Source organism: Alteromonas sp. ABV4_515 (assembly GCF_056160345.1).
In genome coordinates this window covers 173,015-230,685 of the sequence record NZ_JBSWWZ010000005.1, presented here as the reverse complement: position 1 = coordinate 230,685, position 57,671 = coordinate 173,015, and the positions used below count along the sequence as shown (strand labels likewise).

Sequence of the window (57,671 nt, the reverse complement as noted above, 5' to 3'; positions counted from 1 at the left end):
CAAGTATGATAAATAGTCCAGTAATCGATAAAGATTGTTTCCAAAAATGACCTAATAAAGTTTATTATTTGAACGTGATCGACCAGTTGTACAGGATTGCGGACGATAACGGTGCCACTATTCACGTCGATTTACATGAATCTAAATGCAATTTGCTTTAAAGTGTCGTGGCTCAAGCGACAGATATGGAATCATGCAGCAATCACACTTCAGTCCGGCGTTACCCTTCACACTCCCATGTGGGCAGACTGTTAAAAACCGAATCGTTAAAGCGGCCATGGAAGAAAACATGGCTGGACGGGATCTCCAACCGGATTCTGCCTTATATTCTCTTTATCGATATTGGGCGCACGGCGGTCCGGGTATGATAATCACCGGCAATGTAATGATAGACAGGACTGCGATGACAGGCCCAGGCGGTGTGGTAATGGAGCCGGATACGTCGCTTACCGCTTTCGAAAAATGGGCAAAGGTGATGAAGTCAGGCGGCGCAAAGGCGCTCATGCAACTTAATCATCCCGGACGCCAAATGCCTTCCCAATTTGGACGCACTGCCTTAGCCCCGTCTGCTATAGCCTTAAAACTTGGCCGCTACAGCAAAAAATTTGCCCGGCCTGTTGCCATGTCTTGTGAACAAATCCACCGGGTAACCCATCAGTTTGCCATGGCCGCCAAGCGCGCAAAAGACGCCGGCTTTGATGGCGTACAAATTCATGCCGCTCACGGGTATTTGCTCAGTCAGTTTCTTTCGCCGTTATCCAATCAGCGTGAAGACGAGTGGGGAGGATCGCTGCAAAATCGTGCCCGTTTCCTCATTAATGTCGTGTGTCAGGTGAGGGCATTGTGCGGTAACGACTTCATAGTATCGGTGAAACTCAACAGCGCAGACTTTCAGCGTGGCGGGTTTTCCGATGATGACGCGGTGGAAGTGGTTCGCAAATTGAGTAAGTTAAATGTTGATTTCATTGAGTTGTCTGGCGGTAACTATGAGTCGCCTGCAATGCAGGGAACGGGAGATATGTCATCGGCCTTGAAGCCTGAGGCGTACTTTATGGCATTTGCCGCCCGCATTGCGCAGCAGTCTGAAGTGCCAGTGATGACAACCGGTGGTATTACGCAGCTTAAAACCGCAGAACAAGTGCTTGAAGCCGGATACGATTTTGTTGGTATTGCCAGTGCATTGGCATTTACACCCGATTTAGTAAAGAAATGGCAACAAAAACCGGATTACGCAGGCGTTAAACCGCATTGCGATTGGCAGGATAAAACCCTGGCGTCATTGGTGAAAATGGCAAAAGTAAGACGTCAACTTCGCCGCCTTGGGAATGATTTTACTACCATGCACAACCCTACGGCACCGTGGAGTTTGTTCTTAGACGTTATCCATAAACGAAAAATGATGAAATTGTACCGGGCTCATTGTGCTGAACAAACCAGTACAGAAAAGCAAAAAACGCACAGCGAGCAGCCCGAAAAGGCTACACGCTATGTTTCATCACACGTTGTTTCTGGCGTTCCCAGTCGCGATCTTTGATTGAATCACGCTTATCGTGATCTTGTTTACCTTTGGCGAGGTAAATTTCCAGTTTTACCCAACATTTTTTCCAGTACATTGCAGTAGCCACAATGGAATAGCCCTGTCTTTCACGGCCACCAATTAAACGATCGAGTTCTCGTTTGTTCAGCAGGAGTTTTCTGGCCCGCTCGGGCTCGCAAATAACGTGGGTGGAGGCTTGGTTAAGGGGGGTAATCCGGCAACCTACCAGCCAGGCTTCACCGTTCTGCATAATGATGTACGCGTCGGTAATGTTCACTTTACCTTCACGAATGCTCTTTAGTTCCCATCCCTGTAACGATACACCTGCTTCGAATTTGTCCTGTAGGTGGTAGTCGTGACGTGCTTTTTTATTCAGCGCGATGGTGCCAGTGGAGTTCTGATTTGATTTATTCTTTTTCATGCCCGCTATTATACCGATTGCAACTTAAATGTCTTTTCTTTCCGGTTCGGACAGCGTTGCCCGTTTAACCTTAACTACAGTGAGTTACTCTGAACCTGCAGAGGCAGATCAATATGGGGGCAGTAACAAAAGCTTAAAGGGTAGGTGAGCATAAACAGTCGTGATAAACTTCTCCGTTCATGAGAAAAAGTGAAGAGTTTTTATGCCAAGTATTCAACGCAGCGCGTTAGTGGCACATAGTGCCCAGGCCATGTTTGATTTGGTCAATGACGTTGCCTCTTATCCTGAATTTTTACCCGGTTGCGCAGACAGTAAAATCTTGCAGAGTGACGAATCGCAAATGAAAGCCTCGTTACTGGTTTCTAAAGCCGGTGTTAAGCAGTGGTTTACCACAATGAATGCCTTAGAACCTGCGCGTAGAATTGATATGCAGCTGGTGGACGGCCCCTTTAAAAAGCTGTCCGGCGGTTGGACGTTTTCTCCGTTGTCAGAAGAGGCGTGTAAAATAGAGTTAAGTTTGGATTTCGAATTCAGTAACAGGCTCACCGAAATGGCTTTTGGAAAAATTTTCAGCGGATTGGCAACCAGTATGGTCAATGCCTTTACTGAACGGGCTCGGAGTGTGTATTCATGACCGGGTCGATTAAAGTGGAGGTGGCTTACGCCTTACCGCACAAACAGTCGTTAGTAGAGGTGTCGGTGCCGGAGGGCAGTGATATTGAAGCGGCTATAAATGCCTCTGGTCTGTGCGCCTTGCACCCCGAGCTCGACCTAAAAACTACGAAAGTTGGGATTTGGAGTCGGGTAGCAAAATTAAAAGATGGCTTACGGGATGGCGACAGAATTGAAATTTATCGACCGTTAATTGCCGATCCGAAAGAAATTCGCAAACGCCGGGCTGAGAAGGCGGTAGAAGAAGGGCGGGCCGATAAAGTTACCGGTGGCCGCCCGAATCCGTTGAAATCGAAAAAAGAAGATTAGCGGTCTCGCAACGAGCCCACTTCAAGAAAGGGCGATGCATCGATATTTTCAGCGTCCATCATTGACGCAATACGCTGCATAGTGGCAACCATCTGGCTTTGTTCCCAGTCTTTCATATTGTTGAATCGCTCAACGAAGTGTTCCTGCAGCGGACGTGGCGCGTTCTCCAGGGATGCTTCCCCTTTCTCGGTAAGATACACACCGACTTTTCGTTTATCGGTGGTACTGCGAATGCGCGTTACCAACTCTCTGGCTTCAATACGATCCAGAATGTTGGTAATGGTCGCCGGGCTGAGGTTAATGCTTTCAGCGATTTCACGCACCATCACACCCGGATGCTCCTGGATGTTTTGCATCACCAGTAACTGCGGACCCGTCAGGCCTACATCCTTGCTAAGCTGTTTACTGCGTAAATCAACGGCACGGATAACTTTACGCAGTGCCACCAACAGTTCTTCTTCTTTTCTCATTTCTTTCCTAACAGATATCTAAAATATCAGACCAGACGATGTAAAAAATGCTGGTGCTTCTGATACTGATCAATTACGTCATTGATTACTGCAGTTGTAGACCAACCCATGATGTCGTAATCCTGACCACCTTCCGACAGGTGAACTTCGGCGCGATAATACGTGTCGTCACTATCTGTGTCCAGTTTGCCGTTCAGGTCGGGTTGCACCGTTGGCGTAGAATGTACGGAATAAACGAAATCCGGTTGCTCATTCAGTTTCAACGTCAACATTAGCGATTTATCTTCCTGAGCGATTTCGACTTCAAAATTCAGCTTTTCAAATTCATTTTTTACATCATTAAAGGCCGACATAACCGTTTTGTCCATAAAGCGCTTAACCGCTTTACGATTAGGAAACGACACAATGTTTTCCAGCCGCGAACGCCAGTTTTTGTCGTTATCACCAGACAAGTTACTTACGCCAGTCGCGGCTAAACTTTCCCGCTTATACGATTCCACTCGTAATGCTTTCATCAGCCCAAACAAGGCCACCAGTAAAATAATCGAAAACGGCAATGCAGCAACAATGGTCATTGTTTGCAGCGCACTGAGACCACCGGCATAAAGTAAGATGGCGGCGACCACACCTACCGTCACTGCCCAGTAAATTCGCTGCCACAGTGGGGTGTCGTTTCTGCCGTTAGAACATAGCATGTCGACTACCATGGCGCCGGAGTCACAGGAAGTAACAAAGAAAATTACCACCATCAAAACCGCAAGCAGGGTGAGTACAGATTGGAAAGGGAAGTTTTCAAGGAACACAAATAAGGCCACGGCCGTGTCTTCATCAACCATGTTCGCCAGTGCTTCATTACCTTGCGTTAGCACCATATCGATTGCAGTATTGCCGAAAACGGTCATCCACAACAAGGTGAACGCGGTGGGGATGAGCAGTACGCCGGTTACGAATTCCCGAATGGTTCGGCCGTAAGAAATACGGGCGATGAACAAACCTACAAACGGTGCCCAGGCCAACCACCAACCCCAGTAGAAGATAGTCCAACCACCAATCCAGTCTGTTTTGGCATAAGCAAACAGATTCAGTGTATTGCGCACAATGTCCGACGTGTAGGCACCCACATTCTGAATGTAAGCTTGCAGCAGAAATACAGTAGGCCCCAACACCAACACGAATAACAGCAATGCCACAGCCAACAACATGTTGGCTTCTGATAAACGACGAATGCCTTTATCCAGCCCCGTGGTCACCGACACAATGGCGATGGCAACCACACCGGCCATGAGCGCGATTTGCACATTGGTGGAGGTGGGAATGCCAAACACATAAGAAAGACCAGCATTGATCTGTGCTGCACCAAAACCCAGTGAAGTCGATACACCAAAAATGGTGGACGTTACCGCAAAAATGTCCACCAGATGACCGGGCCAGCCATAAATTCGATCGCCAATAAGCGGGTAAAGTGCAGAGCGCAACGTCAGTGGCAATTGATGACGGTAGGCAAAATAACCTAAAACCAGTGCCACGGCCGCGTAAATTGCCCAGGGATGAATACCCCAGTGGAAGAAGGTCGTTTTCATTGCCTCTTTAACTGCCTCAACGCTGCCGGGATCGGCGGTCGGCGGAGCAAGGAAGTGCATGATGGGTTCGGCAACACCAAAGAACATTAGTCCGATGCCCATTCCAGCAGCAAACAACATGGACAACCAGGTGAACTTGCTGAATTGCGGGGTGGCATGATCAGGACCCAGGCGGATATCTCCGTAACGGGAAAAACCTAAGATCACCACCGTTAATAAGATGATGGCGACGGTAAGAATGTAAAACCAGCCACCATTTTGTGACACCGTGGTTTGTAATGATTGGAAGAAGGTATTGGCTTGCTCTGGGTTAGATGCCGCATAAATCAGCAGCAACAAAATGGCCGCTGAAGAGGGAACAAATACTTTCTTATTAAGCATGCCAGACGATGCTGTGTTTTCTGTCACTACGTTTCCTTTAATTTTCTACTACCTTTGTAATGTCGTTGGTTACGTTTCTTCTTGCGGAACCGATTAGTCATAATAATATTTGAGTATAGTTGTAATAATTAGTGCTCAACTTGATTTTGTGCACGAACAAAGCAATCATATAAAGGTAATTACTAAAAATAGCCAATATATACCAAAAAAACTCATGCCTTTTAGTGAGCTAAATAATTAGTAATGAAGTATAACGGTTCGCCGAACGTAAATAAATGGTCGGTAGAGTAGGTAAATTATAAATATAATCACTCCGAGAAAAGTTGAGGAACACATGCAGAAAACCAGATTAAGCTATGCCGTATTGGCAGCTCTGGCAACAACCCCCACACTCGCGCAGGAAGCCAACACAGGTGCCAAGCTGGAAACGATAGAAGTTACAGCGACGAAGCGCACCGAATCAATACAGGACGTACCCGTTGCCGTTAGTGCTCTGAATGGTGAAACACTTGAGAACCTGGGAATAGACAGTTTCCAGGATTACGTTGAATTCTTACCCAACGTGGTTTTCCAGGGAACCGGCCCTGGAATGAATGAGATTTACATTCGTGGTGCTGCCACCACACAGTCGAACATCATGTTATCTTCGGTACAGGCTTTACAGCCTTCCGTGGCGTTTTATTTAGATGAACAACCGGTTTCCATGGCCGGTCGTAACCTTGATGTTTACGCAACCGATATTCAGCGCGTAGAAGTGCTGCCTGGTCCTCAAGGTACGCTGTTTGGTGCCAGCTCACAGGCCGGTACGGTACGAATGATCACTGCGAAGCCCGATCACTCAGGTTTTGCTGTTGGTTTCGACAGCAACATTGGTTTCACCAAAGGCGGTGAAATGAGTAATGCGGTTGAAGCCTACTTTAACGTGCCGCTTACCGACGACCTTGCTGTACGTGTTGCTGCATACAACGACCGTCAGGGTGGTTGGATTGATAATATTCTAAACGATCCAGGCAACGGTGGTTATATCGGTAGTGCTCAGGTAATTAACCGGTTGACTATTAATGATAATAACCCAACGGGTGTCTTGTCTGACCCGGTTGCTATGGACGCAAACCGCATCACTAATCCGGCTATCTCGTCACCAGAAGATGCTGACGTGGTTTCACCGCGCAACGACTCTCTGGTAGAAGACGATTTTAACGATGCCGTTTATGCCGGTGCCCGTTTCGGTTTGTCTTACCACATTAACGAAGACTGGGATCTGCTGGTTCAACATACCCAGCAAACGCTGGAAACTGAAGGGGTATTCGCCTACGATCCTAACCTGGAAGGCGAAAGTTCGACCAACCGTTTCCAACCAGAAGAGAATAACGATGAATTCGGTTTAACAACTTGGACGTTGGAAGGGCGGATGGAAAAACTGGATATGGTTTACACCGGTGGTTATTTAGATCGTGAGATCGATACCCTGGCAGACTATACCGGTTACACCAATGGTGGCCTTTTCTCGGCGTATTACGTGTGTAGTTATAATGCATCGGATGATACCAGCGAAGATCGCTGTCTTGACCCAACTAAATTCTTCCGCGAAGACACAACGTCAACCCGTTCTACTCACGAGTTACGTTTCAATACCACCATGGATACACCATGGCGCGTAACTGCGGGTCTGTTCTACGATAACCAGGAAGTGGCAACGGTTGGACAGTTCAACATTGCAAGTACCGAACTGTTCCCTGACATGGCGCGAACTCTGGTTGGCAATGAAGGCATTAACAGTGACGGCGGACCATTCCCGGCGGACATCAGTTTCATCAACGACATTACCCATACTATCGAGCAGGTAGCGGTATTTGGTCAGTTTGAGTACGACATCACTGATTCACTCACAGCGAGTGTTGGTGCCCGTTGGTATCAAATTGACGATGAATACAAAGGCTCTACCAGTACAGTAGACGTATCACGTCGAATCCGTGCTTTCGGTACCATGGATGAGTCTGAACTGGCTGCGGTAGGTCTTAATCCGACTCTGGTTAATGAAGCGGTTCAAAGTGGTCAGTTGCAAGTAGACTTGTTGGATTCTGATGGCGTACTTACTGTAGACGACACTATCTGGAAGTTCTCATTAGACTGGAAGGTAAACCGCGACATACTGTTGTTTGCCAACTATTCTGAAGGTTTCCGCCCGCCGGTGACTAACCGTGTTGGTGGTGGTTTGGCAACCAATCAGTCTGGCAAGTTTGAAAACTTCCGCATTCCGGTTTATTCCACAACCGATACCCTGGATAACTATGAAATTGGTATGAAGGGTGATTTCTTTGATGGTCAGGTGCGGGTAAATGCCACAGCGTATTACTCTGAAATTTCTGATCTGCAAACGTCACGTTTTGACCCAACCAATATCTCGTTCCTGGTATTCACCGACAACGTGGGTGATGCTGAGATCCGTGGTCTTGATGCCGACATTACTTGGCTTGCCGCCGACGATTTAATCATCAGCAGTGCATTCAGCTTACTGGACACTGAACTTACCAGCGTGAATTCAGAGCTGGAAGGCATTTCTGCCGGTGTGGGTTCTGAGTTGCCTTATTCGGCAAAGTTCTCCGGTAACATCAATGCGCGCTACTTCTTTGAAATGGAAGGCGACATGCGCGGTTACGTAAATGGTTCTGTGAGCTACACCGGTGATCGCCTGGCAGGCATGGTAATGGATGCCTACGTGATGGAAGATGCCACCCAACTGATTTACGGGACGGGTTCTGGCCTTAAAATTGAAGACGAAGGCGATGTATACGAAGGTGTGACATACAGCGACAGCAACGGTGAAACCTTCCGTGGCGGCCGTTATGTTCAGGAAGCTTACGTACTGGCCAACCTAGCTGTGGGTGTTACTAACGATGAATGGAAAGCAGAGCTGTACATCGACAACGTGTTTGATGAGCATGCTATTTTAAACATCGATACCCAGCAATTCACACCAAAAGTGGTGACCAATCGTCCTCGTACTATTGGTATCCGTCTTTCCTACGATTACTATTAATCGACGGGAAATCACACGGTAAACGTGAATTGCGTTAAGATTAAACGGCAAACTTCGTGTTTGCCGTTTTTTTGTTGTTTTTCAAAAGTGCAAGTCACTTTTCTGGATAAGTATGTCAGACCCCAATCAATCTCGCCTTAATGAGGCGAAAAAAGCACTCATGCAGTCACAATTTGAGCAGGCGATTTCGATCTGTAATCAAATATTGTCAGACCGTAGCGATAGCAATAGTGAAAAGGAAAGTTTGTACCTTATCGCTGTGGCATTGAGAATGACGCAGCAACCTCGCGATGCGCTTCAGACTTTAGATAAGTTACTTCAGCGTTTTCCCGATTACGGGCGCGGGTTCCAGGAGCAGGGCTACTGCTGGAAGGCTTTGGGGGATGAACGAAACATGGCAACGGCGTTTTACCGCGCCACACGCTTTAACCCTGCGTTGTTGCCTGCCTGGCGGGAACTGGTGCAGTTTTACACCAAAACCGGCAACCAGCAGGCGCTTAATGTCGCTTCACAACATATTCAGCACCTTTCTGCGCTTCCCAAACCATTAATTGGCGCTATGGATCTGTTGCACGAAGGTCAGTTACATAAAGCCGAGCAAGTGTGTCGCAGCTATTTACAGGCGAATAAACATCATCCTGATGCCATGATGCTGCTGGCGGAAATTGGGTTGCAGTTGAAGGTTTATCACGATGCAGAGTTTTTGCTGGAAAGCTGTGTCGCGTTGTATCCCAAGAACGAACCTGCATTGGTCGCCTATCAGAGTTTATTGAACAAGCTAGGCAAGTTTCCTGTTGCAGCCAAACTGGCAAGAAAGCGTGTTGCTGATAACCCCGATAATGTACAAGCCAAAATCACACTGGCTTTTGCATTAGTGGGCGTAGGGGAACTGGATGAAGCACTGGCGTTGTATCAAGATTTACTTAGTCAGAACGCGCAGCGGCATGGTTTGTGGGTACAATATGGCCATGCTCTTAAAGCTCAGGGGCAAACAGACGATGCGATAAATGCGTATGAAAAAGCGGTATACATTGCGGCTGACTATGGTGACGCTTATTGGAGTCTCGCGAATACAAAAACCTATCGCTTTACTGAAAGTATGGTGTTGCAGATGCAGGCTTTGGTGAACGAAGATTCAACCAGCCTTGACGACAAAATTCATATTTGTTTTGCGCTGGGTAAAGCCTATGAAGATGCAAAGCAGTTTCAGCAGGCATTTCACTTTTATCAGCAAGGTAATAGCCTGAAAAACAAAACGCTGAACTTCGATATTTCCCGAACCGAGCGCGCGCTGGCTGAGCAAGCGCAAGCCTGTACCACCGAACTGTTTGCTGATAGAGCAGAAAATGCGGGCTGTCAGGCACCCGATCCTATTTTTATTGTGGGTTTGCCACGGGCAGGTTCAACATTGCTGGAACAGATCCTGGCCTCCCATTCTATGGTTGATGGCACGATGGAGCTGCATGATATTCTCGGTATTGCGTCTGGGCTGAGTCAGCAGCAGAAGGCGTATCCGCATAATCTGACCGACCTCAGCGACGAGCAGTGTGCAAAACTGGGTGAACAATACATTCAACAAACCCAGGCGTATCGTCAGGGCGCCCCATTTTTCATTGATAAAATGCCGAATAACTTCGTCCACATCGGACTTATCAAACGCATTTTGCCCAATGCCAAAATTATTGATGCCCGTCGCGATCCCATGGCGTGTTGCTTCAGTGGCTTTAAGCAGTTATTTGCTGATGGACAGGAGTTCAGTTACGCACTTGAGGATATTGGCCGTTATTACCGTGCGTACGAAAAGCTAATGGCCCATTGGCAGTCGGTGTTACCCGATCAGATCCTCACTGTGCAGAATGAAAATGTGATTAACGACTTAGAAGGCGAGGTTAAGCGCATTCTGAATTTCTGTGGCTTGCCGTTCGAGCAGGCTTGTGTGGATTTTCATAAAACAAAGCGGGTAATTAAAACGCCGAGTTCAGAGCAGGTTCGTCAACCTATCTATCGCAGCGGTATGACTCAGTGGGAAGGGTTCAGTGAATATCTCTCGCCACTGAAGCAGGCATTGGAAAAGTAGCAAACGGGCGCATTTTGCGCCCGTTTCGTTTTAGTACTTGCGTCGTTGCAACCCTGTTTCAGCCAGAATCTTCGCCGAGATTTCTTCAATAGAGAAATGGGTAGAGTTCAAAAACGGAATTTTTTCTCTGCGATAGAGGTTTTCAACCTCGCGCAATTCCATTCGACATTGCTTTATCGACGCATAACGACTGTTAGCCCGGCGCTCAGAGCGTATTTGGCTTAATCGTTCAGGTTGAATAGTCAGGCCGAACAATTTGTTTTTGAAGCCTCTTAGCGCTGTGGGCATCTTCAGCATGTCGCCCATGTCTTCTTCGGTAAAGGGGTAGTTGGCAGCTTTAATGCCATACTGAAGGGCCAGATACAAACTGGTCGGGGTTTTTCCTGAGCGAGAAACGCCGACTAGAATAATGTCGGCTTCTTCATAGTTTTTGATGTTAGAGCCATCGTCGTTCGCTAGCGCGTAATTCACCGCTTCGATTCGAATGTCGTAAGTTTTTTCGTGAATGCTGTGGGTGCGATGTTTTTCCGGTTTTGAGGGAACACCGAGCACTTTTTCCAGTGGTGCGACGAATTGATCGAGAAAATTATAATTAATACCCACTGATTTGGCGATGATTTTGCGCACATCGACATTCACAATTGTATAAAAAACGAGCGGCCTTTCTCCGGTATCTTGAAAACTTTCAGAAATTTTTTCAAGTACCTTGTATGCCTGTTCCTCGGTTTCAACGAACGGAATTGTGGTGTGATTGAATTGTATCGGGAACAGAGACAGTAAGGCGTGGCCGAAGACTTCTGCAGTGATGGCTGTACCATCAGAAATGTAGTATGCAGTGCGCAAAACAATTCCTTAACATTGTTGTAATTTTATTACGAAATATAGAAAGATTTTACTTTCAATTTTTCACCATTCTATGATTAATCTGTCGAAAAGCTAGTCTGCATTGTTCAGAGTGGCAGTATCCTCGGCGTTTATCGAGATGATTCGTGGTAAAGCGAATCACACAAATTTTATAAAGCTGGAGGCTTTGGCCGTGCAAGAATACGTACTTTGGTACCAAGAGTTGGGGATGCATGATGTAGGTCGCGTAGGCGGCAAGAATGCGTCGTTAGGTGAAATGATTTCTAATTTGGCAAATGCCGGTGTTCAGGTACCTGGTGGTTTTGCCACGACGTCTGATGCATTTAACGAGTTTCTTGAACAAAGTGGTCTGGAAGCACGGATCCATGAAGTTCTGGATACCCTTGACGTCGATAACGTAACCGCACTGGCAGAAGCCGGTAAGAACATTCGTCAGTGGATCATCGACACGCCATTCCAGCCTGCGTTGGAAAATGCAATCCGCGACGCGTTTGAAACCCTGCAGGGCGATGCGGGCGACGCGGCTTCTTTTGCTGTTCGTTCGTCTGCCACTGCAGAAGATATGCCTGACGCTTCATTTGCGGGTCAGCAGGAAACATTCCTGAATGTGAAAGGCTATGATGCGGTAATGGTTGCGATTAAGCACGTATACGCCTCTCTATTTAACGATCGCGCTATTTCTTACCGTGTACACCAAGGTTACGACCATAAAGGCGTAGCGTTGTCTGCGGGCGTTCAGCGCATGGTACGCAGTGATATCGCTTCTTCAGGTGTTATGTTCACCATCGACACCGAATCAGGTTTCGACGATGTGGTATTTGTAACCAGTTCATTCGGTCTGGGTGAAATGGTGGTACAGGGCGCGGTAAACCCTGACGAATTCTACGTACACAAGCCAACTCTGGCGAATGGCAAGCCGGCCATTCTGCGTCGTAACCTGGGTAGCAAGCTGACCAAGATGATTTACTCAGAAGATTTGTCTCATGGTAAGCAGGTCTCCATTGTAGATATTGAACAGCAAGATTCACTGACCTTCTCACTGACCGACGACGAAGTGCAGGAGCTGGCAAAACAAGCGGTTATCATCGAGAAGCATTATCAACGTCCAATGGACATCGAATGGGCGAAAGATGGTGTCGACGGTAAGCTGTACATCGTACAAGCCCGTCCAGAAACCGTGCGTAGCCGTGAAGATAGTCAAACCATCGAGCGCTTCCAGCTTAAAGACAAGAGCAGCATCGTTTGTGAAGGTCGTGCAATTGGTCACAAAATTGGTGCCGGTGAAGCCAAGGTACTCGCATCCATTGAAGAAATGGACAAAATTATGCCCGGCGACGTGCTCGTTACCGATATGACTGACCCAGATTGGGAACCTATCATGAAGAAGGCGTCTGCGATTGTAACCAATCGTGGTGGCCGTACTTGTCACGCAGCCATTATCGCTCGTGAATTGGGGATTCCTGCTGTTGTTGGTTGTGGTAACGCTACCGATTCCATCGCGACAAGCGATAAAGTTACTGTATCCTGCGCAGAAGGTGACACAGGCTACATTTACAGCTCTGAGCTGGAGTTTGACGTAGTAACTTCGCGCATTGATTCAATGCCTGATCTGCCACTGAAAGTGATGATGAACGTGGGTAACCCAGATCGCGCCTTCGATTTCGCTCGTCTGCCAAGCGCAGGTGTGGGTCTGGCCCGTCTGGAATTCATTATTAACCGCATGATTGGTGTGCATCCAAAAGCATTGCTGAATTTTGACGACCAGCCTGAAGAGCTGAAAGAAGAAATCAGCGAAATGATTGCGGGTTATGCGTCGCCTCGCGAATTCTACATTCAGAAACTGGTTGAGGGTATCGCCAGTATCGGTGCGGCATTCTCGCCGAAGAAAGTGATTGTTCGTATGTCGGACTTTAAATCTAACGAATACTTCAACCTGGTCGGCGGTTATCAGTACGAGCCGGACGAAGAGAACCCAATGCTGGGCTTCCGTGGTGCAAGCCGTTATGTGTCAGAAGATTTCCGCGACTGCTTTGCGCTGGAATGTGAAGCCATTAAGCGTGTACGTAATGTGATGGGGCTGACGAACGTAGAAATCATGATCCCATTTGTACGTACCTTAGAAGAAGGTCGTCAGGTTATTGATATTCTGGCAGAGAATAGCCTTAAGCAGGGCGATAATGGCCTGCGCGTAATTATGATGTGTGAACTGCCGTCTAATGCGCTGCTGGCCGATCAGTTCCTCGATATCTTTGACGGCTTCTCTATCGGCTCAAACGACATGACCCAATTAGCGTTAGGTCTTGACCGTGACTCTGGCCTGATTGCGCATCTGTTTGACGAGCGTGACCCTGCCGTTAAAGCCTTGCTTTCTATGGCAATCCGCGCAGCGAAAGCACGTGGCAAATACGTAGGCATTTGTGGTCAAGGTCCGTCTGACCATGAAGATTTTGCTGCGTGGTTGGTAGACGAAGGTATCGATTCTGTGTCTCTGAACCCAGATACTGTGGTTGAAACCTGGTTATACCTGGCAGAAAAACACGGATAAGCTATAGTTACAATGTAGTTTAAGGAATCGGCGGGTTCATCCCAACCAACCCGCTAAGACACAAAAAGCCGCGATAAGCGGCTTTTTTATTATCTATTCAATATCGTGAGACGGTTAGGTGCATTCGTTGGGCGGTTAGCAGCGTTTGCGAAGCTTTCTTGCAAGAAGAAAAGTATCGAGCTTTTTGGCGCCGCGCTGCATGCTTCCCTGAACCACTTTAAGCCAAACCCGCGCTTTAGGCACATCGTAGCTAAGTACCACCAGACCAACCAATACTAATAAACTGGAACCAGGAATAATGGTTAGCACCACGCCAGCAACGGCGAGTAGCGCCCCTAAAGTAATTCGAAATACTTTTAACATAAATAAGCCTGAAGTGATTGCAGCCTGAGAGATTACCTTAGTTATAGCAAATGAAAAGAAATTTGCTGTAACGAAGTGTAAACGTGAAAAGAACCCGTTGGGCAAATAAGGACGAATGTCGCTGGCTGTGTTAAGGTTTCGGCTACTTAAAAATGATAATAAAACCTGAGAAGAAGTACGATGACAGACTCAACACCTCAACCTATGACCGAAGAAGAAAGCGCCGCATGGGTACGCGAACAATGGCAACACGCGAACATGTTTCTCGCCGAAAAAGGGGTAATACCTTCAACGCTTAACCACAAAGAAAGCCGCTACCTAATTCCTGTATTGGCGCTGTGGAAAATCACCGGTGAAGACAATAAGACTTACTGGGTGATAAACGGTGAGTTGCCCACCGATTTTATGCTCGTAGAGAATGCTCCTGATGCCAGAGATGCCATGCGTCACTTTGCCTTAAAATGGCAGGTACAAGCGGCAAATACGCTGGAAAACAGCGAGAGCAGTGCACAACAGCGCAGTCAGGCTGACTTCCTACAAAACCGCGCTGAATCGCTGTACCGTTTTTACGAAGATGAATCGCTCTGGGCAAGTTAAGTAGAGCGCGTTGGTCAGTGAAGCTCACTGACCATGGGCAGTGAAAACTGACTAATGGGGCATAACATCCGCTGACGGGGAATACCGGCTTCCATAAACACCGGGCCTTCTGGCAGGTAGCCCCGCGATTTATGGGCTTCTACACTATCTAGATTGCACACAACCTTCACCTCGTTAACGCAAGCAGACTCTGCAACCTTGATGAGAGAGGCGAACAACATTTTGTAGACGTCTAAAGTGCGATAAGGGTGAAGTACAGCAATACGGCCAATTTCACCGTCGGGGGTTATTCTTCCCGAGGCAATTGCTCGATGCTTATCGTCGGATACTAAAACATGAAAAGCGTCTGAATCTCTGTCGTCAAATTCAGCGTTTTGAGGGATATGCCATTCAATCACAAACACTTGTTCGCGAAGTTTTGTCAGTTGATGTTTACCACTCGTCCAATCAACACTTTCAACTTGAAAACACATGATCATCGCTCTGAGTCATGGTTGCCTGAAAACGTCCTCGTGATGCTTTCAGGCGACGATGGTGGTTAGTTACTTAATTCCCAGTAACCTCTTGAGATCAGTATAGCTAACAGAGAAAGTAGCGCAATGTCACCGGCGTCAGCTTCCGGGGTGTTTATCGACAGCGGTTCGCCAGCAAAAAGAGCAATAAGTCGGGGCATGAGATGCTTAGGTGCCGCAAATTTTTCACCATTAATGAAAAAGGTAAACTGCTCATGATTTTGCGTTTCACTGTACAGTGGTTTACAGCCTGGTGCTCTCATCACGCTGTCTCCCTCTTCCAAACAGGCAATCAGCTCCTCAGTGGTTATTTCTTCTGGCGCTTCGAGAGGAGTGAGATGCTGGTTACTCAATAAGCTCAGTAGCGCATCTTCGCCATCAGCACTGTTTAAGAACTCTAAGAACATGTTTTTAAGGGCATTGCTGGTCTTTTCTGTCACCAGAGAAGGATGGGATTGGGCTGCGAGCTCCGGGTCGCTATAGCGCGTACTGCTATCTGTTTTATCGCCGGTTTGTTCGGCTACCGTGTCGGCGAGTTGCTGAAGTAAATCCTGCTGTGTCGGTGCGCGAAAGCCGATAGAGTAGGTGAGGCAGTCTTCAAGCGCTACGCCATCATGGGCCCAGCCTGGAGGGATATAAAGGATATCACCCGGTTGCAATACCACATCAATGGTTGGAGAGAACGCGGTAACTTGCTGTAAATCTTTGTGCGGGGTATGGGTTTCGCTGTTGTCGGGCGGTGCAACACGCCAACGCCGCGAGCCCTTACCCTGTATCAAAAATACATCATACTGGTCGGTGTGCGCGCCCACACCAGCCCCTTCCACAGCAAAACTGATCATTACATCGTCCATGCGCCAATACGGCACAAAACGGAAGGCTTCCATGAGCGCGTCGATGTCAGCTATGTAGCGGTCTACGGCTTGCACTAGCAGCGTCCACTTCCCTTTACAAACATCCTCGAAATCTTCGAAAGGGCCGTGTGAAACGTGCCATTTACCGTTGTCTTGACTGACAATTCGACTGTCTATTTGCTCTTCCTGGGCAAGACCAGCCAGGTCGTGTTCATCAACCGGATCGATAAAACCGCTAAAGGCTTCACTGATCACCATAGGCTTTTTTTGCCAGTGTTGAGCGAGGAAAGTATCGGTGCAGAATTCACCGTTCAGTTGATACATGCGTGTGTCCGGAGTCGTCAGGATTTAAAAATAAGCGTGTGGGCCACCAGGTTGTCACCAACAACAAAGCGGTCTGAGAAGTCGAATTGTGTATTTTGACTGTCTATGAGGTGGCCCCGAGTGCGGGCGCAAACAGTAATGGTGCCGGGAATACTCGCTTGTTCAAGACGAGCAGCACGGTTCACCGTTTTCCCCCAGATATCAAAATAGGGTTTATGCGTTCCAATAATACCGCCAATGACTGAGCCGGTGGCGATACCGATACGGATATTACAGCCCAGTTCCCGTTCTTCCGATAATGTGCGGAAGCTTTGCAACATATCTTGTGCAAACGAACAAAGCGTTTCTACGGTTTGCGCGTTGCCCACTTCATTACGCGCAAGGGTACTTGGTATTCCCACAGCAGCCATATATTCATCGCCATTGGTTTTTAGTTTTTCGATGCCGTAGCGAATTGCCAGGTTATCAAACAGGCTGTAAAGATCGTCTAGAATCGACACAATGTGGGCATCATCGTAGCGCTCACTGAGCTTGGTATAACCTTGCAAATCGGCAAACAGTACGCTGACATTGTGCAGTTTGTCTGTCATGCCAAGGGGCCAGTGCTCCGTGCTGTTATTAGGGCCGAGGGGGAGCATACTGTTCAGTAGCGCTTTGTTTTGCTTTTCTGATAGTGCCAGTGTTTGACTTTGTGTTTCGAGCTTTCCTCGTATCCACCGCAGAACCATTAGGCCACCCGTCACCAGAATCACCGCGTTGGCTAAGCGTAAAGAGGCGAAGCTGTGAGACTGACTAAAAACAATCACGGCTTCCACAACGACATACAGTAATCCAAAGGTTGTTTCTGCAAACCGCCGTTGGCGTTTCTCGTTGCGAGGAAAAATAAAACCACTGGTGATCATGCCAAACAGAAGTAACTGTTGCAGACCCGTGTCTTTTTCCCACATTAAAGAAAGTAATGTGATTAGCGTCATACTACTGCTAACGAAGAAAAACCTCGCGCGATCGGATGAACCCGGGCGTCGGCGGTAAGTCAGTGCAACACAGCTGGCAAACAAAATACCATGCATGGCAATAAGCATGAGTACCGGCGTGGAGTAGTCTTTTAGGATCAGCACGACTGCCGATGTGTACAAGGCAAGCCCGGCAAGCACGGCGAATGAGAGGTTTCGTACCAGCATGGTGGTGGTCATACTGGTTTTGAGGTTAGGCTTTTTCACACTTTCCCTGACAGTGAAAAAAGGGCTGCGAAGCAGCCCTTATTACGAAGATTTTTCAGAGTCTACCGCTGAAAATTTATTCAGGCAACTGATCAACCAGGCGGATTGCATCGCCAATGTAGTTGGCCGGAGACAGGGTTTTTAGCTCTGCTTTAACGGCATCAGGTAATTCCAGGCCGTCAATGAACTCGGCAATGACTTCCGCATTCACTTTTTTACCACGAGTCAGTTCTTTCAGCTTCTCGTAAGGCTTCTCGATACCGTAACGGCGCATAACCGTTTGAATTGGCTCCGCCAGCAATTCCCAGTTGTTATCCAGCTCAGCCAGCAGGCTTGCTTCGTTCACTTCCAGCTTGCTGATGCCTTTCAGGGTGGCTTGGTAAGCAATAACCGCATAGCCCACACCTACGCCTAGGTTACGCAGAACCGTGGAGTCGGTGAGGTCACGCTGCCAGCGTGATACAGGCAGTTTGGCAGCCAGATGGTCAAAAATAGCATTCGCCAGACCCAGGTTACCTTCCGAGTTTTCAAAGTCGATAGGATTCACTTTGTGCGGCATGGTAGATGAACCAATCTCACCGGCAATGGTTTTCTGTTTGAAGTGACCCAGCGCAATGTAGCCCCAAACGTCGCGGTCGAAATCCAGAATGATGGTGTTGAAACGGGCGACTGCATCAAACAATTCGGCGATGTAATCGTGTGGCTCGATTTGTGTGGTATACGGGTTCCACGTTAGGCCCAGGCTGGTAACAAAATTTTCTGACAGTACATGCCAGTCGGTATCTGCGTAAGCAGACAAGTGTGCATTGTAGTTACCTACCGCACCATTAATTTTACCCAGCAAGGTAACCGCAGCAATTTGATCACGCTGACGACGAAGGCGCATTGCCACGTTCGCCATTTCTTTACCCATGGTGGTTGGGGAAGCAGGTTGACCGTGTGTGCGGGCCATCATTGGAATGGTTTTGTATTCTTTCGCCAGACGAGTGATTTCACTAATCAGTTTGTCACAGTAAGGCAGCAGCACTGTGTTGCGGGCTTCTGTCAACATCAGACCGTGAGACAGGTTGTTAATGTCTTCTGAGGTACAGGCAAAGTGAATGAACTCGCTGATAGCATTCAGTTCGCTGTTGCTTTCCACTTGCTCTTTCAAGAAGTACTCAACCGCTTTCACATCGTGGTTGGTGGTACGTTCAATTTCTTTGATGCGCATGGCGTCATCAACTGAGAAGTTGGCAACGATATTGTTTAGTAGCGTATGAGACGCTTCACTAAAGGCGGGGACTTCAGCAATTGAAGCTTGCTCTGACAGCATTTGTAGCCATCTTACTTCAACCTGAACACGGTATTTCAATAAGCCGTATTCACTGAAAATGCTGCGCAGCTCGGCACTCTTACTGGCATAGCGGCCATCTACAGGGGAAATTGCGGTTAACTGAGTCAGTTCCACCTTTAGCTCCTAAACTAAACTAGTTGATTAATCTCAGTGCAAGGGTTGCACTGTGTAAAATTTGTTTGCGGCCGAACAGGATTTGGCGTCTGCGCCCACCCATTTGCCGCCACATTACCGCAGCCCGCACACCAGCTAACAACAGTGCACGAACCCGTTGTTGATTGAGCGGACGGCTAAGAAATTCATTGTTACCCGCAACCTGAATTTTCGGGGCCAGCGGACTAATAATATCGGAATAAATACTGGCCAGAGAGGCGATAATCTGGCTGTTGTCGAAATCGACATGGGCTAGCTGCCGCTGAACATGGGAAATACGTTGACTGAGTTCGTTCAGCGCATCTGGCTTTGCTGCCAGCTTTCTTTCCATACTCAGCAGACTAGCAACATAGCGGGTAAGTTCTGCATCTTTATGACTGCTTCGGCCGGAAAGCTGAGACACAATACTTTTATAACCCATTTTCAGGTTACTTAACTGGCCGAACACATGCTGGGGGGATTCCGGATCTGTCACTAAAATACTGGACAAACTGGCCTCACAGGCTTCCGTATCTACTGCACCGGAGCGGGCAACTTTCTGCACCAGTGCTGCGGCCTGGCACACACCGGCCAGGGCAATGTGTTGTTCTATCCTTGGGTCAAGCATCAGCGAATATAGCTCTCTATTATCCCGCCACCTAAGCACACCTCATCGCGATAAAATACCGCAGACTGACCCGGGGTCACTGCTTTTTGCGGTTCGTCGAATAATACTTCGACCTGGTCGTCGTCAATAGGGCGTAATGTGCAGGGAATATCTGTTTGACGATAGCGGGTTTTCACTACTGCACGCACGGTTTCTGTTACCGGTGTGCGGTCTACCCAATGTAATTGCTTGGCAATCAGGCCTTTTGAATACAGTCGAGGATGGTTTGCACCTTGACCAACAATGAGCACGTTCCGTTCAACGTCTTTGTCTACCACATACCAAGGGTCGTCACCGTATTTTGCCAGTCCACCAATGTGTAAGCCTTTGCGCTGACCAAGGGTGTGGTACATCAAACCTTCGTGTTCGCCAATCACTTCACCTTCAGCGGTTTCAATGACACCAGGCTGAGCGGGTAAAAATTTACCCAGAAAATCTTTAAATTTCCGTTCACCAATAAAACAAATACCGGTGGAATCTTTCTTGTCAGCGGTAATTAGGCCCTGTTCTTCCGCAATTTCACGGACTCTGGGCTTTTCCAGTTCGCCAACTGGGAACAGGGTTTTCGCTATATGCTCTTCGCCAAGGGTGTAAAGGAAGTAGCTTTGATCTTTATTGCTGTCGAGTCCTCGCAACATTTGCCAGTGACCGTCTTTATATCGACGCTGCACATAATGTCCGGTAGCAATATAATCAGCACCTAAATCTTCGGCTGCAAACTCAAGGAAAGCTTTAAATTTGATTTCCTTATTACACATGATATCTGGGTTCGGCGTGCGTCCCGCTTTGTATTCTTCAAGGAAATATTCGAATACATTGTCCCAGTATTCTGCTGCGAAATTGATGGTGTGCAATTCCATTCCGAGCTTGTCTGCCACCGCCTGCGCGTCTGCCAGGTCTTCTGCGGCAGCACAGTATTCATCGTTGTCGTCTTCTTCCCAGTTTTTCATGAACAGACCTTCCACCTGATAACCCTGCTGCTGCAACAGATAGGCAGAAACAGAGGAATCCACACCGCCGGACATGCCGACAATGACTTTTTGTTTTGATGGAGAAGGGGTTGAATTTGATGACATACTGACTCTTCGTTAATTTCCAACGTTGCCCGGTTACTCAGGGTCGCGGATTCTACCAGAAACATCTGCAGTTTACACGGCAGATACAGTGCTAATGTGTTCTATCTTGTACCATTTTATGAAAAGCGCCTGGCAGCGGTGGTGGCTAACACTGCTATAAGGATAAACCATCCTGCCGAAACGGTTAGCTAATCTCGATATATTTGCCGTTATCGATACCATCGATGGTCCAGTTTCCGATGCGGTAGCGAATTAAACGAAGGGTAGGGAATCCCACGTTGGCCGTCATTCTCCGCACCTGACGATTTTTGCCTTCGGTAATCGTTATCGATAGCCAACTGGTTGGAATATGCTTACGAAACCTGACGGGAGGGTTACGGGGCCAAAGGTTCGGTTCGTCTATTCTTTTCACTTTAGCGGGTCGGGTCATGCCGTCTTTCAATTCCACGCCACGACAAAGTTGCGCAATGGCGTCGTCGGTAACTTCACCTTCAACCTGTACCCAATAGGTTTTACTGGTTTTGGCTTTAGGATTGGCGAGACGGTGCTGAAGTTTGCCATCGTCTGTGAGCACTAATAGGCCTTCAGAATCACGGTCGAGACGACCGGCTGCATACACGCCCGGTACGGGAATAAAATCTTTCAGGGTTTGTCGGCCTTCCTGGTCGGTGAACTGGGTCAGCACATTGAAGGGTTTATTAAACAGCAGCACTTTTCCTGCAGACATAATGGCACCAGGCAAAAAATAATTGTGCGTATGCTACCGAAAAACCCATGAAATTGCGGCACGGCTTTGCATTATTTCTGATGAAAAAAAACGGATTTGCAAAAATAATTCATAAAATCGGTTAAAAATAGATTGATCTTCACGCTTAAGACAATGGTATGACTTGTAACTCCTACGTCCGACCCTATACTATTGAGCGCGGTAATTTCGGCAGGAGTGGGTGCGTCTGCAAGGCGGACTCGTGATAATGACGATTTGGGTGACATGTTCGTGGGCGAGAGGACATGACACAGTGATCTGTAAATTACAGATATAGACCAGACTGAAAGGTTATTTCAGTATTCGTGATCAGAAACTTACGATATTACCGAGATGCCCTGCATATTATAGCGATTCCACGCGGGGTTAATGGAATAAATCAGGTAGCTCTTTACCGACAACTTTGAGGTATATAATGACCAAAGCTAAGTCGACTATCATCTACACAAAAACAGATGAAGCGCCAATGCTGGCGACTTACTCTTTACTGCCAATCATTGAGAAATTTGCTAAATCTGCTGACATCGACATCGAGTTAAGCGATATTTCACTGGCTGCGCGTATTCTCGCCAACTTCCCGGATTACCTGAACGACGATCAAAAAGTGCCAGACGCACTGACTGACCTGGGTGAAAAAACGCAGGATCCAGAAGCTAACATCATTAAACTGCCTAACATCAGTGCATCTATTCCCCAATTGCGTGCAGCAATTAAAGAATTAAACGCAAAAGGCTATAACGTTCCTCCGTTCCCTGAAGATCCTAAAACGGACGAAGAAAAAGATATTCGTGAACGTTACGGCAAAGTATTGGGCTCAGCGGTTAACCCGGTTCTGCGTGAAGGTAACTCAGACCGTCGTGCACCAACTGCAGTTAAAAACTTCGCGAAGAAGCACCCGCATTCAATGGGTGAGTGGAGCCAGGCTTCACGTTCTCACGTAGCGCACATGCGCGGTGGCGATTTCTACTCAAGCGAGAAATCCACAACGGTTGAGAAAGACGGCTACGTAAGCATTGAATTTACCGGCAAAGACGGTAGCAAGAAAACGCTGAAGCCTCGTGTTGACCTGCTGGCGGGTGAAGTTATCGACGGCATGTTCATGAGCAAGAAAGCCCTGTGCAAATTCTTCGAAGAACAAATCGAAGATGCAAAAGACACAGGTATTCTTTTCTCACTGCACGTAAAAGCGACCATGATGAAGGTGTCTCACCCAATCGTATTCGGTCACTGTGTAAAAGTGTTCTATAAAGAACTGTTCGACAAGTACGAAGACCTGTTCAAAGATCTGGGTGTTAACCCTAACAACGGTCTGGGCAGCGTATACGATAAAATCGCTTCTCTGCCAGAGTCACAGCGCTCCGAAATCGAAAAAGACATCAACGCTTGTTACGCTGACCGTCCGCCTATGGCAATGGTTAACTCTGACAAAGGTATCTCTAACCTGCACGTACCTTCAGACGTAATCGTTGATGCGTCTATGCCTGCTATGATCCGTAACAGCGGTCAGATGTGGGGTCCGGATGGAAAGGCTCACGACACTAAAGCGGTTATCCCTGAGTCAACTTACGCGACCATCTATCAGGAAGCGATTAACTTCTGTAAGACTCACGGTGCGTTTGACCCAACAACTATGGGTACAGTGCCTAACGTTGGCCTGATGGCGCAGAAAGCAGAAGAGTACGGTTCACACGACAAGACGTTTGAATTGGAAGCAGACGGTACTGTACAAATTGTTGATCAGGACGGCACAGTATTGATTGAGCACGATGTTGAAGAAGGCGATATCTGGCGTATGTGTCAGGCGAAAGACGCGCCGATTCAGGATTGGGTTAAACTGGCGGTTACCCGTGCCCGCAACTCTGGCATGCCAGCAGTATTCTGGCTGGATGATGAGCGTGCTCACGATGCACAGCTTATTCAGAAAGTTGAGAAATACCTGAAAGACCACGATACCAACGGTCTGGACATTCAAATCATGTCACCGGTACGTGCGATTCGTTTCTCTATGGAACGTGCAATCCGCGGTCTGGATACCATTTCTGTAACCGGTAACGTACTGCGTGACTACCTGACTGACCTGTTCCCAATTCTGGAACTGGGTACAAGTGCGAAAATGCTGTCTATCGTGCCTCTGATGGCCGGTGGCGGTCTATACGAGACCGGTGCGGGTGGTTCAGCGCCTAAGCACATTCAACAGTTTGTTGAAGAAGGTCACTTACGCTGGGATTCACTGGGTGAGTTCTTGGCATTGGCAGTATCGCTTGAAGAGCTGGCTATTAAGCACAGCAACTCTAAAGCGAAAGCGCTGGCAGTAGCCCTTGATAAAGCCACTGAGAAGCTGCTGAACACGGGTAAGTCGCCAGAGCGTAAGGTTGGCCAGTTGGACAACCGTGGTAGCCACGTATGGCTGGCGCTGTACTGGGCCGAAGCACTGACCGAGCAGACTGAAGATAAAGAACTGGCTGAGCTGTTTAAGCCAACTTTAGAAGCAATGACTGCTAACATCGACAAAATCATTGAAGAAATCGATGCGTCTCAGGGTCAACCACAAGATATCGGTGGTTACTACTTCCCAGACGAAGACAAACTGTACGCAGCCATGTCTCCAAGCAAAACGCTGCAGGAATCTCTGTCTAAGTAAGCGTTTAAGCAAAACCAAAAAACCCGGCTTTCGCCGGGTTTTTTATTTGGTGTGCGGTAAATTGAGAAGGCACCGCAGAAAATGGAGCATAAAAAAGGCTTTCTACCGACTGCCTTATAGCAGTAAAAAGCCCTTTGGAATGCTTTATTGAATTTTAACGTTCAGGTTCTTCTACAACACCAATGTTTTCCGCGTGCAGGCCCTTAGGACCTTGCTGTACATCAAACGTTACTTCCTGGCCTGCTTTCAGAGAACGATATCCTTCCATTTGGATGGTTGAGTAGTGAGCGAAAATATCTTCACCACCATCTTCCGGAACGATAAATCCAAATCCTTTAGCATTGTTAAACCATTTAACTTTACCAACCGCCATACATCGACTTCCTCTTAATCCTTGAACTCATAATACAATGCCCCCACTATAGATGTTGGGAACACGATGGATATTCGCGTCACTCGAATATCCATAGTTAAAACTGTAGATATTTTAACCATTGCATGTCAAGCGTAAATTAAAGATTATTTATTTGCAAAAAAATCAGCTAATCTGCGCTAAGGCACTATTATTGTACTATGAGTAAAGACAACGCGATCAGTATAGACCGAGAAAAAGAACGCTTGGCGGAACGTCAGAAGACGCAGCCGCCTCCGATGTATAAAGTGTTGTTAAACAACGACGATTACACGCCAATGGACTTCGTGGTCGAAGTACTCATGCATTTTTTTAATATGGATGCTGAGAAGGCCAATCAAACTATGCTCACTGTTCACTATCAGGGACGAGCCGTTTGTGGCATATATACTGCAGAGATTGCAGAAACCAAAGTGATGCAGGTCAATCAGTACGCGCGTAAGCATCAACACCCGCTTATGTGCACCATGGAACAGGCATAAGTCTATTAACAGAGGGCGAGCGATATGTTGAATAAAGAGTTAGAGCAAACGCTGAACGAAGCTTTCGTGTTTGCCAGAGAACATCGTCACGAATTCATGACGGTAGAGCATTTGTTGCTGGCACTGATGGATAATTCTGCTGCCCGGGATGCACTCAAGGCTTGTGGTGCAAACATCGAGCAAATCAAAGCTGAACTCATCGAATTCGTCAAAGATACCACGCCGCTCATTATGGACGAGCAAGCTAATGAGCGAGAAACCCAGCCGACTTTAGGCTTCCAGCGCGTACTTCAGCGCGCAGTTTTCCATGTTCAGTCTTCAGGTAAAGACGAAGTGACAGGCGCCAACGTCCTAGTCGCCATTTTCTCAGAACAAGAATCTCAGGCGGTTTACATTCTTAAACGTGCTGACGTAACCCGTTTGGATGTGGTGAACTACATTAGCCATGGCGTAAGCAAAAGCGACGACGAGAGTCCTGCTGGTGCTGAAAACAACGAAGAAATGGCTGAAGGGGAAGAGTCTGGTTCTGCGCTGAGCAAATATTCTACTGATCTGAACCGTCAGGCGAAAGACGGCAAGATCGACCCACTTATCGGTCGCGATGCCGAAGTGGAGCGCACTATTCAAATTCTGTGTCGTCGCCGTAAAAACAACCCGCTGCTGGTGGGTGAGGCCGGTGTGGGTAAAACGGCTATTGCCGAAGGTTTAGCTTACCGCATCGTTAACGAAGACGTGCCGGATGTGATTGCTGAAAGTACGGTGTATTCACTGGACTTAGGTGGTCTGCTTGCGGGTACTAAATACCGTGGCGATTTCGAGAAACGTCTGAAAGCAATTCTTAAAGAACTGAGTAAAGACGAGCACGCTATTTTGTTCATCGATGAAATCCACACCATCATTGGTGCTGGTGCGGCATCCGGTGGTGTCATGGACGCATCTAACCTACTGAAACCCAAACTGAGTTCTGGTGAACTGCGTTGTATCGGTTCCACGACCTACCAGGAATATCAGGGCATTTTTGAAAAGGATAGAGCACTGGCTCGTCGTTTCCAGAAAGTCGACGTGACGGAGCCCTCAGTAAGCGATACGACGAAGATCTTGCTGGGCCTGAAGTCTCGCTATGAAGAGCATCACAGCGTACGCTTTACGCAAAAAGCGTTGCAAGCGGCGGCAGAGCTATCAGCGAAGTATATTAACGAGCGTCATTTGCCTGATAAGGCCATTGACGTGATGGATGAAGCCGGTGCGAGCCAGCGTTTATTGCCTGCATCACGCCGTAAGAAAACCATCAATGTGGCTGACATTGAACAAATCATTGCCAAGATGGCGCGTATACCGGAAAAATCAGTTTCTGCATCAGACCGTCAGGCACTGAAACATCTGGGACGCGACTTGAAAATGGTGGTGTTTGGTCAGGACAAAGCCATTGAAACGCTCACTGACGCGATTCATTTGTCACGTGCCGGTCTCGGCAGTGAAGAAAAGCCAATTGGTAGCTTCCTGTTTGCCGGTCCTACCGGTGTAGGTAAAACCGAGGTGACACAGCAGTTAGCGAAAATCATGGGCGTTGAGCTGGTACGTTTCGATATGTCTGAGTACATGGAACGGCACGCGGTGAGCCGTCTCATTGGTGCGCCTCCGGGTTATGTGGGCTTCGATCAGGGCGGTTTGCTGACTGACGCGGTTATTAAAAATCCGTACTCAGTGGTCTTGCTTGATGAAATCGAGAAAGCGCATAGCGATATCTACAACATCCTGCTGCAGGTAATGGATCACGGTACACTGACAGACAACAACGGGCGTAAAGTGGATTTCCGTAACGTGGTATTGGTGATGACAACCAACGCCGGCGTTCAGGAAACCGTGCGTAAGTCTATCGGCTTTAAGCAACAAGATCATAGCCACGATGCAATGTCGGAAATCAATAAGGTGTTTACACCAGAATTCCGTAACCGCCTCGACGGTATCATCTGGTTTAATCACTTGGGTACCGACGTTATTCTGCAGGTGGTTGATAAGTTCCTGGTGGAACTGGAAGCGCAGCTCGATACCAAAGGCGTGTCGTTTGAAGTAACACCTGCTGCCCGGGCTTATCTGGCAGAGAAGGGTTACGACAAGTCAATGGGGGCTCGTCCAATGTCACGTCTCATCAAAGAGGAAGTGAAGAAAGAGTTAGCTAATGAGTTGTTATTTGGTGAACTCAGTAAAGGCGGCAGTGTGAAAGTTGACCTTGGCGAAGATAAACTGGAGTTTTCTTTCTCTGGTGCCGAAGCGCCTAATGAAGAGGCTGAGTCGAATTAATCGATTCAGCGGTTTCAGTTTTCTTTAAAGAACCAAATAAAAAGCCCGATGAATGTCATCGGGCTTTTTTAATAAGATTCTACAGACTACTGAGTATTATCTTGCACGGTAGACGATACGGCCTTTAGTTAGATCGTATGGCGTCATCTCCACGGTTACTTTGTCACCGGTCAGAATGCGGATATAGTTCTTGCGCATTTTGCCAGAGATGTGGGCAGTCACAACGTGACCGTTCTCAAGTTCAACGCGGAATTGTGTACTAGGAAGTGTGTCAACCACTGTTCCTTCCATTTCGATAGAATCTTCTTTTGCCATGTAAAGCAATTACCTCAGTAAGTCAAAATTTTGCCGCGCAGACATTAACCAATAAAAGCGCGCGTGTAAAGGGCTCAGGCCCTTTTTGAGCTGAATTTCTGCCATTTCATGTCGAACAAGCGCTCGTGAGGCAGAAATTTTGATTTGTAATTCATTTTTGTGCAGTCATCTATTTGATAACCCAAATAGAGATATTGACGATCTTCAGACTGCCCATGCATTATTTGCTGCATGATCATCCATGTACCCATGGAAGCCGCAGCCAGTTCCGGCGCAAAAAATGTGTATAAGGCTGAAAAAGCGCGTTGGTTTTCATCCATGGTGATGTCATCGGTAACGGCGACGGCGACCAGGGTATCGCCGTCCCAGGCTTCAATGAAAACGGGCGGGTTCCATTGGCACAAAATAAAGCTATCAAACTGTTCCCGGCTGGGAGGATACATGCTGCCATCGGTGTGTCGGGCATTAATATAGCGCTCATACAGCGGATAATAGCTCTCTGCCGGGGTTCGGGATAATCGGGTTGTCAGGTGACTGTTACGTTTAAGCACCCGCCGCTGGCTGCGCGATGGAGTAAATTCCGCCACCGGGATACGAATTGACTGACAGGCATCACAGGTAGGGCAGTGGGGACGATAAATTTGATCTCCACTACGCCGGAAACCAGCCTGGATAAGCTGCCCGTAACGATAACTGAGATCTTGCTCAGTGTCTGCGAACACTAACAATTGTTCATTTTTTTGCGGTAAATAACTGCAGGCGAAAGACTGCGTAAGCCCGAACTTCATGGGGTTATATTTCCACCTTGCCAACGGTAACGATATTCGGCAGTAATCCTGCCGTCTCCATCTAGTGTACCATTATGCTTGCGTAAGCGTTCAATAAATGTGCGTCTAGGCAAGGTTTTTGCGCCTAAACTGGCAAGATGTTCAGTAGGTAATTGACAGTCTATAAACGCCAATTGATGTTTTTTCATATGGGTGACAAGGGCATACATCGCCAGCTTAGACGTGTTGGGTTGGCGGTGAAACATCGATTCACCACAAAAAATTTCACCGATAGCGACGCCATAGAGGCCGCCAACGAGATTATTCTGCTCGTCCCATACTTCCACAGAGTGCGCAATGCCGGCTTGATGCAGTTGCTTATACGCGGTAATCATGTCGTCGACGATCCAGGTTTCAGTGGTTGGCGCATCACTATGCGGATTCATGCGCGGTATGCTGGCGCACGCTTGTATCACTTCATCAAACGACTGGTTCAGGGTTACGGTATATTGACGGCGATTTGCCAACTTTTTGAGGCTGCGAGAAAGATGAAAATCTTCCAATTCTATAATGGCTCGTGGATCGGGCGACCACCAAAGAATCGGTTCATCATCGCTGAACCAGGGAAAAATACCGTTAGAGTACGCGTTAAAAAGTCGGGGCGCATCGAGAGAGGCACCATAAGCAAGTAATCCGTTGGGTTCGGTTAGTGCGGTAGATACCGGAGGAAAAGGCGTTTCTACGTTGAGATAGGGAAGTTCAATCATCGGTGGATAAGGTGTAGCAAAAGAGAAATGGGCAGCGCAAGCTGCCCATTTTTGTGTTAACCCTGTTCAGGGCGCATGCCGTCGAGGAATTTCTCGGCATCCAGTGCGGCCATACAACCTGTACCCGCAGAGGTAATTGCCTGGCGGTAGATGTGGTCGCTCACGTCACCGGCAGCAAAAATACCTTCTACTGATGTCTGAGTCGCGTTACCTTGCAATCCACTTTGTACTTTGATGTAGCCATCTTTCATTTCAAGCTGACCTTCAAAGATATCGGTATTCGGCTTGTGGCCGATAGCAATGAACAGACCCATTACATCGATTTCTTCTTTCGCATCGGAGTCGGTGGCGGCAATACGCACTTTCGTTACGCCCATCTCGTCACCGAGTACTTCATCTAACGTGCGGTTGAGGTGCAATACCACATTGCCATTCTCGGCTTTATCCAACAGGCGCTGCTCAAGAATTTTTTCACTGCGGAATGAATCACGACGGTGAATTACGTGTACTTCTGAAGCAATGTTAGACAAATACAGCGCTTCCTCAACGGCTGTGTTACCACCGCCAACAACGGCTACTTTCTGATTACGGTAAAAGAATCCATCGCACGTTGCACACGCAGACACGCCTTTACCTTTAAACGCTTCTTCAGATTCCATGCCCAGATATTTTGCTGATGCACCTGTTGCGATGATCAGGGCGTCACAGGTGTAAGTACCTGAGTCACCGTAAAGGGTAAAAGGACGTTTGCTGAAATCGGTTTTATTAATGTGATCGAAAATAATTTCGGTATTAAATTTTTCAGCATGCTTTTGCATACGCACCATTAAATCCGGACCGGTCAGACCTTCAGGATCGCCGGGCCAGTTCTCAACTTCGGTTGTGGTGGTAAGCTGACCACCTTGCTGAATACCTGTCAGAAGTACAGGTTCAAGGTTTGCTCTGGCTGCATAAACTGCTGCTGAATATCCAGCTGGGCCAGAGCCCAGAATAAGTAGACGGACGTGTCTGCTTTCTGCCATGTTTGTCTCCGTTGCGCAGGGCATAATAGCGCTTATTGCCCTGAAAAAATGATGTTATCTTAATAAGGTCCAATATCGCATATTCAACCTAAATTGAGTATGACTTTTCATTACAACATATGTCTGGGTTGTTACCTGACCTAATTAGTAGGCTATAATAAACCAATCGCAGTGCAATTTAGTATAGAATGCTAATAACCCTGCAACAAAATCCTCGGTTTGCTGTCTTATTCAGCACACCAGCGCCAATGTCAGTGAACGCCGACAACCTGTATGGAGAGTAAGCATGTCACAATCAGTTTTCACGTTACTTCGTGATGGTCAGGATTACATGAATACCTGGCCGGTAAAGCGTGAGCTTTATGCTTTCTTTCCCGAATGCAGAGTGGTGAGCGCGACTAAGCTGGCAATTAAAACCATGCCGCCATTGGCGATTGTCGCCGCAGGCATGATGTTTAACGTGTTAGGCGCAGCCTATCTACCACAAGCACTAGCCATTGGCCTTTTCTTTATTAGTTTGCCTGTTCAGGGTCTACTCTGGCTAGGGCACCGTTCCAATCAGGTGTTACCTCCGCAACTTAAAAGCTGGTACCAAGAGGTACATAGAAAGATGGCGGCGGAAGGCTGTGAATTACAAGCCATGCGCTCACAACCTAAATACCGTGAACTGGCATCAACCCTGAAAACAGCATTCAGCGAATTAGACCGGGTTTTCACCCAGAAGTGGTTCAATTAAAGTCCAGTAAAAGAATAACCGGTGATGTCACCGGTTTTTTTTGGCTATTTTTCAGTGATTCGCGCGAAATCTCAACATCTCACCACAACGGGTACAGCGGTATTGCATGCCTTTGAGCACTTTATTGTGACGCCTAACTGACAGGTTTATCGTTTGACAGCCGCACTGGTAGGGAAAGGTGCGAATGTTTAAGCCGCTCAGATCAAAATTATGGGTGGTGGAGGGCTCACAGTTGAACACTTCGCGCATTATGGCTTGCCATTCATTGCCGTGAGGTTTTACTTTGCCGAATTTCTGCCAGGTGAGAAGATGACTCACTTCATGGGCGATGACTTCTGCAAAGAAGGCGTCTTTGTTTTCTGCTAGTAGCACAGGGTTAAAGTTAACCCTGTTTTGTTGTAAGAAGGCGGTACCGGCGTTTTTACCACTGCGGCGAAAGCTCACATCTGGCAATGGAAAACGACAGTTAAAAAACTGCTCTGCAATATGAACAAGGCGGTGAACTTCGTCAGTCACCGCCTTTTTATCAGATGAAGTAAGTGCCACGGACTGCTTACTGAACCTTGCATTCAAGGCAAAGGATATAAACACCCTTTGGATCGTTAAGGCTAGTCACAGCGTTCACTTCTGTCATCAGGTTTTTAACCATTTTCAATAGCTGGCTATCGCTATCAGCAAATTGCATTTTCGCACCCCATACCAGAGCCTGACCGAAAAACTCTTTCCAGAACATTTCTTGTGGTGACAGAATTCGCTGCACGTAGAAGGTTTCATAACTATCCAATTCAGCCATTTCTGCGGCAGAAGCGATGGCGTCATTTAGGTCGCCCAATTCGTCCACCAGGCCGAGCTCTAAAGCCTGGCTACCAATCCAAACACGTCCTTGAGCTATTTTATCTACCGCTTCCGGTGTCATATCTCGATTCTCACCTACCATGGTAATGAACTGGTTATAAGCGCTTTCCACGTTACGCTGTAAGATTTGGCCGAAGCGAGGATCTAGCTCACGCATGACTGACATTCCTGCAATATCGGTTGATGCCACACCATCCACATTGACACCAAGGTAGTCTAGCGAATCTTCAAATGTCATGAACATGCCAAATACGCCAATAGAACCGGTGATGGTGCTAGGTGATGCAAAAATCTTATCTGCAGGAGCGGAAATCCAGTATCCACCTGAAGCGGCGTAGGTGCTCATTGATACAACCACAGGTTTACCCGCAGCTTGCAGCTCGAGCACTTCCTGACGAATAATTTCAGAAGCAAAAGAACTGCCTCCGGGAGAATCAACCTGCATGACCACAGCTTTAACGGTGTCGTCTATGCGCGCCTGACGAAGCAGAGCAGCTGTACTTTCACCGCCAATGGTACCAGCCGGTTGCGTGCCGTCGAGAATTTCACCTTTGGCGACAACAATAGCCACTTTATCATTGTTGTTCTCAATTTTAGGTAGCGGGCGACTTACGGCAGAAAGATAAGCACCATAAGGGGTGAAATTAACACCCAATTCGTCATCGTTTGTACCAACCAGGTCTACCAGTTCCTGACGCACTTGAGAGCGTGTTTTGAGAGCATCAACCCAGCCGTTTTCAAGTGCATATTTTGCGAAGTCAGAACCGGCTGCTTCAAACTTAGCGAGTAGGGCATCCAGACTTTCATCGAAATTATTAATGTCTACACCACGGGCCGCTGCCACATCGCTTTTGTATTGCTGCCAGTAGGTATCGAGCCAAACACGGTTCGCTTCTTTCGCTGCATCAGACATGTCGTTACGAATGAAGGGTTCAACGGCAGACTTGTAAGTACCAACACGGAAGATGTGAGTCGTCACTTTAAGTTTTTCGAGAAGCTTCTCAAAATACAAGTTGAAACGACCATAGCCTTCAAACATTACCCCACCCATCGGGTTCAGGTAAATGTGGTCGGCATGGGCTGCCAAGTAGTATTGATCTTGACCAAAGTAATCGCCAATGGCGTAAACGGGTTTTTCGGCTTTAAAATCATCGATAGCTGCCGCTACCGTACGCAGTTTATCTAAGCCACCACCGCGTAATCCTGATAAATCCAATACCAGCGCTTTTATTCGGTTATCCTGCTTGGCGTTTTCAAGCACCTTCACCACGTCGCGAACCAGTACTTCCGGATTTTCAGGTTCTTCGCCAAATGCTTCTTGCATAAATTGCGCGAAGGGCTCCACTTGCTCTTTTTCAATAACAAGATTGCCATTGAGTGAAAGTAAGAGGGCACTGTCGGGTTTAACCTGGACAGGTTTTTCGCCACTGCTAACGGCGATGATTACTGCGATGACGATAACCAGAAAGAAAAGGTTGAAAACCAGTTTCCTTGCGAAATTCAAAACGGTCCACAGACCGACAAATAGTGATTTCGTCCAGCTTCCTTTTGCTGCCATATATCTTTATACCTCAGAAGATGTTTGTTTCATGGTAACCAATCCACGATAGATAGCTAACTTAAATTGTAATGAATTGTAATACCCGGAATTTAGACTGTATAGCCGACTTAAGACCAGTACTGATTAAACCATTTCGGCGATGTTGGATCTTGCTTTAGTGGTAAACGGTGGGTTAGCTAAGCTTAATAGCACGGTGATTGTTCAATTTAAAAACGCCAGGTCGATGGTTCAACTCATATCCCTGGTTTGGTAAATTGAGAGGTGTTACTTTAGCCCTGTAAATGAGCCCTATCTGGCAAATTCATTTTCATTCTGCAGGTGAAATCAAAAACGAAAACAGGAGTGCGTGTTTTGGATGCATTGGAACTTTTACTCAATCGGCGTTCCCAACCCAGACTTAAAGCGCCAGCCCCGCAAGGGGATGCGCTAAAAAACATTATGCAGGCGGCGATGCGCGCGCCGGATCATGCCTCTTTAGCGCCTTGGCGTTTTATTGTTTGTGAAGAACTCGGACTGAATAAACTGGGCAGCATTTTCGAACAGTCTGCGATTGAAAATGACAAATCTGAGAAGGAAATTGAACGCGCGCCTCAGTTGCCGCTTCGTGCGCCCATGGTTATCGTGGCGATTGCACAATACAAAGAACATGAGAAGGTACCACGGGTTGAGCAAATAGCCTCTGCTTCCTGCGCGGTAATGGCGATGCAAATGGCGGCCGTTGCACAGGGCTTCAATGGTATATGGCGAACTGGCGCTTATGCGCACTGCGAGTTGGTGAAAGCCGCGCTGGAGTTATCCAACGACGATGAAATTGTGGGCTTTTTGTACTTAGGTACGCCGGCGTTTGAAATTCCAGATAAACCCGCACCTAATAGCGACGCGCATTTTACATTCTGGCGCTAACAAGCGCTTTCCCTCAACGGATACAGCATAAAAAAGCCAGCATCAAAGCTGGCTTCTTTATACATGGATAGTGTTGCCTATTAGTCTACCTGAACGATTTTCAGCGCGTTGGTGGCACCGATTTTTTCCATTTCGTCACCGTAAGTCATAATCAAGCTATCGCCTTCTTTCACCAGGCCGATTTCTTTCAATGCTGCAATGGTGTCGTTTTTAAGCTGACCTGGCTCACTGGCGTGAGAATTGAAATACACTGGGCGCACACCACGATACAGTGCCATCGCGTTCAGTGTCGCTTCGTGACGAGACAGGGCGATGATTGGCAGTGATGTGGTAATACGCGACATCAACTTCGGCGTGTTGCCACTTTCCGTTAACGCGACAATCGCTTTGATGCTAGGTAAGTGATTTGCTGCATATACTGCAGACAATGCAATAGTCTCGCTTACCGTTGAAAAGGTATCGTCCATACGATGTTTAGACAGACGAATACTTGGATGCGTTTCTGCACCTTCACAAACCCGCGCCATGGCCTGAACGGTTTCTACCGGGAAATTACCCGCTGCAGTTTCTGCAGACAACATCACAGCGTCTGTGCCATCAAGCACGGCGTTTGCTACGTCCATGACTTCTGCACGGGTAGGCATTGGGCTGTTGATCATGGATTCCATCATCTGCGTAGCAGTGATTACCACTTTGTTTAACTGGCGCGAACGTGAAATCAGTTTTTTCTGCACACCCACCAACTCTGCATCACCGATTTCGACACCCAAATCACCACGGGCAACCATAACCGCGTCTGAGGCGGCGATGATGTCATCGATGGCTTCGTCAGTGGCTACCGCTTCCGCGCGTTCAACTTTGGCGCAAATCATGGCATCACAGCCTGCTTCACGAGCAAGTTTACGGGCATAATCAAGGTCAGCACCAGAACGGGGGAAAGACACTGCTAAATAATCTACGCCAATAGCGGCTGCCGTTTTAATGTCTTCTTTGTCTTTAGCGGTAAGTGCTTCAGCAGACAATCCGCCACCTTGACGGTTAATCCCTTTGTTATTTGATAATTTGCCGCCAACCGTTACTTTCGTGTGCACTTTACGGCCGACCACTTCTGTAACTTGTAGTTGAATACGACCATCATCGAGTAGCAGAATATCGCCAGCGTTAACGTCATCGGGCAGGGCTTTATAATCGATACCCACTGCATTGATGTCGCCTTCTTCTTTACCTAATTCCGCATCGAGGACAAAAGGAGCACCAACATCCAGGTTAATCGCGCCTTCTTTGAAACGGGCAACCCGGATTTTAGGACCTTGCAGATCCCCAAGGATAGCAACATATTTGTTCAGGTTTTTTGCGGCTTGGCGAACTTTGCGGGCGCGCTCGATGTGATCTTCAGCCTGACCGTGTGAGAAATTCATGCGTACAGTATTCGCACCTGCCGCAATAATGGCTTCAATGCGCTCAATGGTGTCTGTTGCAGGTCCTAGCGTGGCAAGTATCTTTGTTCTTCTGGTCATAGTTAGTCGTCGCTTGTATTTGTCGTTAACAGATAGGCTTTAATAAGTACCTAAAAGCATTGACAGTGTTGTCACAAAAATGTTCGATTTTTGTTGCTGTAATGCGTTTACGTAATTTTATTACAGAATAGTAGTGCAATCTGACAAAAATGTGAATCCCAAGAATTTTTTTAACTACTGGCCTTACCAGTGGTTAAATTTTAGCTTCTTGTTAAGGGGCAGGGAATATTAAATAAAAAACCGCCATAGATGGCGGCTTTAGTAGAGGTGAGTCGATTATTAGAACTAGAGATCGCGTTTGTCGAACCGCGAGCCTCGTAACGTATCCTTGACACGCTTAAGATTTTCTCTGAACTTATTACCGCGACGTAACGTAAAACCCGTTGCCAGTACATCAATTAGCGTTAGCTGCGCAATACGGCTCGCCATTGGCATGTACATGTCGGTGTCTTCAGGTACTTCAAGAGAAAGCACATAAGTACATTCTTTCGAAAGCGGGCTGTCGGCAGACGTTATACCAACAACGGTGGCATCGTTACTACGCGCTATTTGTGCAATTTCAACCAGGCTTTTCGTGCGGCCGGTATGTGAAATGAGTACAACCACATCACCGTCCGAGCAGTTCATGCAGCTCATGCGCTGCATCAGAATATCTTCAAAATAAACAACCGGTACATTGAAGCGGAAAAACTTATTGAGCGCATCGTGGGCCACTGACGCCGACGCCCCTAATCCGAAGAATGAAATCTTCTGCGCCTGAGTGAGCAAATCTACCACGCGGTTAACGGTGTTCACGTCGATTGACTGACGTGCAACCTCCAACGAGGCCATGGTTGATTCAAAAATTTTATTGGTATATTCGCCAGGACCATCGCTTTCATCAACGTGTCGGTTCACGTAGGGTGTCCCGTTTGCAAGGCTTTGGGCCAAATGCAATTTAAAGTCAGGGAAGCCTTTGGTGTCGAGACGACGACAGAACCGGTTGACGGTAGGCTCACTGACATCCGACATTTTGGCGAGTGTTGCTATACTCGAGTGAATCGCTGTTTGTGGGTTTGCCAGAATGATTTCGGCAACTTTGCGTTCCGACTTACTGAAAGCGGCTTTGTTTTGCGTTATTTTCTCAAGAATATTCATACGGATATAGCAGAAAGTAAGGTAAAGTTAATGTCATCTGAGCTTTCTATACTACCCATTGTGACTCGGGTGACAAGAAAAATGTAATTTTTTGACAACCGGACTGTCAGAATGATGGGTATTCAGTGAAGAAATACCTCTTTAACGCCATATAAACAATGCAAGTTGTAATTTTACTACATTTGGTGTTAACTATGTGCTAACAACTAACAGAACAGTTAATCTGTGTTGCCTGACAGTATTGAACTGTTATCTGGATTATCATTAAGAAGGTCGACAAATATGGTAATGGATAATTCCTTTGAACCCTGTGATTTTGTGCTTTTCGGCACCCTAGGGGATCTCTCACGACGGAAACTGTTGCCGTCCTTATATCAGCTAGAAAAAGCTGAGCTGCTTCATCCTGAAACCAAGATTATTGGTGTAGCGCGTCAGGATGTGAGCACTGAGGACTACAAGATAGAAGTCCGTAAGAACATTGAAAAGTTTGGCGATAAAGATTTCTGCGAAGAAACTTGGGCCAGAATGGAAGCACGCTTACAGTATGCTTGCGTTGATATGAAGAACACAGAAAGCTATCAAGTGTTCGATTCAGTGGTAGATGCAAAGCGCACTATGGTGTGTTACCTCGCCACTCCGCCAGCAATTTACGGTGACATCTGCCGTGGTTTGCACAGCTGTAATATCATCGATAGTTCAGTGCGCGTTGTACTGGAAAAACCCATTGGTCACGATTTGGAATCCTCCAAGATCATTAACGACCAGGTTTCAGAATATTTTAAAGAATCTCAAATTTACCGTATCGACCATTATTTGGGGAAAGAAACGGTACTTAACCTGATTGCCCTGCGTTTTGCGAACTCTATCTTTGCAACAAACTGGGACCACAACTCGATCGACCACGTCCAAATTACCGTGGCCGAATCTGTGGGCATTGAAGGTCGTTGGGGTTACTTTGACGATGCCGGTCAAATGCGTGATATGGTTCAGAACCACCTGTTACAGGTGCTGAGCTTAATTGCCATGGAGCCGCCTGCTAACCTTAACGCTGACAGTATTCGTGATGAAAAGCTGAAAGTACTTAAAGCACTGCGTCCGATTAACCTGTCTAACATTAATGAGTCTACCGTTCGTGGTCAGTACACGTCTGGCTTCGTAAAAGGTGAAGAAGTACCAGGCTACCTGGAAGAAGAGGGTGCTAACACCCGTAGCCGTACCGAAACCTTTGTTGCTATTAAAGCCGACATCGACAACTGGCGTTGGGCGGGTGTGCCTTTCTATTTACGCACCGGTAAACGTCTGCCGACCAAAGTGTCTGAGGTTGTTATTTACTTCAAGCGCCAGCCGCACAACCTGTTTGGCGATAGCTTCCAGAATCTGCCACCTAATAAACTGGTTATTCGTTTGCAGCCAGATGAAGGTGTTGAAATCACCGTGATGAACAAAGTGCCTGGGTTAACCAGTTCAGGCTCTATGGATCTGCAGAAGTCTAAGCTCGACTTGAGTTTCTCTGAAGCTTTCTCGGAAGAGCGTATTCCAGATGCCTACGAAAAACTGTTGTTGGAAGTGATGCTAGGCAACCAGGCGCTGTTTGTTCGTCGCGATGAAATTGAACAAGCATGGAACTGGGTAGATTCAATTCTTGAAGCCTGGAAGCACACCAATGAGCCGCCAGAGCCTTATCAGGCCGGCACATGGGGACCAGTTGATTCTATCGGTTTGCTCGCACGCGCTAACCGTAGCTGGTACGAAAGTAAAATTTCACGCAAGAAGAAGTAATTCATGGCTTTAACAATCAATGCTTTCGATAATGCAGATGCACTTACTCGCGCATTTGCCGACACACTGATTGAATTGCTGAAAGACGGCATTGCCCAACGTGGCCGTGCTAGTCTGGTGGTCAGTGGTGGTAGAACACCACTGGCACTGTTCAAGCAATTGAGTCAGACCGACCTTGAATGGGACAAAGTCGATATCACACTGGCTGATGAACGCTGGGTTGGTGAAAACGACGAAGCAAGCAACACCAAATTGGTTCGCGAGAATCTGATTCAGAATAAAGCGGCAGCAGCACACTTCGTGACGTTGAAAACCGACGATGCTGACGCCAACGACGGGATTGCTGAAGCTGAAAATCGCCTGTCGAGCTTCAGTTTACCCTTCGACGCACTGATCCTCGGTATGGGAGAAGACGGTCATACTGCCTCTTTGTTCCCATGCTCTGCACAAATTGAAGACGGCCTTAATCTTGCCAGCGGCAAGGTTTGTATTGCCACGCAACCTACCACCGCACCACATCAGCGTATTTCACTCACACTGCCGGCTATTCTTAACAGCCGCAATATCTTTATTCACTTAACCGGTGAGAAGAAAAAGCAGGTTCTTGAAGATGCGCTGGCCAACAGCACCGAACTGGAAAAACCGGTGACGGCTGTGGTTAATCGTGCTGATGTCACCTTAATGTGGGCACCTTAGGAGTAGAAAAATGAATTCTCAGATTGCTGAAGTAACACAGCGAATCATCGAACGCAGTAAAGCCAGCCGTAAAGCTTATCTGGATAAAATCGAAAGAGCGCGTCGCACTGGACCGTTACGTGGTGAATTATCTTGCGGCAACCTGGCGCACGGTTTTGCAGCGTGTGGTAAGGAAGATAAGTCTGACTTACGTTCCATGACGAAAGCCAACCTTGGTATTATTTCAGCTTACAACGACATGTTGTCAGCGCACCAGCCTTACGAAACCTATCCTGAAATTATCAAAGATGCGGTTCGTGAAGTAGGTAGCGTGGCACAGTTTGCCGGTGGTGTACCAGCAATGTGTGATGGCGTTACTCAAGGTAACCCAGGTATGGATTTAAGCTTGATGAGCCGTGATGTTATCGCGCAGGCAACCGCAGTTGGCCTTTCGCATAACATGTTTGATGGCGCATTGATGCTTGGTATCTGTGACAAAATCGTCCCTGGATTATTAATGGGCTCTTTAGCCTTTGGTCACCTGCCAACTGTATTCATTCCTGCCGGTCCAATGCCATCTGGTCTTCCCAATAAAGAAAAAGCCCGTGTTCGTCAGGAATATGCGCAAGGGTTGATTGGTCGCGACAAGCTGCTGGAAGCGGAGTCACAGTCTTATCATTCTGCCGGGACATGTACGTTTTATGGTACAGCGAACTCTAACCAGTTGGTTGTTGAGACTATGGGCCTGCATTTACCGGGTTCTTCTTTCGTTAATCCAGGTACGCCTCTGCGCGATGCGTTAACGAAAGCCGCAGCGGTTCAGGCAACGCGTCTTACCGATTTGGGTGAAAACTACACGCCTATTGGTCATATCGTTGATGAAAAAGCAATCGTGAACGGTATCGTTGCCTTATTAGCAACCGGTGGTTCAACTAACCACACAATGCACTTAGTGGCCATTGCACGTGCTGCTGGCATCATTATTAACTGGGATGACTTCTCAGAACTGTCTGATGCTACACCGCTGCTTACGCGCATTTATCCAAATGGTTCTGCGGATATCAACCACTTTACCGCTGCCGGTGGTATGGCACTGTTGTTCCGTCAATTATTAGATGCCGGTTTAATTCACAACGATGTGAAAACGATTTGTGGTGAAGGCCTGGACCTGTATACCAAAGAGCCGATGCTCATTGATGGCGAGTTGGAATGGCGTGATGGCCCAACTGAGTCGTTGGATAAAGAAGTTATCGCAACCGTTGAAACGCCATTCAAGCCTGACGGCGGCGTGTGCGTATTACGCGGTAACCTGGGTCGAGGTGTTATTAAAACCTCTGCTTTGCGTTCACCGATTTGCAAAATCAAGGCGCCCGCTGTTGTTTTCGAAGATCAATTCGAATTGGATGGCGCGTTTAAGTCTGGTGAACTAGATAAAGATGCCATCATTGTTGTGCGCTTCCAGGGCCCATCAGCAATCGGTATGCCTGAGTTGCACCGCCTAACGCCACCACTTGGCGTGTTACAAGACCGTGGTTTCAATGTTGCCCTGGTGACTGACGGCCGTATGTCGGGTGCGTCAGGTAAAGTACCTGCTGCCATTCACGTTACCCCGGAAGCCTACAAAGGCGGATTGCTGGCGAAAGTTGAAAATGGCGACATTATCGAACTGAACACAGAAACTGGCGAGCTGACATTATGTGTTGATGAAGCAACGCTGGCGGCACGTGCGCCAAAAGAAGCCAATCTGGCACACCATCAGGAAGGCATGGGCCGCGAGCTCTTCGCTGGTTTCAGAAACATTCTGACTGGTGCAGAAGAAGGCGCGTGTTCATTATTTGTTACTCAGGAGCAGGCGTTATGACGGAGAAGTTTGTCGCTGATGTGGGCGGGACGAATATTCGTCTGGCCCGCGTTACTGAAACTGGTGTTGATAACATTATCAAATACCAGTGTAAGGATTTCGGCAGTATAGATCTGGCGATTGAACAATACTTTAAAGATTTACCTGATTTCACCTTTACCGCAGGCTGCATTGCTATTGCCTGTCCTGTACTTGGCGACCAGGTTGTGATGACAAATCACAGCTGGGCATTTTCACAAAAAGCACTGAAGCAGCAGTTAGATCTGGAACAACTTTTTGTGATTAACGATTTCACTGCTGTCGCTCACTCATTGCCAGTGCTTGGTAAAGATCAGGTTGTGCAAATTGGTGAAGGTACGCCAAAGGAAAATGGCAATATCGCTGTTTTCGGTCCTGGGACAGGGTTAGGTGTTGAACACCTCACGATGACAACTTCAGGTTGGCAAACCCTCGACGGTGAAGGTGGCCATGTGGACTTCGCGCCAGTAGACGAAACAGACGTTATTGTTTGGCGTTATCTGCAGAATCAATTTGCCCGCGCTTCTGCTGAAGAAGTGATGTCGGGTCGAGGTCTGATGAACGTTTATAAGGCGCTAGCTGAAAACGCTAACGAGCCACTTGCAGCTAATGAACCTGCCGAAGTCACGCAAAAAGCATTGAGCGGCGAGTGTCACACCTGCGTACGTGCATTAACGCAATTTTGCCGCATCATGGGCAGCTTTGCCGGCAACCTGGCGCTGAACATGGCGACAACAGGTGGTGTATTCATTGGTGGTGGTATTGCAAATCGTTTTGCTGAATTCTTACAAGACAGCGATTTTCGCGCACGCTTTGAAGCCAAAGGGCAAATGAAGCACTACGTCAAAGATATTCCAACCTATTTAATTGCTGAGCCTGATCACGGATTGTTAGGTGCCTCAGCTTATTTAAAACAACATACTGCGAGCTAACTATGACAACAAACACCAACTACTCACCTGCGGAAATTTTTGCTGCTGGTCCCGTGGTCCCGGTACTGGTAATCAAGGATCTGGACAGAGCTGTACCGCTGGCAAAAGCGCTGATTGCAGGTGGCATCAAAGTGCTTGAAGTAACACTTCGCACGCCGGTTGCCCTGGAAGTTATCCGCAAAATTGCAGATGAAGTACCAGAAGCTATCATCGGTGCAGGTACCGTAACGAATGCTCAGCAATTAAAGCAGGTTGTAGAAGCGGGTGCTAAGTTCGCTATTAGCCCTGGTCTGACTGAAGCCTTGCTGGAAGCCGGTAAAGGTTACGATATCCCGTTGATTCCTGGTATCTCCTCAATTTCAGATCTGATGACGGCGAAAGATGCCGGCTATGACCACCTGAAATTCTTCCCTGCAGAAGCATCGGGTGGCGTGAAAGCGCTGAAGTCTATTGGTGGTCCTTTCCCTGATGTGACTTTCTGCCCAACTGGCGGAATTGGTCCTGCAAACTACAACGACTATCTGTCACTTTCTAACGTAGCTTGCGTAGGCGGCTCATGGGTTGCACCAGATGATGCCATTGAAAGTGGAAACTGGGATGCAATTACCCAGTTGGCCAAAGAAGCTTGCGAAGGTGCAAAACGCTAAGCGTTTATAGCCTGTACCAAAAAACCGGATGTTCCTGTAAAGGCATCCGGTTTTTTTGTACGTCAGTTTTTTATATATCGCTGAGGTGCAAGTTGTTAGGGTTCCTGTGTGATGGTCTCTGTACCCTGGTTTTGTACAGCAAAATTAACCCGGTAAGTACCACAATTACGCAAACAATCCAGCTGGCAGCGGATGTAGCGCTCAATCGCTCAATTAGCCAGATACACGCCGCAATAGCGATAAGACCGGCGAACATTATCCTACATGAATTGAAATATCGCCATTTCGTCAGTACAAACAGTGCGGGTACCGTTACCGCGGCAAGTAATATCTGGAATACTTCCACCCCGACGTTGAATCCTGCCACTGCGAAAAGCCGGGTTGAGGTATCAACAGGCAATGCATGAAGCACTTCAGAAAAAGCCATGCCGTGAATTAGCCCAAACAGCAATACAATCAGTCGATTTTGAGACTGCGGACGAATTGCAAGCGTGACGGCGGCAATCAGAACTGAGAGCGCCACACCAACTTCTGTTATCCATGTGGGCAGGGCGAATATATTCATGGCTGAAAGTGCCAGAGACAGGGTATGACCGAGGGTAAATAAAGAAATTAACACCACAGACTGATTCACAACATGGCGTATGCTTCGGTGGCTGTTAGTTTTAATTGTCTGTAGGTTGGTACCAATGACAGACCATAGCAAGCACAGCAGAAAAGCCAGATGATCCATACCTTCAAGGATATGATGTAGTCCCAACTTAAAAAAGCGTGTGAGCAATTGGAGATGAGTCGGTGTGACTAAAAGTGAGGCTGTCTTGTGAGACCATGAAAGTACGTAAGCCCCAGACACCATTCGATTGGTATTCTCAACCGGTAAATCGGTGATCAGTAGTGTTCGGTGATTTCTCACTCGATGGGTAATGCCGTCGTAAACAACAGTCAACGCAGACAAGGATGCGTTGGCAGGTAGGCGAGCTGTAGCCTCTAGCTTGAGGCAGTCTTCGTATTCACATCGCTCTGTACCTAAAGGTTTAATGGAGATTGGCAGGGTTATATCCGCCAAAGAAACGGTTAGGTGCTGATGAAGGTAAGGAATGATAAACGTGTTAAACTGCGCCTCATCATTGCGCACAAGCACCGGCCAATCAGGCATGGCCATCTGTAATTGTTCAATCGGCAGTAAAACATTAAGGAGAAGTGCATCATCTTGCTGGGAAACAACTATTGAAGTGGTTGATGCAGGATGTGCAAAAGTGGGCTGGGCAAAAAGCCCAGCCAGCACTATCAGTAATCGAAATACATTACAGCGTATTGCCATAATCCATTTCCTTATCGCGGTAGATAGTATGGTAATGCGTCTCTCCGCGTATCACTACGCCGCCCTGGCACGCGAGTTCAATCCACACTCTAGGCCCGTCTATACGGAGGTAAGTGCCATTGGTATCCACATCAATGCCCGCTGATTGCGAGCCAGCCCAAGCGATATACGTATCAGCTAACGCTTCGTCAGTCGTGTAATCGGCCATTAGCGGGTCTGAAATTTCAGCTTGATAATCGTCAACCCATTGCGCCATCGCGGCGATAACCAGAGCTTGTTGTTCTTCAGTCAGTGAGGACACCAGAATTCCACCGCGGTCATCACCAGTAGGGTAGTCTGTTGGATAGGTACCGCTACCGTTATCAGGGCCAACTAAAACATCCGAATAGGATTCACCTGAGAGATAGGCTTCGCTGAGCTCTGCGCTACTCAATGCATCAAACATGGCCACCATGGCATCACCTTCCTCAACGATTGGCGCATACGTGGTACTATTAAGTTCAAATGCGGCTTTCGGCTCTGTGGCAAAGTGGTTAGGTACTGGATAACCCACGCCATCCACAAAAGTCACGTTGTAAGCCAGGTGGTGTCCGCCAAGCTGGATCATCCAGCTTTCATCACGTGCTGGCGTGCCAAAGATGGCGATGTAATAATTGGCTGAGCTGTAAGTGCTGCCGCCCCCCTGTTCCTGAAGATAATCATCGGCTGCGAGCACGCCTTGAAAATCCTCGTAACCTTCATCGTTCAAAAGAATTTGAGCAACATCAATTAATGCAGAATACGCATCGTCATTGAGTTCGCCAATACGCAAGCCATTGCGTTGAACATTGCCGGTGGGTAGATTCGACCAAATGGTTCTTTCAGTATTCGAATTATCCCAGTCGTAAAGCACGCTGGCCTGTTCACTTTCCGAAAGGGTGTCGATAAACACTTCGGTGACGCAGATAAGTGCGTCGATTTGTGACGTACTGTCTTCATCACACGAAGAAGCTGTGACTGTCGAGCTATCTGAGCTGTCTTCTTCCGTGTCTTCCTCTGTATCATCGTCGCCTGTCGTTTCATCGTCAGTGTCGTCGCCGGTCTCTGATTCATCAGTCGTATCGTCACCGGTATCTGCCGATGCTGAGTCGTCTGTGGCGGTTTCAGTGGTTGGGGTAGTCGTGGTGTTGTCGCTGCTGTCTCCACCGCAGCCCTGTAAGGCCATAAGCGATGCCAGCAAGAGTGTGGCAAGTGAAACTGGTTTGGTCACAAAATTCTCCCGATGAAAAAACAATCAGCGTTATTATTCATCGGGATTGTAAGAAAACGATACTCTCTTAACGCTACTTTACCCAGCTTTACGGGGGCTTTACTTAGCTGGCGTAAATTGTGTTTTTATAAAGGCGTTACAATCTGCGTAATGCTGTGGGCATGATCCGGTTCGATGGTCACGCCATTCGTTACCGAAGTTTCTACGCACAGCATGTGACGATATCCAAAGGCATCCATGTCTGCAATCGATGCTGCTCCCTGCCACGGGTTCCACACCACGATGGAATCGTGCCCCATGGAAGTGACGCGTGTCAGCGCAGTATTATCGACATCTATGGTGACATCGGGCGCGGCATGTTGATGAATTCGATCGGTTTCACCAGAGAATACATAGGGGCTCGGGGTTGGCTTGATGGCCCAATCTTCGAGCTTGTCTTTATATTCACCTTCAATCCCAGTAATTTCCGTTTTACCAATACTTTCCACTGCAAAGTAACTATGCAGTGCCGCGTTAAAGGTAAACGGAACGATGCCGGTGTTTTCCGTTTTTAGCGTTACCGATAATTGTTCACCTACAAGAATTTCATAGCTCACCTGACAATCGTATTCGAAACCTTCACCACGACTGAAATTAGGTGTAAGCACAATACGGGTGCCGGTTTCGGTGTCTTCAGACGACTGAATTTGCCAGGTTTGGGTGCGTAAAAAGCCGTGAGCTGGCAGCTCACCTTTTTCGCGGCCATGGTTGTCAGCGAACCAAGGCCAGCAAATTGGGATGCCGCCACGAATAGGGCGTTCGCCATTTAAAAAGGCATGCGGGCTAAGCCAGAGACGGTCAACATTGTCTGACTTCGGCACGAACGACAGTACGTGGGCGCCAAATAGACTAATTCGACTGGTAGCAAAAGCGTTGTCTACCTGTAAAAAGGTGATACCCGATGATTCTTCGACAGAAATTGAGTCACAAATACTCACGCTTCGTCTCCTTGCCAATAATTAATTCCAACTTGCATTGTGCATGGTAAAAGAAAAAGGTGCGATAGTTAATCGCACCTTTTTTGCTTTTTATTTCATTGTTTTACCCGTCTAACGGGAAAGTATTACTTGGAAATGTGCTGAACCAGATCCAGAACTTTATTTGAGTAACCCCATTCGTTGTCGTACCAAGATACAACTTTCACGAAAGTGTCGGTCAGTGCGATACCTGCATCTGCATCGAATACAGAGGTACGTGCATCACCGAGGAAGTCATTCGATACCACGGCATCTTCTGTGTAACCTAAAATACCTTTCAGCTCACCTTCAGACGCCGCTTTCATTACAGCGCAGATTTCTTCGTAAGTCGCAGGTTTTGCCAGGTTAACTGTCAGGTCAACAACGGATACGTCAGGCGTAGGTACGCGGAATGCCATACCAGTCAATTTACCGTTCAACTCAGGGATTACCTTGCCTACAGCTTTTGCTGCACCGGTAGATGAAGGAATGATATTCTGGCCAGCGCCACGACCACCGCGCCAGTCTTTGTGAGACGGGCCATCTACGGTTTTCTGTGTTGCTGTGGTTGCGTGTACAGTGGTCATCAAACCGTCAACGATACCAAAGTTATCGTTCAGTACTTTAGCTACAGGTGCCAGACAGTTAGTAGTACAAGACGCGTTAGATACGATTTCCTGACCCGCGTATTCTTTGTGGTTAACACCCATAACAAACATTGGCGTGTCATCTTTAGAAGGCGCAGACATTACGACTTTCTTCGCACCCGCTGCTAAGTGAGCAGAAGCGGTTTCTTTGGTCAGGAACAGACCGGTTGATTCAACAACAACGTCAACATTTACATCATTCCAGGCCAGATCAGCTGGGTTTCTTTCTGATGTAACGCGAATTGTTTTACCATTTACGATTAACTGATTATCGTCTACCTTTATTTCACCATTAAAAATGCCATGGGTAGAATCATACTTCAGCATGTAAGCGATATAGTCTAAGTCGAGCAGGTCGTTGATAGCAACAACCTCGATGTCGTCACGCTGCTGTGCAGCGCGCATTACCAAGCGACCAATGCGCCCAAAGCCATTGATACCGATGCGTATAGTCATGTCATACCTCTGTTGTAAGTTGGTACAAGTGTAAATAAATTACGTAAAGTATGGATCAAAATGGCATAATTGGCAAAGCAAAATGCGCTATTTTGTTGCAAAATTACAACTATGAACTATGCAAACGTATTCAGTTTCTTCGAACACAGTCTTTATTTGATAATGCAAAAAAATGTGCGTTGACACGAATGTCCGGCATTTGCCGTACAAACCTCAACGCTAGAAAAACAGAAAAGGACACGAATGACAAATCCCGTTTTACAACGACTGGTTGAGATGCGAGGCATAGAAACCCACTATACCGATGCGTGGGGAAAGCCGGCCGCTATTTCAGCGTCAAGTCAGGCCAAATTATTGAATGTACTGGGTTACGACACCAGTAACGAACTCGCAATTGAAGAACAGCTTAAAGCAGAGGCCAGAAAGATCTGGCAAACACCGCTTAATCCTGTTCAGGTACTACGCCAATCTGAAACCTTATCTTTCTCAATTCGGTTACCCATAGAATTGGTAACCGACACTTATACTGTAAACCTCAATACAGAAGATGGGCAGACATTCGTCCACAGTTTTGTGCCGGTTGACGAAACACTGGCGCACGTGGCTGAGCTAGATGACGTTGAGTTCCACGAATACATTATTGCGTTACCGTTTGATGTGCCTCTTGGTTATCACGACCTTGTCCTCTTGGTGGAAGGGGATGACGAGCCTCTGTGTTCCATGCGAATTATCATGGCGCCGAACAAATGCTTTATTCCTGAAGCCATCGAAAAGGGCAAGAAAATCTGGGGCCTTAGTGTGCAACTTTACTGCGTGCGTAGTGAAAAAAACTGGGGCATGGGCGATTTTACCGATCTGGCAAACCTCACTGCTAAGGCCGCGGAATCAGGCGCCGAATTTATCGGATTGAACCCCATTCACGCGTTGTACCCGGCCAACCCTGATGCTTGCAGCCCTTACGGACCGTCTTCGCGCCGTTGGTTAAATTACTTATACCTGGATGTGACTGCATTGCCTTATTTCGATGACGAGCATGTTCAGGCGGTGGTAAACACTGATGATTTTCAGCAGCAACTGGCAGCAGCCAGGGCCACTGATTTTATTGACTACGCTGCCGTAGCCGGTTTAAAACTGCCTGCACTCAGTGCCGTTTTCGATATTTACTATGAAAAGCATTTAAAGACCAACACGAAGCAAAATCGCGAATTTAAAGCCTTTGTTGAAGCGGGTGGCGAAAGCCTAGATATGCTGGCGGTGTACGACACGCTACAAGAAAAATTGGCAGAAGAAGGTAAACCGTCTTGGGGCTGGCCTGTGTTCCCGGATGAGTTTAAGGAATACCATAAACCAGAAGTAGCCGCGTTTAAAAAGAAAAACAAAAAACGTGTCACTTTCTTCTTGTTCTTGCAATGGCAAGCTGCGATTCAGCTTCAAGCCGCCAGCGATGTGGCCGTAGCCTCGGGTATGTCAGTGGGCTTGTATCGTGACCTTGCAGTCGGGGTGAGCGAGGGAAGTGCGGAAATCTGGGGTAATAAAGATCTCTATTGTGTGGGTGCTTCTGTGGGCGCGCCACCAGACATTCTTGGTCCATTGGGTCAGAATTGGGGCTTGCCGCCAATGGACCCCCACAAATTATACGAGCAAAAGTACCAGCCATTTATTGATTTATTTGCCTCTAACATGGCAGGTTCAGGGGCATTGCGTATAGACCACGTGATGGCACTATTGCGCTTGTGGTGGGTTGTGAAAGGCGATCACGCGAAAGATGGCGGCTATGTGTATTATCCGGTAGACGATTTGCTGGCCATTCTGGCGCTGGAAAGCCACCGTAATCAAAGCTTAGTGATCGGCGAAGACCTGGGTACCGTACCTGAAGAAATTCGAGAAAAATTGGCAGATAACGGGGTACATTCATATCGCGTATTTTTCTTCGAACAGGCTGAAGACGGCGGCTTCTTCTCTCCCTCCCATTATCCGGTGCAATCAATGTCGACATTGACCACTCACGATATGCCAACACTCACCGGTTTTTGGCATTGTCTCGATTTAGAAATGGGCAAAGAGTTGGGGCTGTATCCTACCGATGAAATTCTGTCTCAGTTGTACACCGACAGACACGAGAATAAACAAGCGATACTGGATACCCTCCATGGTCATCATTCCATTAGCGAAAATATCAGTCGGGATGTGAACTATACCGGTATGAGCACAGAATTGAATCGTGGCATGCAATTGCATATGGCAAGTGGTTCAAGTGCGTTACTGAGTTTGCAATTAGAGGACTGGTTGGAAATGGATAAGCCTGTTAATGTACCCGGTACGTTTAATGAATACCCTAACTGGCGCAGAAAACTCACGCAGACGCTGGAAAGTATTTTTAATAATCAGGACATTACTCATCTTGCCCGTCAACTGACAGAAGTCAGAAAACAGGCCAGTACAGATAAGTAAAGCGGTCCGGGATCTGTCGGCTTTTGCCGGCAGATTTTAAAGGAGTAAGTAATGGTAGTAGAGCAGCAACTGGCACAGGCTCGATGTAATTCACCTTTTTCCGTACTGGGTCCACAGAAGACCGACAACGGTCTTATTATCACCGCTTTTATCCCCGATGCTGATAAGGTTGCCGTCCGCAGTATCAAATCAACTAAACTGCTCGGCACACTCGACCGGCAGGGCGATTCCGATTTATTTTCAGCGCCCATCCAGGGACTTAAAGAAGGGCAGCGCTATGAACTGGTGATCAGACGTACAGGCCAGGACCACATCGTAGCTGACCCTTATCAGTTCACCGATGAAGCGTATCACGCTGTTCATTTTATCGATCATGAGCCGGCAAACCTCTACAAACAGGCGGGTGCCCAGCTAAAAGTCATCGATGAAGTGGACGGTACGCGCTTTGCCGTATATGCCCCTAATGCAACTGCCGTTTCCGTCATCGGCGATTTCAATCGCTGGGATGGTCGTTGTCATCCTATGCAAAAAACAGACATCGGTTACTGGGTGTTGTTTATTCCAGGCGTAGGCGAGGGCGAACGTTACAAATATGAGCTTAAAGATGGTTGGGGCAACCCGTTACCACACAAGGCAGATCCACTAGGGTATTCTGCTGAGCAATATCCTTCACACGCGTCCCGAGTATTTAATCACGACAACTATGATTGGCAGGATGATGCCTGGATGCAGGCGCGTCAGAACGAGAAGTATCATTCGCCGATGAGTGTGTACGAAGTGCACCTGGGCTCATGGAAGCGACCAGCAGAAGACAGTGGTGAACGCTATCTGAGCTATCGCGAACTGGCTGAAACACTGATTCCTTATGTGCAGGACATGGGGTACACGCACCTGGAACTACTGCCTGTTTCTGAATTTCCTTTTGACGGTTCCTGGGGTTATCAGCCGGTTGGATTATATGCACCTACCAGCCGCTTCGGTTCCCCTGACGATTTCAAATTTTTTGTCGATAAATGCCATCAGGCAGGCATTGGTGTCATTGTCGACTGGGTGCCTGCGCACTTTCCTGAAGATGCCCATGGCCTGGCCCGTTTCGATGGTAGTCACGTTTATGAGTACGACGACCCGCGTAAAGGTTGGCATCCAGACTGGAATTCCTGCATTTACGATTTTGGCAAAGACACCGTACGCCAATTTTTGGTGGCGAATGCGTTGTTTTGGGCTGACAAATTCCATATCGACGGTTTACGGGTTGATGCGGTGGCGTCTATGCTTTATCTCGACTACTCGCGCAATGAAGGGGAGTGGATCCCTAACATTCACGGCGGCAACGAGAACTACGAAGCCATTAGTCTGCTGCGTTGGATGAACGAGGAAGTGTACAAGGCGTATCCTGGTATCATGACCATTGCTGAAGAGTCTACCTCGTTCCCGGGCGTGTCCAGACCGGTCTCAAGTGGCGGCCTGGGTTTCGGTTTCAAATGGAATATGGGCTGGATGCATGATTCACTTCACTATATCAGCAAGGACCCGGCTTACCGTCGATACCATCATGGCGAAATTACCTTTTCAATGGTGTACGCCTTCGATGAAAACTTTGTGCTGCCGATTTCCCACGACGAGGTTGTTCATGGCAAAGGCAGTTTGATTGGTAAAATGCCAGGGGATGAGTGGCAGCAGGCGGCCAACCAACGTTGTTATGCAAGCTTTATGTTCGGACACCCGGGTAAAAAGCTGAACTTTATGGGCAACGAAATTGCCCAATCTCGGGAATGGAATCACGACAGCCAATTGGATTGGTGGTTACTCGAGTTTGAGAAACACCGCGGTATTCAGTCGCTGTACCGTAAACTTAATCAACTTTACCGTCAATATCCCGCTCTGCATGAACTCGACCACAGTCACGAGGGCTTTGCCTGGATTGACCATAATTATGCTGAACTGAGCATGCTGTCTTTTGTTAGAAAAGCAAAGTCGAGTTCGCAGAAGGTGTATGTGGTGAATAATTTCACCCCTTCACCTCGTGAAGCTTTTCGAGTGGGCGTGCAGGATGCGGGTGAATATCAACTTATTCTCAATTCAGACAGTAGTGCGTTTTGGGGAAGCGACTTCCCGGTGGCTGAAAAAGTAACAGCGCAAGCGGTGCCGTGGAACGATCAACCCTATTCAATTGAAGTTAACCTACCGCCACTCGCAACACTGTATTGGCTATTTGATTAGGAGAACCTGGCAAGGTGCAACAGGAATCTTTCGGCAGTAACACGGTTACAACAGGTTCACCTTCACCCTTAGGGGCGACGCTCACCGAGCACGGCTGCAATTTTGCCGTTGTCAGCCCAGATGCGCGGGCGGTGGTGCTGTGTCTTTTTCAAAGCGACACCGAAGAGCTTGTGGCGGAAATCCCCATGGCTGCGAAAACCGGACAGGTTTGGCATTGTGAGGTTGAAGGGGTAGGTGAACATCAACATTATGCATACCGGGTAGAGCGGGGAGAAGATGCGCTGCATCACGTGACCGCAGAGAAGCTGCTCATCGATCCTTATGCACAAAAGCTGAGTCGTCCCATTCATTGGAATGCCAGACATTACGAGCATGACTCCCAGTTTATGGTGCCCAAATGTGTTGTGGTCAGTCACGATAATGGTGAACGGCCAGCAAGGCCGAGTTATCAGCCTCATGAGCGCATCATTTATGAAGCGCATGTGAAAGGGATGACAAAATTACATCCTAACGTGCCTGATGAAGATAAAGGAAAATATCCCGGTGCTGCGCACCCTGATGTCATAAAACATCTTGTGGACTTAGGTGTGACTACGGTGCAGTTTATGCCCTTGTTCACGTTTATGCCTGAGCCTTACATCACCGAAAAGGGAATGACTAACTATTGGGGCTACAACCCGGTCAATTATTTTGCCCCTGAACCGCGTTATGGAAAAGCAGATGCGGTAAGAGAACTCAAAGCCATGGTCGATGCCTACCATAAAGCAGGTCTTGAGGTGATCGTCGACGTGGTTTACAACCACACTGCAGAAGGCGGAGACGGCGGCCCAGTGTTGTCGTTTAAAGGTCTGTTTCCTCATCAGGCGTATCTTTACGAGCAAACCAAAGCCGGCGCGATTGTATACAGTAACCATTCTGGTTGCGGAAACACGGTTAACACGTCAACGCCCATTATGATGACGATGATCATGGATGCCATGCGTTATTGGGTAGACGTTATTGGGATCGATGGTTTCCGTTTCGATTTGGCGGTCTGCCTGGGACGTGATCCACAAAACTTCTCGGCACAATCCGGTCTGTTAAAAGCCATGGCGCAAGATCCAATATTAAAAAATATCGTGCTGGTGGCCGAGCCCTGGGATATTGGTCCTAACGGCTATCAATTGGGCGCGTTTGCAGCACCATGGCTGGAAGTTAACGACCGGTATCGCGATACTGTGCGCGCTTTCTGGCGTGGTGATCATGCACTAACAGGAGAATTCGCTACCCGATTAATGGGCTCCAGAGATATTTTTCATAAAGGATTCCGACCCATTTACACCTCGGTGAATAATGTCACTTACCACGATGGTTTCACACTGCATGATATGGTGAGCTACGTTGAGCGGCACAACGAAGCGAATGGCGAAAATAACCGAGACGGTCACGGGCACAACCTGTCGGCCAACTATGGTGTAGAAGGGAAAACCAGTGACGAAGCCATTTTGCAACTGCGTGAGCGACAAAAGCGCAATTTGTTCGTCTCACTGATGTTGTCTCAGGGTGTCCCGCATATTTTGGGCGGCGATGAGTTGAGCAAAACGCAAAACGGTAATAACAATGCCTATTGCCAGGATAACGCCTTAAACTGGTACGATTGGGCTCTCAACAAACGTCAGTCTGACTTTTTACATTTTTGTCAGTACGTCACTGGTCTGCGACGGGAAAGCACCTTACTGTCGAATTTGTTGTTAGATGACGATGAATACCAGCGTACTACCAATGTATCGGCAATTCGCTGGTACAAACCCGATGGCCAGGATAAAGAGTCTGAAGACTGGCAGTCGCCAAACAGTCAGGCTTTCGGTGTGGAAATTCGCGGTACTACACAAACCGATGACAGCGGCGAACACTGGTTCCTGTGTTTCAACGCCAGTACACAAGACAAACGTTTTAATTTGCCAACCCTTTCTCCCAAAATGGCCTGGGAATTAGCTGTCGATACACGCTATGTTTCTTTAGCGGAACAACCTGATATTTGTATTCAGCGGGTGTTTCTGCAAGCGGCCCGAAGTGTGGCGGTGTTCAGAATGACACAAATTGTGCCGTGAACAGGTTTACTGGTGTTTAGGGAATAGGCAAACAGTCTTGTTTACACAATAAATCAACGAAAAAAGCGCTTCTTATAGTGTTCGTGCGTATAACGGGTGGTATGATCCGCAGCCATCTGTAACCTGAGGTGACACCCAATGCAAAAAGAAGATGGAAAACACACTGATCCTAAGTGTGATATTGGTTTTATTGGTTTAGGCGTAATGGGCGCCAACCTAACGCTTAACCTTGTTGATCATGGTTTTCGCGTAGCGTGCTTCGACCTGGATCAAACCAAAGTCGACGCCATCATTGCCAAAGACGAAGAAGAGCGTGGCGATTTGCCAGCCCGAGTTGAAGGTTGTAGCTCGTACACAGAATTACTCAGTAAGTTAAAGTCACCTCACATGGTAATTCTGTCTGTGCCTGCTGGTGAGCCAGTAGACCACGTTTGTTCGCACCTGATTGATGCGGGCATACAGGCCGATGACATTGTCGTCGATACGGGTAACAGTCTTTGGACTGATTCCGTAGAGCGGGAAGAGAAGTATAAAAGTAAATTCATCTTTTTCTCCACCGCTGTGTCAGGCGGTGAAGTCGGTGCCCGTTTCGGACCGTCACTTATGCCATCAGGCAATCCTTATGCCTGGACACGATTAGAACCCATCTTAAAAGCGATTTCAGCGAAGGTTGATGCACAAAGTGGTCTGCCTATCGAATCTTTCACGCCGGGTGAACCGGTAACAGAAGGCGAGCCGTGTGCCACGTATATTGGCCCAGTGGGTGCTGGTCACTATGTGAAAATGGTGCACAACGGTATCGAATACGCCGATATGCAGCTCATTTGTGAAACGTATCAGGTTATGCGTACCGCCTTGCACATGTCTGCAGCAGAAATTGCTGAAGTGTTCCGTCGCTGGAACAAAGGGAAACTTAACAGCTATCTGATTGAGATTAGTGCGGAAGTGCTTGAACAGCTCGACCCTGAAACGGGTGTACCGCTGGTGGATGTGATCCTCGACAAAGCGGGTCAAAAAGGCACCGGCCTATGGACCGCAGTCAGTGCGCTACAAGTAGGTAGCCCGGCGCAAACGATTACCTCAGCAGTATTTGCTCGCAGCCTTTCAAGCCTTAAAGATGAGCGTGTCGCTGCCAGTAAGGTATTGCAAGGTCCCGATGTGAAGCCGCTTTCTGATGAAGAGAAATTTGCGGCCATCGATAAGCTGGAATATGCGCTGTACTGTTCAAAAATCTGTGCATACGCTCAAGGCTTCCAGTTAATGGACGTTGCTTCGAAAGAACATGGCTGGGAACTGGATTTTGGCGGTATTGCAAAAATCTGGCGCGCGGGTTGTATCATTCGCGCAGTATTCTTGCAGTCTATTGCAAAAGCGTACGAAAACAACGAAGAACTGGCTAACTTGCTGCTTGATCCATTCTTTGCCGAGCAAATCACTGAATATCAATCTGATTGGCGTGAATCACTGGCGCAGGCCGCCTTGGCAGGCATTCCATGCCCAGCAATGATGTCAGCATTGAGTTACTACGATTCTTACCGCACCGCAGTGCTACCTGCGAATCTACTGCAAGGCCAACGCGACTATTTCGGCGCGCACACTTATCAACGTGTTGATAAGCCGGCAGGTAAGAAGTTCCACCTTGATTGGAGTGATCCAGCAAGGCCTCAGGTTGCTATCAAAAAATAGATTAGCTAACCGGAGTGCATCATGACAGACAATACAGACTGGAAAAAAACGCTTACCGACGACGAGTATCATGTTACCCGTCAGGCGGGAACAGAGCGCCCGTTTACCGGTGTATTGCTGAATGAGAAACGCCCCGGTGAGTACTTGTGCAAGTGTTGTGGCGCAGTGCTATTTACTGCAGATGCAAAATTCGACTCACATTGTGGTTGGCCATCCTTCGACCGACAATCTGATGATGAGAACGTTGAGTATCATCAAGACAATAGTCACGGTATGCGCCGCACCGAAATTGTTTGTAAGTCGTGCAAAGCCCATTTGGGCCATGTATTTCCCGATGGCCCTACCGAAACCGGCCAGCGTTATTGCGTGAACTCGTTGTCTCTTTCGTTTAAAACTGAAAAGGATGAGTTAATACGCGGCTAGCACACTTCACTTGTGGTTAAAAAATAAACGCCGCTTATATCATAAGCGGTGTTTTTGTTTATGGGATGTCCATAAATCTAAAAAATACAGAAAATTACCATGAAAGTTGTTTTCAGAAATTTTGTAACTGCTAGAACAGCCATTTTCTTTATAAATTGATCAATCAACGCTTTTCACGCTGTTTTCCTGTCTGTAATCCTACCGTTTTAAAACTGCTACCTAATTTGCTGGATGAAGATTCTTGCTGCCTGTTGGGAAGAATTCCATTTATTGTTGGAAACTTACCAAAGAAATCGACGAGAGAACAAAAAAATCTATATTTCTGAAATTTTTCAACAGTTTGGTTATCGGCACACCTTTCCATAGAATAGCTGTCGTTCATGCAGAGAACGAATTTAACACCTTGTGTACCCTACACCTTACACAGCCTGCATGAGCACTCTGGTTAAATTATATTGGCGAAGGCAAAGGCATGAATCAACAGTTTGAACAGGAATTGCAAAGCAGCTGGCAGGAGCGTCAGGAATACGCTGAAATGATGTTGCCACTGGTAGGTAAACTCTACAGAAACCATTCAGTGGAAGTATCAGTCTACGGTCGTTCATTACTGGGCGCGAGCGTGATTGATATCATTAAGGCTCACCGTAAGGTTCGTCTTCATGAAGGCATCAAGCTGCGTTTACGTGAGAGCTTTCCAATCCTAGAAGCCCTTACCACTATGTCTCTGGCGCCATCTCAAATTGACATTGGTAAGCTTGCATTCGATTTCAATTACGGCAGCGCGGTGGATCAAAAAGATCTCGAAGCCTATCTGGCTGAAAAATTGGGTGACGTGGTCAATGAAGACGACGAGCAAGTGCCACAAGATGTGGTGCTGTATGGCTTTGGACGTATCGGTCGTTTACTTGCCCGTTTGCTTATCGAAAGACAGGGTAAAGCGAACAAATTGCGTTTACGCGCCATTGTTGTCCGTGGTGGTAAAGAGGGTGACCTTGAAAAGCGCGCCAGCTTACTGCGCCGTGACTCTGTGCATGGCCCATTCAATGGCAGTATTACCATTGA

Annotated in this window: 48 protein-coding genes (1 of these 48 cut by a window edge); 23 read left to right on the top strand and 25 right to left on the bottom strand. The window is 47.5% G+C overall.

What is annotated here, in order from left to right; genetic code table 11:
• Window positions 1–193 precede the first annotated feature (193 nt).
• The gene (locus ACXAGX_RS13250; protein WP_474838876.1) at window positions 194–1,534 is read left to right on the top strand and encodes an NADH:flavin oxidoreductase/NADH oxidase family protein; all 1,341 of its coding nucleotides are present in this window, start codon (window positions 194–196) and stop codon (window positions 1,532–1,534) included.
• Here the strand turns inward: ACXAGX_RS13250 and smpB are convergent.
• Complete coding sequence (gene smpB, locus ACXAGX_RS13245) at window positions 1,479–1,958, bottom strand: SsrA-binding protein SmpB (protein WP_070126187.1); 480 nt, start codon at window positions 1,956–1,958, stop codon at window positions 1,479–1,481. The two genes, ACXAGX_RS13250 and smpB, sit on opposite strands and share 56 nt — an antisense overlap.
• A gap of 202 nt (window positions 1,959–2,160) precedes the next feature.
• Between smpB and ACXAGX_RS13240 the strand changes: the two genes are divergently transcribed.
• Both ACXAGX_RS13240 and ACXAGX_RS13235 read left to right on the top strand, forming a co-directional pair.
• Complete coding sequence (locus ACXAGX_RS13240) at window positions 2,161–2,592, top strand: type II toxin-antitoxin system RatA family toxin (protein ID WP_474819759.1); 432 nt, start codon at window positions 2,161–2,163, stop codon at window positions 2,590–2,592.
• Complete coding sequence (locus tag ACXAGX_RS13235; RefSeq protein WP_474838874.1) at window positions 2,589–2,939, top strand: RnfH family protein; 351 nt, start codon at window positions 2,589–2,591, stop codon at window positions 2,937–2,939. Before ACXAGX_RS13240 ends, ACXAGX_RS13235 begins: the two co-directional genes overlap by 4 nt.
• On the opposite strand, the gene ACXAGX_RS13230 is transcribed toward ACXAGX_RS13235, so the two are convergent.
• Window positions 2,936–3,409 (bottom strand): MarR family winged helix-turn-helix transcriptional regulator, encoded by a 474-nt coding sequence (locus ACXAGX_RS13230; RefSeq protein WP_474819765.1) that lies wholly within the window; start codon window positions 3,407–3,409, stop codon window positions 2,936–2,938. The genes ACXAGX_RS13235 and ACXAGX_RS13230 overlap by 4 nt on opposite strands.
• A 26-nt stretch (window positions 3,410–3,435) precedes the next feature.
• Window positions 3,436–5,397, bottom strand: a complete 1,962-nt coding sequence (locus tag ACXAGX_RS13225) for a BCCT family transporter (protein WP_474838872.1) — start codon at window positions 5,395–5,397, stop codon at window positions 3,436–3,438.
• 307 nt (window positions 5,398–5,704) lie between these two features.
• Here ACXAGX_RS13225 and ACXAGX_RS13220 point away from each other — a divergent pair, with 307 nt between their 5' ends.
• Window positions 5,705–8,410: a TonB-dependent receptor gene (locus tag ACXAGX_RS13220; protein ID WP_474838870.1), complete on the top strand. Its 2,706-nt coding sequence runs from the start codon at window positions 5,705–5,707 to the stop codon at window positions 8,408–8,410.
• Window positions 8,411–8,522: 112 nt separating this feature from the next.
• Window positions 8,523–10,487, top strand: coding sequence for a tetratricopeptide repeat-containing sulfotransferase family protein (locus tag ACXAGX_RS13215; protein WP_474838868.1), 1,965 nt, complete (start codon window positions 8,523–8,525; stop codon window positions 10,485–10,487).
• 30 nt (window positions 10,488–10,517) lie between these two features.
• Here the strand turns inward: ACXAGX_RS13215 and ppsR are convergent, their stop codons facing one another.
• Window positions 10,518–11,330 carry a posphoenolpyruvate synthetase regulatory kinase/phosphorylase PpsR gene (gene ppsR, locus ACXAGX_RS13210; RefSeq protein WP_474819779.1) on the bottom strand — a complete coding sequence of 271 codons (813 nt, stop codon included), beginning with the start codon at window positions 11,328–11,330 and terminating at the stop codon, window positions 10,518–10,520.
• Between the two features lie 193 nt (window positions 11,331–11,523).
• Here ppsR and ppsA point away from each other — a divergent pair, with 193 nt between their 5' ends.
• Window positions 11,524–13,896: a phosphoenolpyruvate synthase gene (gene ppsA, locus ACXAGX_RS13205; RefSeq protein WP_474838866.1), complete on the top strand. Its 2,373-nt coding sequence runs from the start codon at window positions 11,524–11,526 to the stop codon at window positions 13,894–13,896.
• Between the two features lie 135 nt (window positions 13,897–14,031).
• Here ppsA and ACXAGX_RS13200 read toward each other — a convergent pair whose 3' ends face one another.
• Window positions 14,032–14,259 carry a tellurium resistance protein TerC gene (locus tag ACXAGX_RS13200; protein WP_474819787.1) on the bottom strand — a complete coding sequence of 76 codons (228 nt, stop codon included), beginning with the start codon at window positions 14,257–14,259 and terminating at the stop codon, window positions 14,032–14,034.
• A gap of 180 nt (window positions 14,260–14,439) precedes the next feature.
• Between ACXAGX_RS13200 and ACXAGX_RS13195 the strand changes: the two genes are divergently transcribed.
• Complete coding sequence (locus ACXAGX_RS13195; protein WP_474838864.1) at window positions 14,440–14,856, top strand: DUF4826 family protein; 417 nt, start codon at window positions 14,440–14,442, stop codon at window positions 14,854–14,856.
• A 14-nt stretch (window positions 14,857–14,870) separates the two neighbouring features.
• Here the strand turns inward: ACXAGX_RS13195 and ACXAGX_RS13190 are convergent, their stop codons facing one another.
• The 7 genes from ACXAGX_RS13190 to ACXAGX_RS13160 form a co-directional block, all read right to left on the bottom strand.
• Entirely contained in the window at window positions 14,871–15,329 is a 459-nt protein-coding gene (locus ACXAGX_RS13190; protein WP_474838862.1) for a GNAT family N-acetyltransferase, read from the bottom strand.
• Between the two features lie 65 nt (window positions 15,330–15,394).
• Window positions 15,395–16,546, bottom strand: coding sequence for a JmjC domain-containing protein (locus tag ACXAGX_RS13185; protein WP_474838860.1), 1,152 nt, complete (start codon window positions 16,544–16,546; stop codon window positions 15,395–15,397).
• 17 nt (window positions 16,547–16,563) lie between these two features.
• The gene (locus ACXAGX_RS13180) at window positions 16,564–17,766 is read right to left on the bottom strand and encodes an adenylate/guanylate cyclase domain-containing protein (protein WP_474838858.1); all 1,203 of its coding nucleotides are present in this window, start codon (window positions 17,764–17,766) and stop codon (window positions 16,564–16,566) included.
• A 76-nt stretch (window positions 17,767–17,842) separates the two neighbouring features.
• Entirely contained in the window at window positions 17,843–19,216 is a 1,374-nt protein-coding gene (gene purB / locus ACXAGX_RS13175) for an adenylosuccinate lyase (RefSeq protein WP_474819807.1), read from the bottom strand.
• Between the two features lie 19 nt (window positions 19,217–19,235).
• Window positions 19,236–19,862: a high frequency lysogenization protein HflD gene (gene hflD / locus ACXAGX_RS13170; protein WP_474838856.1), complete on the bottom strand. Its 627-nt coding sequence runs from the start codon at window positions 19,860–19,862 to the stop codon at window positions 19,236–19,238.
• The gene (mnmA, locus tag ACXAGX_RS13165; protein WP_474838854.1) at window positions 19,862–20,977 is read right to left on the bottom strand and encodes a tRNA 2-thiouridine(34) synthase MnmA; all 1,116 of its coding nucleotides are present in this window, start codon (window positions 20,975–20,977) and stop codon (window positions 19,862–19,864) included. The genes hflD and mnmA overlap by 1 nt, the downstream gene beginning before the upstream one ends.
• 184 nt (window positions 20,978–21,161) lie before the next feature.
• Window positions 21,162–21,704 (bottom strand): rRNA large subunit pseudouridine synthase E, encoded by a 543-nt coding sequence (locus ACXAGX_RS13160; protein WP_474838852.1) that lies wholly within the window; start codon window positions 21,702–21,704, stop codon window positions 21,162–21,164.
• Window positions 21,705–22,158: 454 nt separating this feature from the next.
• Between ACXAGX_RS13160 and ACXAGX_RS13155 the strand changes: the two genes are divergently transcribed.
• Entirely contained in the window at window positions 22,159–24,384 is a 2,226-nt protein-coding gene (locus ACXAGX_RS13155; protein ID WP_474838850.1) for an NADP-dependent isocitrate dehydrogenase, read from the top strand.
• A 154-nt stretch (window positions 24,385–24,538) separates the two neighbouring features.
• Here the strand turns inward: ACXAGX_RS13155 and cspD are convergent, their stop codons facing one another.
• Window positions 24,539–24,757, bottom strand: coding sequence for a cold shock domain-containing protein CspD (cspD, locus tag ACXAGX_RS13150; RefSeq protein WP_070124267.1), 219 nt, complete (start codon window positions 24,755–24,757; stop codon window positions 24,539–24,541).
• Window positions 24,758–24,957: 200 nt separating this feature from the next.
• Between cspD and clpS the strand changes: the two genes are divergently transcribed.
• Both clpS and clpA read left to right on the top strand, forming a co-directional pair.
• Complete coding sequence (gene clpS, locus ACXAGX_RS13145; RefSeq protein WP_474819826.1) at window positions 24,958–25,278, top strand: ATP-dependent Clp protease adapter ClpS; 321 nt, start codon at window positions 24,958–24,960, stop codon at window positions 25,276–25,278.
• A 24-nt stretch (window positions 25,279–25,302) separates the two neighbouring features.
• Complete coding sequence (gene clpA / locus ACXAGX_RS13140) at window positions 25,303–27,579, top strand: ATP-dependent Clp protease ATP-binding subunit ClpA (RefSeq protein ID WP_070124263.1); 2,277 nt, start codon at window positions 25,303–25,305, stop codon at window positions 27,577–27,579.
• 96 nt (window positions 27,580–27,675) lie between these two features.
• On the opposite strand, the gene infA is transcribed toward clpA, so the two are convergent.
• The 4 genes from infA to trxB all read right to left on the bottom strand — a co-directional run bounded on the left by infA (window position 27,676) and on the right by trxB (window position 30,450).
• Entirely contained in the window at window positions 27,676–27,894 is a 219-nt protein-coding gene (infA, locus tag ACXAGX_RS13135) for a translation initiation factor IF-1 (RefSeq protein WP_070124261.1), read from the bottom strand.
• 74 nt (window positions 27,895–27,968) lie between these two features.
• Window positions 27,969–28,682, bottom strand: a complete 714-nt coding sequence (locus tag ACXAGX_RS13130; protein WP_474838848.1) for an arginyltransferase — start codon at window positions 28,680–28,682, stop codon at window positions 27,969–27,971.
• A complete protein-coding gene (aat, locus tag ACXAGX_RS13125) occupies window positions 28,679–29,428 on the bottom strand; it encodes a leucyl/phenylalanyl-tRNA--protein transferase (protein WP_474838846.1) in 750 nt (249 codons plus the stop codon). Before aat ends, ACXAGX_RS13130 begins: the two co-directional genes overlap by 4 nt.
• Window positions 29,429–29,484: 56 nt before the next feature.
• Window positions 29,485–30,450: a thioredoxin-disulfide reductase gene (gene trxB / locus ACXAGX_RS13120; protein ID WP_070124257.1), complete on the bottom strand. Its 966-nt coding sequence runs from the start codon at window positions 30,448–30,450 to the stop codon at window positions 29,485–29,487.
• Window positions 30,451–30,736: 286 nt separating this feature from the next.
• Here trxB and yfbV point away from each other — a divergent pair, with 286 nt between their 5' ends.
• Window positions 30,737–31,186: a terminus macrodomain insulation protein YfbV gene (yfbV, locus tag ACXAGX_RS13115; RefSeq protein ID WP_070124255.1), complete on the top strand. Its 450-nt coding sequence runs from the start codon at window positions 30,737–30,739 to the stop codon at window positions 31,184–31,186.
• A gap of 51 nt (window positions 31,187–31,237) precedes the next feature.
• Here the strand turns inward: yfbV and ACXAGX_RS13110 are convergent, their stop codons facing one another.
• Window positions 31,238–31,732 carry a SprT family zinc-dependent metalloprotease gene (locus ACXAGX_RS13110; protein WP_474819849.1) on the bottom strand — a complete coding sequence of 165 codons (495 nt, stop codon included), beginning with the start codon at window positions 31,730–31,732 and terminating at the stop codon, window positions 31,238–31,240.
• Window positions 31,733–31,739: 7 nt separating this feature from the next.
• Window positions 31,740–33,599 carry a signal peptide peptidase SppA gene (gene sppA, locus ACXAGX_RS13105; RefSeq protein WP_474838844.1) on the bottom strand — a complete coding sequence of 620 codons (1,860 nt, stop codon included), beginning with the start codon at window positions 33,597–33,599 and terminating at the stop codon, window positions 31,740–31,742.
• A gap of 354 nt (window positions 33,600–33,953) precedes the next feature.
• Here sppA and ACXAGX_RS13100 point away from each other — a divergent pair, with 354 nt between their 5' ends.
• Window positions 33,954–34,505, top strand: coding sequence for an NAD(P)H nitroreductase (locus ACXAGX_RS13100; RefSeq protein WP_474819857.1), 552 nt, complete (start codon window positions 33,954–33,956; stop codon window positions 34,503–34,505).
• A gap of 80 nt (window positions 34,506–34,585) precedes the next feature.
• Here the strand turns inward: ACXAGX_RS13100 and pyk are convergent, their stop codons facing one another.
• Together pyk and ACXAGX_RS13090 are read right to left on the bottom strand one after the other, a co-directional pair.
• Window positions 34,586–36,022 (bottom strand): pyruvate kinase, encoded by a 1,437-nt coding sequence (gene pyk / locus ACXAGX_RS13095; RefSeq protein ID WP_474819860.1) that lies wholly within the window; start codon window positions 36,020–36,022, stop codon window positions 34,586–34,588.
• Window positions 36,023–36,307: 285 nt separating this feature from the next.
• A complete protein-coding gene (locus tag ACXAGX_RS13090; protein ID WP_070124250.1) occupies window positions 36,308–37,159 on the bottom strand; it encodes a MurR/RpiR family transcriptional regulator in 852 nt (283 codons plus the stop codon).
• 282 nt (window positions 37,160–37,441) lie between these two features.
• On the opposite strand from ACXAGX_RS13090, the gene zwf reads away from it, so the two are divergent.
• Genes zwf through ACXAGX_RS13065 form a run of 5 tightly spaced genes read left to right on the top strand, consistent with a single transcriptional unit; the run spans window position 37,442 to window position 43,071 of the window.
• The gene (zwf, locus tag ACXAGX_RS13085; RefSeq protein ID WP_474819867.1) at window positions 37,442–38,938 is read left to right on the top strand and encodes a glucose-6-phosphate dehydrogenase; all 1,497 of its coding nucleotides are present in this window, start codon (window positions 37,442–37,444) and stop codon (window positions 38,936–38,938) included.
• Between the two features lie 3 nt (window positions 38,939–38,941).
• Window positions 38,942–39,634, top strand: a complete 693-nt coding sequence (gene pgl, locus ACXAGX_RS13080; protein ID WP_474838842.1) for a 6-phosphogluconolactonase — start codon at window positions 38,942–38,944, stop codon at window positions 39,632–39,634.
• Window positions 39,635–39,644: 10 nt separating this feature from the next.
• Complete coding sequence (edd, locus tag ACXAGX_RS13075; RefSeq protein ID WP_474838841.1) at window positions 39,645–41,474, top strand: phosphogluconate dehydratase; 1,830 nt, start codon at window positions 39,645–39,647, stop codon at window positions 41,472–41,474.
• The gene (locus tag ACXAGX_RS13070) at window positions 41,471–42,424 is read left to right on the top strand and encodes a glucokinase (protein ID WP_474838839.1); all 954 of its coding nucleotides are present in this window, start codon (window positions 41,471–41,473) and stop codon (window positions 42,422–42,424) included. Before edd ends, ACXAGX_RS13070 begins: the two co-directional genes overlap by 4 nt.
• 2 nt (window positions 42,425–42,426) lie before the next feature.
• Window positions 42,427–43,071, top strand: coding sequence for a bifunctional 4-hydroxy-2-oxoglutarate aldolase/2-dehydro-3-deoxy-phosphogluconate aldolase (locus ACXAGX_RS13065; protein ID WP_474838838.1), 645 nt, complete (start codon window positions 42,427–42,429; stop codon window positions 43,069–43,071).
• Between the two features lie 70 nt (window positions 43,072–43,141).
• On the opposite strand, the gene ACXAGX_RS13060 is transcribed toward ACXAGX_RS13065, so the two are convergent.
• The 4 genes from ACXAGX_RS13060 to gap form a co-directional block, all read right to left on the bottom strand.
• Window positions 43,142–44,392 carry a HupE/UreJ family protein gene (locus ACXAGX_RS13060; RefSeq protein WP_474838837.1) on the bottom strand — a complete coding sequence of 417 codons (1,251 nt, stop codon included), beginning with the start codon at window positions 44,390–44,392 and terminating at the stop codon, window positions 43,142–43,144.
• Window positions 44,376–45,641 (bottom strand): DUF3500 domain-containing protein, encoded by a 1,266-nt coding sequence (locus ACXAGX_RS13055; RefSeq protein ID WP_474819886.1) that lies wholly within the window; start codon window positions 45,639–45,641, stop codon window positions 44,376–44,378. Before ACXAGX_RS13055 ends, ACXAGX_RS13060 begins: the two co-directional genes overlap by 17 nt.
• Window positions 45,642–45,766: 125 nt before the next feature.
• On the bottom strand, window positions 45,767–46,618 hold the full coding sequence (locus ACXAGX_RS13050) for a D-hexose-6-phosphate mutarotase (RefSeq protein WP_474819889.1): 852 nt from the start codon (window positions 46,616–46,618) through the stop codon (window positions 45,767–45,769).
• 125 nt (window positions 46,619–46,743) lie between these two features.
• A complete protein-coding gene (gap, locus tag ACXAGX_RS13045; protein ID WP_474819893.1) occupies window positions 46,744–47,739 on the bottom strand; it encodes a type I glyceraldehyde-3-phosphate dehydrogenase in 996 nt (331 codons plus the stop codon).
• Between the two features lie 243 nt (window positions 47,740–47,982).
• On the opposite strand from gap, the gene malQ reads away from it, so the two are divergent.
• From malQ to ACXAGX_RS13015, 6 genes are all read left to right on the top strand, one after another.
• The gene (malQ, locus tag ACXAGX_RS13040) at window positions 47,983–50,190 is read left to right on the top strand and encodes a 4-alpha-glucanotransferase (RefSeq protein ID WP_474819897.1); all 2,208 of its coding nucleotides are present in this window, start codon (window positions 47,983–47,985) and stop codon (window positions 50,188–50,190) included.
• Window positions 50,191–50,241: 51 nt separating this feature from the next.
• Window positions 50,242–52,410, top strand: a complete 2,169-nt coding sequence (glgB, locus tag ACXAGX_RS13035; RefSeq protein ID WP_474819901.1) for a 1,4-alpha-glucan branching protein GlgB — start codon at window positions 50,242–50,244, stop codon at window positions 52,408–52,410.
• Window positions 52,411–52,424: 14 nt separating this feature from the next.
• Window positions 52,425–54,500 carry a glycogen debranching protein GlgX gene (gene glgX, locus ACXAGX_RS13030; protein WP_474838835.1) on the top strand — a complete coding sequence of 692 codons (2,076 nt, stop codon included), beginning with the start codon at window positions 52,425–52,427 and terminating at the stop codon, window positions 54,498–54,500.
• A gap of 138 nt (window positions 54,501–54,638) precedes the next feature.
• Window positions 54,639–56,186 carry an NADP-dependent phosphogluconate dehydrogenase gene (gndA, locus tag ACXAGX_RS13025; protein WP_474838834.1) on the top strand — a complete coding sequence of 516 codons (1,548 nt, stop codon included), beginning with the start codon at window positions 54,639–54,641 and terminating at the stop codon, window positions 56,184–56,186.
• Window positions 56,187–56,207: 21 nt separating this feature from the next.
• Window positions 56,208–56,609 carry a peptide-methionine (R)-S-oxide reductase MsrB gene (msrB, locus tag ACXAGX_RS13020; RefSeq protein WP_474819914.1) on the top strand — a complete coding sequence of 134 codons (402 nt, stop codon included), beginning with the start codon at window positions 56,208–56,210 and terminating at the stop codon, window positions 56,607–56,609.
• 472 nt (window positions 56,610–57,081) lie between these two features.
• Window positions 57,082–57,671 carry the 5' end (the start) of a glyceraldehyde-3-phosphate dehydrogenase gene (locus tag ACXAGX_RS13015; protein WP_474838833.1) on the top strand. It continues 856 nt past the right edge of the window, so the window shows 590 of its 1,446 coding nt (coding positions 1–590); its start codon is at window positions 57,082–57,084; the stop codon falls past the right edge of the window.

Bases quoted from the DNA above. Each gene is read 5' to 3' on its own strand.
- ACXAGX_RS13250 (WP_474838876.1), top strand. From the start codon at position 194: ATGCAGCAATCACACTTCAGTCCGGCGTTACCCTTCACACTCCCATGT.
- smpB (WP_070126187.1), bottom strand. From the start codon at position 1,958: ATGAAAAAGAATAAATCAAATCAGAACTCCACTGGCACCATCGCGCTG.
- ACXAGX_RS13240 (WP_474819759.1), top strand. From the start codon at position 2,161: ATGCCAAGTATTCAACGCAGCGCGTTAGTGGCACATAGTGCCCAGGCC.
- ACXAGX_RS13235 (WP_474838874.1), top strand. From the start codon at position 2,589: ATGACCGGGTCGATTAAAGTGGAGGTGGCTTACGCCTTACCGCACAAA.
- ACXAGX_RS13230 (WP_474819765.1), bottom strand. From the start codon at position 3,409: ATGAGAAAAGAAGAAGAACTGTTGGTGGCACTGCGTAAAGTTATCCGT.
- ACXAGX_RS13220 (WP_474838870.1), top strand. From the start codon at position 5,705: ATGCAGAAAACCAGATTAAGCTATGCCGTATTGGCAGCTCTGGCAACA.
- ACXAGX_RS13215 (WP_474838868.1), top strand. From the start codon at position 8,523: ATGTCAGACCCCAATCAATCTCGCCTTAATGAGGCGAAAAAAGCACTC.
- ACXAGX_RS13200 (WP_474819787.1), bottom strand. From the start codon at position 14,259: ATGTTAAAAGTATTTCGAATTACTTTAGGGGCGCTACTCGCCGTTGCT.
- ACXAGX_RS13195 (WP_474838864.1), top strand. From the start codon at position 14,440: ATGACAGACTCAACACCTCAACCTATGACCGAAGAAGAAAGCGCCGCA.
- ACXAGX_RS13190 (WP_474838862.1), bottom strand. From the start codon at position 15,329: ATGTGTTTTCAAGTTGAAAGTGTTGATTGGACGAGTGGTAAACATCAA.
- ACXAGX_RS13185 (WP_474838860.1), bottom strand. From the start codon at position 16,546: ATGTATCAACTGAACGGTGAATTCTGCACCGATACTTTCCTCGCTCAA.
- hflD (WP_474838856.1), bottom strand. From the start codon at position 19,862: ATGCTTGACCCAAGGATAGAACAACACATTGCCCTGGCCGGTGTGTGC.
- mnmA (WP_474838854.1), bottom strand. From the start codon at position 20,977: ATGTCATCAAATTCAACCCCTTCTCCATCAAAACAAAAAGTCATTGTC.
- ACXAGX_RS13160 (WP_474838852.1), bottom strand. From the start codon at position 21,704: ATGTCTGCAGGAAAAGTGCTGCTGTTTAATAAACCCTTCAATGTGCTG.
- ACXAGX_RS13155 (WP_474838850.1), top strand. From the start codon at position 22,159: ATGACCAAAGCTAAGTCGACTATCATCTACACAAAAACAGATGAAGCG.
- cspD (WP_070124267.1), bottom strand. From the start codon at position 24,757: ATGGCGGTTGGTAAAGTTAAATGGTTTAACAATGCTAAAGGATTTGGA.
- clpS (WP_474819826.1), top strand. From the start codon at position 24,958: ATGAGTAAAGACAACGCGATCAGTATAGACCGAGAAAAAGAACGCTTG.
- clpA (WP_070124263.1), top strand. From the start codon at position 25,303: ATGTTGAATAAAGAGTTAGAGCAAACGCTGAACGAAGCTTTCGTGTTT.
- infA (WP_070124261.1), bottom strand. From the start codon at position 27,894: ATGGCAAAAGAAGATTCTATCGAAATGGAAGGAACAGTGGTTGACACA.
- ACXAGX_RS13130 (WP_474838848.1), bottom strand. From the start codon at position 28,682: ATGAAGTTCGGGCTTACGCAGTCTTTCGCCTGCAGTTATTTACCGCAA.
- aat (WP_474838846.1), bottom strand. From the start codon at position 29,428: ATGATTGAACTTCCCTATCTCAACGTAGAAACGCCTTTTCCTCCGGTA.
- trxB (WP_070124257.1), bottom strand. From the start codon at position 30,450: ATGGCAGAAAGCAGACACGTCCGTCTACTTATTCTGGGCTCTGGCCCA.
- yfbV (WP_070124255.1), top strand. From the start codon at position 30,737: ATGTCACAATCAGTTTTCACGTTACTTCGTGATGGTCAGGATTACATG.
- sppA (WP_474838844.1), bottom strand. From the start codon at position 33,599: ATGGCAGCAAAAGGAAGCTGGACGAAATCACTATTTGTCGGTCTGTGG.
- pyk (WP_474819860.1), bottom strand. From the start codon at position 36,022: ATGACCAGAAGAACAAAGATACTTGCCACGCTAGGACCTGCAACAGAC.
- ACXAGX_RS13090 (WP_070124250.1), bottom strand. From the start codon at position 37,159: ATGAATATTCTTGAGAAAATAACGCAAAACAAAGCCGCTTTCAGTAAG.
- zwf (WP_474819867.1), top strand. From the start codon at position 37,442: ATGGTAATGGATAATTCCTTTGAACCCTGTGATTTTGTGCTTTTCGGC.
- pgl (WP_474838842.1), top strand. From the start codon at position 38,942: ATGGCTTTAACAATCAATGCTTTCGATAATGCAGATGCACTTACTCGC.
- edd (WP_474838841.1), top strand. From the start codon at position 39,645: ATGAATTCTCAGATTGCTGAAGTAACACAGCGAATCATCGAACGCAGT.
- ACXAGX_RS13070 (WP_474838839.1), top strand. From the start codon at position 41,471: ATGACGGAGAAGTTTGTCGCTGATGTGGGCGGGACGAATATTCGTCTG.
- ACXAGX_RS13065 (WP_474838838.1), top strand. From the start codon at position 42,427: ATGACAACAAACACCAACTACTCACCTGCGGAAATTTTTGCTGCTGGT.
- ACXAGX_RS13060 (WP_474838837.1), bottom strand. From the start codon at position 44,392: ATGGCAATACGCTGTAATGTATTTCGATTACTGATAGTGCTGGCTGGG.
- gap (WP_474819893.1), bottom strand. From the start codon at position 47,739: ATGACTATACGCATCGGTATCAATGGCTTTGGGCGCATTGGTCGCTTG.
- malQ (WP_474819897.1), top strand. From the start codon at position 47,983: ATGACAAATCCCGTTTTACAACGACTGGTTGAGATGCGAGGCATAGAA.
- glgB (WP_474819901.1), top strand. From the start codon at position 50,242: ATGGTAGTAGAGCAGCAACTGGCACAGGCTCGATGTAATTCACCTTTT.
- gndA (WP_474838834.1), top strand. From the start codon at position 54,639: ATGCAAAAAGAAGATGGAAAACACACTGATCCTAAGTGTGATATTGGT.
- msrB (WP_474819914.1), top strand. From the start codon at position 56,208: ATGACAGACAATACAGACTGGAAAAAAACGCTTACCGACGACGAGTAT.